General features: G+C 50.0%; 52 protein-coding genes (1 of these 52 running past the window's edge). 14 read left to right on the forward strand and 38 right to left on the reverse strand.

Annotation, left to right across the window (positions count from 1 at the left end; genetic code table 11):
* Positions 1–177 precede the first annotated feature (177 nt).
* Positions 178–879: a GTP cyclohydrolase I gene (gene folE, locus HCX92_RS10985; RefSeq protein ID WP_169295016.1), complete on the reverse strand. Its 702-nt coding sequence runs from the start codon at positions 877–879 to the stop codon at positions 178–180.
* Positions 880–1,018: 139 nt separating this feature from the next.
* Here folE and rng point away from each other — a divergent pair, with 139 nt between their 5' ends.
* Positions 1,019–2,482: a ribonuclease G gene (gene rng / locus HCX92_RS10990; RefSeq protein WP_169295017.1), complete on the forward strand. Its 1,464-nt coding sequence runs from the start codon at positions 1,019–1,021 to the stop codon at positions 2,480–2,482.
* 5 nt (positions 2,483–2,487) lie between these two features.
* Here the strand turns inward: rng and HCX92_RS10995 are convergent, their stop codons facing one another.
* Together HCX92_RS10995 and msbA are read right to left on the reverse strand one after the other, a co-directional pair.
* A complete protein-coding gene (locus HCX92_RS10995; RefSeq protein ID WP_169295018.1) occupies positions 2,488–2,850 on the reverse strand; it encodes a hypothetical protein in 363 nt (120 codons plus the stop codon).
* A 68-nt stretch (positions 2,851–2,918) separates the two neighbouring features.
* Positions 2,919–4,694: a lipid A export permease/ATP-binding protein MsbA gene (gene msbA / locus HCX92_RS11000; RefSeq protein ID WP_169295019.1), complete on the reverse strand. Its 1,776-nt coding sequence runs from the start codon at positions 4,692–4,694 to the stop codon at positions 2,919–2,921.
* A 103-nt stretch (positions 4,695–4,797) separates the two neighbouring features.
* Here msbA and HCX92_RS11005 point away from each other — a divergent pair, with 103 nt between their 5' ends.
* Together HCX92_RS11005 and HCX92_RS11010 are read left to right on the forward strand one after the other, a co-directional pair.
* Positions 4,798–5,760 (forward strand): glycosyltransferase family 9 protein, encoded by a 963-nt coding sequence (locus HCX92_RS11005; RefSeq protein ID WP_169295020.1) that lies wholly within the window; start codon positions 4,798–4,800, stop codon positions 5,758–5,760.
* Between the two features lie 7 nt (positions 5,761–5,767).
* Positions 5,768–6,529: a YdcF family protein gene (locus tag HCX92_RS11010; RefSeq protein ID WP_169295021.1), complete on the forward strand. Its 762-nt coding sequence runs from the start codon at positions 5,768–5,770 to the stop codon at positions 6,527–6,529.
* On the opposite strand, the gene HCX92_RS11015 is transcribed toward HCX92_RS11010, so the two are convergent.
* From HCX92_RS11015 to hrpA, 3 genes are read right to left on the reverse strand one after another with little or no spacing between them, the layout of a single operon-like run.
* Positions 6,505–7,662: a glycosyltransferase family 4 protein gene (locus HCX92_RS11015; RefSeq protein WP_169295022.1), complete on the reverse strand. Its 1,158-nt coding sequence runs from the start codon at positions 7,660–7,662 to the stop codon at positions 6,505–6,507. The genes HCX92_RS11010 and HCX92_RS11015 overlap by 25 nt on opposite strands.
* Positions 7,659–11,174 (reverse strand): DNA polymerase III subunit alpha, encoded by a 3,516-nt coding sequence (gene dnaE, locus HCX92_RS11020; protein WP_169295023.1) that lies wholly within the window; start codon positions 11,172–11,174, stop codon positions 7,659–7,661. The genes HCX92_RS11015 and dnaE overlap by 4 nt, the downstream gene beginning before the upstream one ends.
* 13 nt (positions 11,175–11,187) lie before the next feature.
* Entirely contained in the window at positions 11,188–14,985 is a 3,798-nt protein-coding gene (gene hrpA / locus HCX92_RS11025) for an ATP-dependent RNA helicase HrpA (RefSeq protein WP_169295024.1), read from the reverse strand.
* Positions 14,986–15,137: 152 nt separating this feature from the next.
* On the opposite strand from hrpA, the gene argA reads away from it, so the two are divergent.
* Both argA and HCX92_RS11035 read left to right on the forward strand, forming a co-directional pair.
* Positions 15,138–16,493 (forward strand): amino-acid N-acetyltransferase, encoded by a 1,356-nt coding sequence (gene argA, locus HCX92_RS11030; protein WP_169295025.1) that lies wholly within the window; start codon positions 15,138–15,140, stop codon positions 16,491–16,493.
* A gap of 12 nt (positions 16,494–16,505) precedes the next feature.
* Entirely contained in the window at positions 16,506–16,778 is a 273-nt protein-coding gene (locus HCX92_RS11035) for an oxidative damage protection protein (protein WP_169295026.1), read from the forward strand.
* 82 nt (positions 16,779–16,860) lie between these two features.
* Here the strand turns inward: HCX92_RS11035 and phoU are convergent, their stop codons facing one another.
* From phoU to alr, 14 genes are all read right to left on the reverse strand, one after another.
* Positions 16,861–17,634, reverse strand: coding sequence for a phosphate signaling complex protein PhoU (gene phoU, locus HCX92_RS11040; RefSeq protein WP_169295027.1), 774 nt, complete (start codon positions 17,632–17,634; stop codon positions 16,861–16,863).
* Between the two features lie 62 nt (positions 17,635–17,696).
* Positions 17,697–18,371: a ribose-5-phosphate isomerase RpiA gene (gene rpiA / locus HCX92_RS11045; protein WP_169295028.1), complete on the reverse strand. Its 675-nt coding sequence runs from the start codon at positions 18,369–18,371 to the stop codon at positions 17,697–17,699.
* 12 nt (positions 18,372–18,383) lie between these two features.
* A complete protein-coding gene (locus HCX92_RS11050) occupies positions 18,384–18,740 on the reverse strand; it encodes an arsenate reductase family protein (protein WP_169295029.1) in 357 nt (118 codons plus the stop codon).
* Complete coding sequence (locus HCX92_RS11055; RefSeq protein WP_169295030.1) at positions 18,712–19,539, reverse strand: ABC transporter permease subunit; 828 nt, start codon at positions 19,537–19,539, stop codon at positions 18,712–18,714. The genes HCX92_RS11050 and HCX92_RS11055 overlap by 29 nt, the downstream gene beginning before the upstream one ends.
* Positions 19,540–19,546: 7 nt before the next feature.
* Positions 19,547–20,452 (reverse strand): ABC transporter permease subunit, encoded by a 906-nt coding sequence (locus HCX92_RS11060; RefSeq protein WP_169295031.1) that lies wholly within the window; start codon positions 20,450–20,452, stop codon positions 19,547–19,549.
* Positions 20,449–21,573, reverse strand: a complete 1,125-nt coding sequence (locus HCX92_RS11065; RefSeq protein WP_169295032.1) for an ABC transporter ATP-binding protein — start codon at positions 21,571–21,573, stop codon at positions 20,449–20,451. The genes HCX92_RS11060 and HCX92_RS11065 overlap by 4 nt, the downstream gene beginning before the upstream one ends.
* Before the next feature lie 2 nt (positions 21,574–21,575).
* Positions 21,576–22,679 (reverse strand): polyamine ABC transporter substrate-binding protein, encoded by a 1,104-nt coding sequence (locus HCX92_RS11070; protein ID WP_169295033.1) that lies wholly within the window; start codon positions 22,677–22,679, stop codon positions 21,576–21,578.
* 71 nt (positions 22,680–22,750) lie between these two features.
* Positions 22,751–23,476 carry a 3-deoxy-D-manno-octulosonic acid kinase gene (locus HCX92_RS11075; RefSeq protein WP_169295034.1) on the reverse strand — a complete coding sequence of 242 codons (726 nt, stop codon included), beginning with the start codon at positions 23,474–23,476 and terminating at the stop codon, positions 22,751–22,753.
* Complete coding sequence (locus HCX92_RS11080) at positions 23,469–23,888, reverse strand: group II truncated hemoglobin (protein ID WP_169295035.1); 420 nt, start codon at positions 23,886–23,888, stop codon at positions 23,469–23,471. Before HCX92_RS11080 ends, HCX92_RS11075 begins: the two co-directional genes overlap by 8 nt.
* Entirely contained in the window at positions 23,889–26,387 is a 2,499-nt protein-coding gene (locus HCX92_RS11085) for an ABC transporter permease (protein WP_246587357.1), read from the reverse strand.
* Positions 26,388–26,406: 19 nt separating this feature from the next.
* Positions 26,407–27,180 (reverse strand): sulfite exporter TauE/SafE family protein, encoded by a 774-nt coding sequence (locus tag HCX92_RS11090; RefSeq protein WP_169295036.1) that lies wholly within the window; start codon positions 27,178–27,180, stop codon positions 26,407–26,409.
* A 21-nt stretch (positions 27,181–27,201) separates the two neighbouring features.
* Positions 27,202–28,563 (reverse strand): DNA repair protein RadA, encoded by a 1,362-nt coding sequence (radA, locus tag HCX92_RS11095; RefSeq protein ID WP_169295037.1) that lies wholly within the window; start codon positions 28,561–28,563, stop codon positions 27,202–27,204.
* An 80-nt stretch (positions 28,564–28,643) separates the two neighbouring features.
* Entirely contained in the window at positions 28,644–29,351 is a 708-nt protein-coding gene (locus tag HCX92_RS11100) for an SDR family oxidoreductase (protein WP_169295038.1), read from the reverse strand.
* Positions 29,352–29,404: 53 nt separating this feature from the next.
* Entirely contained in the window at positions 29,405–30,553 is a 1,149-nt protein-coding gene (gene alr, locus HCX92_RS11105; RefSeq protein WP_169295039.1) for an alanine racemase, read from the reverse strand.
* Between the two features lie 99 nt (positions 30,554–30,652).
* Between alr and hpnC the strand changes: the two genes are divergently transcribed.
* Genes hpnC through hpnE form a run of 3 tightly spaced genes read left to right on the forward strand, consistent with a single transcriptional unit; the run spans position 30,653 to position 33,702 of the window.
* Positions 30,653–31,486 (forward strand): squalene synthase HpnC, encoded by an 834-nt coding sequence (hpnC, locus tag HCX92_RS11110; protein ID WP_169295040.1) that lies wholly within the window; start codon positions 30,653–30,655, stop codon positions 31,484–31,486.
* Between the two features lie 4 nt (positions 31,487–31,490).
* Positions 31,491–32,363, forward strand: coding sequence for a presqualene diphosphate synthase HpnD (gene hpnD / locus HCX92_RS11115; RefSeq protein ID WP_169295041.1), 873 nt, complete (start codon positions 31,491–31,493; stop codon positions 32,361–32,363).
* Positions 32,350–33,702: a hydroxysqualene dehydroxylase HpnE gene (gene hpnE / locus HCX92_RS11120; protein WP_169295042.1), complete on the forward strand. Its 1,353-nt coding sequence runs from the start codon at positions 32,350–32,352 to the stop codon at positions 33,700–33,702. Before hpnD ends, hpnE begins: the two co-directional genes overlap by 14 nt.
* On the opposite strand, the gene HCX92_RS11125 is transcribed toward hpnE, so the two are convergent.
* The 6 genes from HCX92_RS11125 to alaC form a co-directional block, all read right to left on the reverse strand.
* Complete coding sequence (locus tag HCX92_RS11125; RefSeq protein WP_169295043.1) at positions 33,692–34,141, reverse strand: Rrf2 family transcriptional regulator; 450 nt, start codon at positions 34,139–34,141, stop codon at positions 33,692–33,694. The genes hpnE and HCX92_RS11125 overlap by 11 nt on opposite strands.
* Positions 34,138–35,382 carry an NnrS family protein gene (locus HCX92_RS11130; protein WP_169295044.1) on the reverse strand — a complete coding sequence of 415 codons (1,245 nt, stop codon included), beginning with the start codon at positions 35,380–35,382 and terminating at the stop codon, positions 34,138–34,140. The genes HCX92_RS11125 and HCX92_RS11130 overlap by 4 nt, the downstream gene beginning before the upstream one ends.
* Positions 35,383–35,483: 101 nt before the next feature.
* Positions 35,484–35,867: a fluoride efflux transporter CrcB gene (gene crcB / locus HCX92_RS11135; RefSeq protein WP_169295045.1), complete on the reverse strand. Its 384-nt coding sequence runs from the start codon at positions 35,865–35,867 to the stop codon at positions 35,484–35,486.
* Positions 35,868–35,978: 111 nt separating this feature from the next.
* Complete coding sequence (gene thrC, locus HCX92_RS11140) at positions 35,979–37,388, reverse strand: threonine synthase (RefSeq protein ID WP_169295046.1); 1,410 nt, start codon at positions 37,386–37,388, stop codon at positions 35,979–35,981.
* Positions 37,385–38,695, reverse strand: coding sequence for a homoserine dehydrogenase (locus HCX92_RS11145; protein WP_169295047.1), 1,311 nt, complete (start codon positions 38,693–38,695; stop codon positions 37,385–37,387). The genes thrC and HCX92_RS11145 overlap by 4 nt, the downstream gene beginning before the upstream one ends.
* A complete protein-coding gene (gene alaC / locus HCX92_RS11150; protein WP_169295048.1) occupies positions 38,692–39,879 on the reverse strand; it encodes an alanine transaminase in 1,188 nt (395 codons plus the stop codon). The genes HCX92_RS11145 and alaC overlap by 4 nt, the downstream gene beginning before the upstream one ends.
* 247 nt (positions 39,880–40,126) lie before the next feature.
* On the opposite strand from alaC, the gene HCX92_RS11155 reads away from it, so the two are divergent.
* The 3 genes from HCX92_RS11155 to HCX92_RS11165 are packed head-to-tail and all read left to right on the forward strand — an operon-like array spanning position 40,127 to position 42,837.
* A complete protein-coding gene (locus HCX92_RS11155; protein ID WP_169295049.1) occupies positions 40,127–40,579 on the forward strand; it encodes an Mth938-like domain-containing protein in 453 nt (150 codons plus the stop codon).
* Entirely contained in the window at positions 40,580–41,056 is a 477-nt protein-coding gene (locus HCX92_RS11160; protein WP_169295050.1) for a peroxiredoxin, read from the forward strand.
* Between the two features lie 59 nt (positions 41,057–41,115).
* A complete protein-coding gene (locus tag HCX92_RS11165; protein WP_169295051.1) occupies positions 41,116–42,837 on the forward strand; it encodes a PhoH family protein in 1,722 nt (573 codons plus the stop codon).
* 115 nt (positions 42,838–42,952) lie between these two features.
* Here HCX92_RS11165 and HCX92_RS11170 read toward each other — a convergent pair whose 3' ends face one another.
* The 9 genes from HCX92_RS11170 to HCX92_RS11210 form a co-directional block, all read right to left on the reverse strand.
* Complete coding sequence (locus tag HCX92_RS11170; protein ID WP_169295052.1) at positions 42,953–44,344, reverse strand: replicative DNA helicase; 1,392 nt, start codon at positions 44,342–44,344, stop codon at positions 42,953–42,955.
* A 183-nt stretch (positions 44,345–44,527) separates the two neighbouring features.
* On the reverse strand, positions 44,528–44,983 hold the full coding sequence (rplI, locus tag HCX92_RS11175) for a 50S ribosomal protein L9 (protein WP_169295053.1): 456 nt from the start codon (positions 44,981–44,983) through the stop codon (positions 44,528–44,530).
* Between the two features lie 16 nt (positions 44,984–44,999).
* Positions 45,000–45,275, reverse strand: a complete 276-nt coding sequence (rpsR, locus tag HCX92_RS11180) for a 30S ribosomal protein S18 (protein ID WP_169295054.1) — start codon at positions 45,273–45,275, stop codon at positions 45,000–45,002.
* 76 nt (positions 45,276–45,351) lie between these two features.
* Entirely contained in the window at positions 45,352–45,675 is a 324-nt protein-coding gene (priB, locus tag HCX92_RS11185) for a primosomal replication protein N (protein WP_169295055.1), read from the reverse strand.
* A gap of 17 nt (positions 45,676–45,692) precedes the next feature.
* Complete coding sequence (rpsF, locus tag HCX92_RS11190) at positions 45,693–46,073, reverse strand: 30S ribosomal protein S6 (RefSeq protein WP_169295056.1); 381 nt, start codon at positions 46,071–46,073, stop codon at positions 45,693–45,695.
* A 247-nt stretch (positions 46,074–46,320) separates the two neighbouring features.
* Positions 46,321–47,118 (reverse strand): GTP cyclohydrolase FolE2, encoded by a 798-nt coding sequence (folE2, locus tag HCX92_RS11195; protein WP_169295057.1) that lies wholly within the window; start codon positions 47,116–47,118, stop codon positions 46,321–46,323.
* Between the two features lie 11 nt (positions 47,119–47,129).
* Positions 47,130–48,998: a 1-deoxy-D-xylulose-5-phosphate synthase gene (gene dxs, locus HCX92_RS11200; RefSeq protein WP_169295058.1), complete on the reverse strand. Its 1,869-nt coding sequence runs from the start codon at positions 48,996–48,998 to the stop codon at positions 47,130–47,132.
* 14 nt (positions 48,999–49,012) lie between these two features.
* Positions 49,013–49,927, reverse strand: coding sequence for a polyprenyl synthetase family protein (locus tag HCX92_RS11205; RefSeq protein WP_169295059.1), 915 nt, complete (start codon positions 49,925–49,927; stop codon positions 49,013–49,015).
* 3 nt (positions 49,928–49,930) lie between these two features.
* Entirely contained in the window at positions 49,931–50,179 is a 249-nt protein-coding gene (locus HCX92_RS11210; RefSeq protein ID WP_169295060.1) for an exodeoxyribonuclease VII small subunit, read from the reverse strand.
* A 259-nt stretch (positions 50,180–50,438) separates the two neighbouring features.
* Here HCX92_RS11210 and HCX92_RS11215 point away from each other — a divergent pair, with 259 nt between their 5' ends.
* Positions 50,439–51,581 (forward strand): aromatic ring-hydroxylating dioxygenase subunit alpha, encoded by a 1,143-nt coding sequence (locus HCX92_RS11215; RefSeq protein WP_169295061.1) that lies wholly within the window; start codon positions 50,439–50,441, stop codon positions 51,579–51,581.
* A 113-nt stretch (positions 51,582–51,694) separates the two neighbouring features.
* Here the strand turns inward: HCX92_RS11215 and HCX92_RS11220 are convergent, their stop codons facing one another.
* Positions 51,695–52,540: a sulfurtransferase gene (locus HCX92_RS11220; protein ID WP_169295062.1), complete on the reverse strand. Its 846-nt coding sequence runs from the start codon at positions 52,538–52,540 to the stop codon at positions 51,695–51,697.
* Positions 52,541–52,575: 35 nt separating this feature from the next.
* Positions 52,576–53,457: a DMT family transporter gene (locus HCX92_RS11225; RefSeq protein ID WP_169295063.1), complete on the reverse strand. Its 882-nt coding sequence runs from the start codon at positions 53,455–53,457 to the stop codon at positions 52,576–52,578.
* A 195-nt stretch (positions 53,458–53,652) separates the two neighbouring features.
* Between HCX92_RS11225 and htpX the strand changes: the two genes are divergently transcribed.
* Complete coding sequence (gene htpX, locus HCX92_RS11230) at positions 53,653–54,534, forward strand: protease HtpX (protein WP_169295064.1); 882 nt, start codon at positions 53,653–53,655, stop codon at positions 54,532–54,534.
* A 156-nt stretch (positions 54,535–54,690) separates the two neighbouring features.
* On the opposite strand, the gene polA is transcribed toward htpX, so the two are convergent.
* Positions 54,691–57,411 carry a DNA polymerase I gene (polA, locus tag HCX92_RS11235; RefSeq protein ID WP_169295065.1) on the reverse strand — a complete coding sequence of 907 codons (2,721 nt, stop codon included), beginning with the start codon at positions 57,409–57,411 and terminating at the stop codon, positions 54,691–54,693.
* On the opposite strand from polA, the gene HCX92_RS11240 reads away from it, so the two are divergent.
* A protein-coding gene (locus tag HCX92_RS11240) for a TIGR00730 family Rossman fold protein (protein WP_169295066.1) crosses the window boundary here: on the forward strand, positions 57,410–57,671 show its start. The gene runs 407 nt beyond the window's last position; the window shows 262 of its 669 coding nt (coding positions 1–262); it begins with the start codon at positions 57,410–57,412; its stop codon lies beyond the right edge, outside the window. The two genes, polA and HCX92_RS11240, sit on opposite strands and share 2 nt — an antisense overlap.

The raw sequence follows: 57,671 nt of genomic DNA on the forward strand, positions 1-57,671 counted from the left end.
GTGCCAATTTACAACACAAACAAATAAACGAACACTCACACCGTCATCAACACACACGCTTGCCCTTCAATTCTTTGTAATAAAAAAAGGGCCAACGGTTAAAACAACAGTTGCCCTTTTCTTCATTTGCTTTTTCTTTGTGTGCTTGGTCAAGCTTATTAAGCACTGATGATGTCGTTAATTTCTACGGTTACCGTTCATCAATGATAAAAATTCCTTTCTCAGATCCGAGTCTTTTAAGAATGATCCCCGCATGACGCTGTTGACCATTTTTGATCCCATATCTTTTACGCCACGCCATTGCATGCAGAAATGATCCGCTTCCATAACAACGGCCAGCCCATCGGGATTCATTTTCTTGACCAGTAAATCGGCAATTTGTGTAATGGCTTCTTCCTGGATCTGTGGGCGCTCCATGACCCAGGAAATAAGGCGGGCATATTTGGACAAGCCGATTAAATTGGATTGCTCATTGGGCATGATACCCACCCACACTTTCCCCATAATGGGACACAAATGATGGGAACAGGCGCTACGTACCTGAATAGGCCCAACAATAATCAACTCACTTAATTTTTCCACATTGGGAAATTCGGTTGTCTCAGGCATAGCCTGATAGCGACCCGCAAACACTTCCTTGATAAACATTTTGGCAACACGCTTCGCCGTATCATTGGTGTTGTGGTCTCTTTCGGTATCAATCACCAGACTTTTAAGCACTTCTTTTAATTTTTCCTGGACTTCCTGCTGCAACAGATCGAGCTCACCGGGATTGATATAGGCCGAAATATTGTCATTGGCATGATAGCGGGCACCGGCCTGTTCGATACGTTTGCGAATATGATTGGAAATATAACTTGAATCTTGTGAGTCACTCACCGCAAAATCCTTTCTTTATGGGTTACACCGTATTCTGAATGTTAGTTTTTAACATACTTCAACTTGGGCATGTTCTCATGATAAGCTCATATAGAATATACGACCCCCAAATAATACGCCAGACCAAGAGAAAACAAACATGAGCGAACAAATATTAATCAACGTCACGCCTTTTGAAACACGCGTCGCATTAATCGAACTGGGAGCTGCCCAGGAAATACATATAGAACGCACCAGCCAAAGAGGTAAAGTTGGTAATATTTATTTAGGCAAAGTTGTACGCGTATTACCAGGAATGCAAAGTGCCTTTATTGATATCGGGCTGGATAAAGCCGCATTTATTCATATTGCCGACCTGCGCGAAAACCGCTCTTTACGAAATACAGGCATTGCCTACACGCAAATCGAAAAATTACTGTTTGAAGGTCAGTCTTTATTGGTGCAGGTTATTAAAGATCCTTTAGGCACCAAAGGCGCACGCCTGTCAAACCAGATCAGCATTGCCGGACGCATGCTGGTATACCTGCCCCATGAACAACACATTGGCATTTCACAAAAAATTGAATCAGAGGAAGAGCGAAACCGCCTGAAAGAGCGGGTCATCGCCCTGATGGACCCCAATGAAAAAGGCGGTTTTATTGTACGCACCCAGGCCGAAGGCGCCACCGATGAAGAAATAAAGAAAGACCAGGAATACCTGAACCTGCGTTGGTCCATGATTAAAGAGGCGGTGCAAAAGCAATCGGCCCCCGCCCTTCTTTATGAAGACTTGACGCTGGCCCAGCGGGTGCTGCGTGACATGGTGACGCCCGAAACCAGGTCCATTGAAATTGATTCACGCAGTACGACTCAGACTCTGCTTGAGTGGGCTTCCATTTATACACCGTCAATCATAGGAAAAATAAAACATTATGCCGGTGAGCGACCGTTATTTGAAACCGCGTATGTTGACGAGGAAATCAACAGCGCCCTTTCACGGCGCGTTAACCTGAAGTCTGGCGGCTACCTGATCATAGACCAGACTGAAGCCCTGACCAGCATTGATGTGAACACCGGTGGATTTATTGGTGGGCGAAACTTTAACGACACCATTTTCAAAACCAATCTTGAAGCAGCGGTAGCCATTGCCCGTCAATTGCGCCTGCGTAATCTGGGCGGCATCATTATTATTGACTTCATCGATATGGACAATAAAGAACACCAGGATGCCATTTTGGCAGAGCTGCAAAAAGCGTTGGATAAAGACCGCACCAAAACAACCCTTAACGGTTTTTCCCAACTGGGACTGGTTGAAATGACCCGAAAACGCACTCGTGACTCTTTGGCGCACCAGCTATGCGAACCCTGCCCAACCTGCCAGGCCAAGGGTTCGGTACAAACGCCAAGAACCGTTTGCTATAACATTTTGCGGGAGATCCTGCGAGAGGCCAAGCAATTCAACCCCAAAGAGTTTCGTTTAATTGCCTCGCAAAGCATTATTGACCTGTTTCTTGAAGAGGAAAGCCATTACCTGGCCACGCTGGGTGATTTTATTGGCAAGCCCATCACCCTTGAGGTTGACAACACCTATACGCAGGAAATGTATGACATTGTCCTGATGTGAACCCATTAACCGTGCCCGGGCCTGACCCGAGCTTGCATCTTGATGATTCTATCTTCAAGATGCGGAGAAGTTTGCAACGCAATCAAGGGGGTTTTTGAGTCTTCATTGGGTTCCAGACGCAAAATAATACTCTGACCGTCAAAAGTTTCAGGATCCGCCTCAATATCAATATATTTTTGCAAAAGTTCGTCTATGGATTTTTGCGCCTCTGCCAGATAATAGTCCAGCGTATCTTCTGTTGCATTCTTGAAAGCATTTTCAATGGTTTTGGACAAATCCCAGGTAAAAAACATTAAGGCGTTAGGGCCCTTTACCGAGGGGTGTTCATAACCCCATGAAGAAATTTCATGCTGTGCTTTTTCTGTCATTGATCTACCGTAAAAAAATATAAATGTATTGCGTGTAACGCCTAAGAGTATAAAACAATAATTTTCAATTAATCTTCACGAAACTGCATTTGATATAAGGTGGCGTACAAACCGCCTTTTTTCAAGAGTTCGTCATGTGTACCCGACTCGATAATCCGTCCATGATCAAGTACAACAATACAATTGGCATTTTGTACCGTTGATAAACGGTGGGCAATGACAAAAGTTGTGCGCCCCGCCATGAGCAGATCAAGTGAAGCCTGCACCTGACGCTCGGATTCGTTATCCAGGGCGGAGGTGGCTTCATCCAGAATAAGAATGGGCGCATTTTTGATTAAAGCCCTGGCAATCGCCAGGCGCTGACGCTGCCCACCGGAAAGCCATGCCCCATTTTCACCGACATGGGTTTGCAAACCATTGGGCAACGATTCTACAAATTCCAGCAGATTGGCTGCCTTGAGAGCCTCTGTAATTTGTGACTCGGTGGCATTGCGATAGGAACCGTAAGCCACGTTCTGTGCAATGGAGCCATCAAAAAGCACCACATTCTGACTGACCAGTGATAAATTGGCCCGCAGACTTTTCAGGGTCACATCATTAATATCGTGACCATTTATCGTGATACACCCCGAGTCAGGTTCGACAAAACGGGGAATCATGTTGGCCAGCGTGGTTTTCCCGCTGCCTGAGCGGCCTACAAAAGCAATCGTTTCTCCGGATTTAACCGTTAGTGAAATATTGGACAAGGTATTGCGCGGCGCATCCGGAAAACGAAAACATACATCCTTGAACTCAACCACTGCACCATTATTGATTTTCAGTTCATGCTTACCCAGATCTTTCTCCTGGACACCATCAATCAATGAAAAGACACTTTCCGCAGCAATAAGCATTTTTTGCGCTTTGGAGGCCACATTGGTCAATCGTTTGATGGGGTCAAGAATTTGTGCCAAGGCGGTCACAAACGCCACAAAAGCCCCCACCGTCAAGGTGCCCGCATTACCCTGATACAAAGCGGTTGCGATGACGGCGGCAACGGCAAACGAAATACATAGCTGCGTCAGGGGCGTCATGGCAGCATCCGCGGACGCTTTTCTCATGGCGAACTTCCTTAAACCCGCATTCACCACTGCAAAACGGGACTGCTCGTATTCATAGCCATCAAACAGCTTGACTACGCGCTGGCCTTCAATACCCTCTCTTACCACATGCGTCAGCTGGGCATTCATATTAATGGTTTGCCGATTAATACGACGCAAACGCTTGGTGAAATAGCGTGCCACCATAATGGACAAAGGCAGAATCAGAAAAATGATCAGACTGAGCTGCCAGGACAAGTACAGCAGCATCCCCAGCAGGGCAAGCACCACAAAAGTTTCCCGCACAATAATGGTGAAAACCTCTGTCGCATAATCAGTAACGTCACCGGCATCAATCGTAAAACGGTTCATCAATCGTCCGGTATCGCCCTTCTGGAATTCGGTATCAGGCAAAGTCAGCAGGCGTTCATACATATCAGATCGCATCCCAAGCAATACATTATTGGCAATCCATGCCAACAGGTAACTGCTGAGGAAGTTGCAAATTCCACGCGCCAGAAAAAGACTGACAATGGCAAGCGGCATCATCCATATAAAATACGATTTTGCCCCATTAAAACCCTCATCCAGCAAAGGCTTCATAATGTAGGCCATGGCTGGCTGTGTCGCAGCCCCCAAAGCCACGAACACCATGGCAACGGCGAGTGCTTTCCAGTACACGCCTACCCGCTTGTAGATTTTTCTCCATAGTTCCGGGTTGACCGCATGGGACCCTTCCCGGTGATTTTGTTCGAATAAACTCAAGGAATACTCTCTTGTTAACCTGTCAAGCTTGGGATTTTAACGGTTTCAACATAAACATGCAGAAAAGTTTATGTTTTATGACAATCAGGATAAAATCCGTCTAATGAAAAATATATCTAGAATTTATCTGCGACTGCCGAACTGGATCGGTGATGTCTGCATGAGCCTGCCCAGTCTGTATGCAACCCTGAACACAGGCTGTGAAGTGATTATCTGCGCAAAACCCTGGGCTGAAAGCCTGCTGAAGGGTATTGTAGGCACCCAATTCCTGAGTCTGAGTGGACAATGGAATAAAGATAGGGAAATTATCAAGGCACACAAAAAAAACAATCCGGCAAATGGCAAATCGGTAGGACTTCTATTACCCGACTCGCTCACCAGTGCCCTGACATTCAGACTGGCCGGACTGCCTTCGGCCGGTTACAAAGACGATGGCCGCTCGTTGCTATTGAAGTGGCCTTTTGACAAACCGTCCAAAAATCTGCATGCGGTTGAGTCATGGTACCACCTGACTCATTGCGCCTTGCAAAAATGGCATCTCAACTCTGCCCCCACGCCTGAAAAAACACTTATTTTGCCCCTGGACAGGAAAGATACGCAAAAAGCCGAGATCCTGCTAAAAGAACATCGCCTGAAGGCCAAGACATTCATTCTGATTGCCCCTACGGCAACAGGCAAACACAAAGGCAAAGACAAGGTTTGGCCACAGTTTGCGGAATATACCCGCCATATGCGGGAGCAAGGATATACGGTTGTCATGTGTCCGCCCCCCAATGAACGGGAAGCCGCTTTCAGGAATGCCCCTGATGCCCTGTGCCTGCCTGCCGTTGGCCTGGGGGTGTTTGTTGCCCTGATCGGCAAAGCCGCCCTGGTTGTCTGCAACGACTCGGGTGTTTCTCATCTTGCCTCATTAACCAGAACACCTCAAATCACCCTGATTGGCGTTACCGACCCGAAACGCACCGGACCCTGGTCTACAACCGCGCATATATGTGGCAGCATGGGTCACTGGCCTGGACTTGACGCTGTCATCAAGCTGAGCACGTCCATCCTTACCCCCTCCTGAACAAAGCATGAAAAGCTATCTCATTTCACTTATTATTCCGCTGAATTTATGCGTTTTCCTGGTTATTTCCGGTGCAGTGCTGATTTTACTGAAACGAAGGAAAACGGGTGTCTTCCTGTGCTTTGGCGGACTGTCATGGCTCTTGCTCTGGTCTTTGCCCATTACCTCACTGATTTTAGGGGGAATACTGGAAAACCGTTACCCGCATCGAAGTATTGACTCGATTCCCCCTGCGCAGGCAATTGTTGTCCTGGGTGGGAACACCGCCAATAACCGGGAAAACTGGTTCCAGGAACTGAGTGACAATCCGTCAACCCATTCCCGGATTGATACGGCCAGCGAGCTGTACCACGCCCAAAAAGCCCCCAAAATCATCGTCTCGGGCGGTGCGCTTGCCGGCGAGGTAAGTGAAGCCAAAGGCATGGCAGCAAAACTGGTAAGCAAAGGTGTGCCAAAATCAGCCATTTTGCTTGAAAACAATAGCAAAACAACTCATGAAAATGCCGAATTCACTGCCAATGAATTAATTCACAACGAAATAAAATCCATCATTTTAGTCACGTCCGCCCTTCATACCCCCAGATCCATGGCCGTCTTTGACAGATATAACCTGGAGGTAACCCCAGCCCCCAATCCCCCGCAAATTACTATTCCCGATGATCCCGGTTTCCTTCTTTTGCTTCCCAATGCCAGGGCACTCGAGAGTAGCCGCTCAATTATCAAGGAATATCTGGGATTAATTGTTTACTGGCTGCGTGGCTGGGTATAACTGCCTGCCTTGCCACTTCGTTCGGCCAACCAAATACGATAAGCGATTTCCGTATCAAGGGCCAGCTTTTCAGTAGAAAATCCACCTTCATCATAAAGCCATTGATGGGCAGCCATGCTCATTTTCTGCCTTAACGTCGGATCGGCAATCAGGCGCTCCAGGGCATTTTCCAGGGCCTTACGATCTTTGCCGGGAACCAGGATACCGGTTTCACCATCCCTGAACATTTCGGAAACCCCTCCCACATCGGTCCCGATAACCGGCAAGCCACTCATTTGTGCCTCAACATAAACCGTACCTGAGGCCTCTTGTTCAGTAGCCAGGGCAAAAATATCACTGCCGGCTAACAAGTTGGGCACATCTTTTCGATACCCCATCAAATGAACCCGGTTTTCAACTTTTTTTTCCTTGATAAAAGCCACGACCTGTTCATAGGTGGGCGATCCTGCCCCCACCAGCACCAGATGCAAGTCGGGATATTTTTCAAACAGGGGCAGCATAGTATTGATCAGAAAAATATGGCCTTTTTTCTGGCGCATGACGGCAACACAGATCACGACGATTGCACTATCAGACAAATGCAACTCCTGACGCAAGGTAGACTGCTCAACAGTCTCGGGCGTGGCAACAGGCGAATAAATGGTTCTTACCTTATACTCGGGCACCCCTTTTTCCAAAACCATCTGCCTGACATGATTACTGACGGTGGAAATACGGTGTGGCAACCAACTGTATGACAACAGCGAACCGATGGGAGCAGCCAGATGCCGGGTGCGTACAATCAGCGGTGTTCCAGCCAGCCTGGCACCCAAGGCCGCTATCAGGGTATCTTTCCGGCTATGGGTATTGAGCACATCAAACCTGCCCTGCTTCAGGATTTTTCTGAACTTAAGCACACCCCTGACAAAATTGCCCAGTCCCCCCATGGGTACGGTATGCACGGTAAATCCCAGGGCCCGCATACGCTCCACCAACTGAGCCTCGGGACGGCAGGCCAATTCAATATGGTGCCCCCGTTCGCGCATGGCCAGCATTTCCTTGAGAATGCGATGTTCCTGCCCACCAAAAGAGACCGCCGCCTCGGAGTGAAGAATTCTTAACGGTTGATCCGTCAGCGATTGTTGCTTGCTCATTCGTAAATAACCTCGTATTCAGCATACTGTTTGGTGGCTTCAATTTTTTCAAATAAGGCATCAGCCATGCGTACCCGCCACTCTTCACCCAGGACAAGCTCACAACGGAAGCCCTTGGGCGATTGCAAATTCAACTGGACCCGCACACCTGGCACACCATTTTCAGGCTCGGCCCGGTAAGGATTAAGCAAAGCTTTAAGTGACTTCACACTAACCTCTTTATTCAGGTTGATTTGCAGGCTCCTGGCCTTTTCTTCCCGCGCCAGCTGCAGGTCATAAAGAGACTCCACCGATATACGCAATACGCCAGTGAATTTATTGGTCTTGATCTTGACTTGTGCAATCAACAACTGATCCGTCTTGAGACGATGCCGGTGAATCTCATAAACAGAAGACGGACACAGCACTTCAACCTGGGCAGTACCATCATCGATCAGCAGGAAGTAAAGCCGGTTATCACCGGATTTGGTTTCTTGCTTGAGGGTAAAACTGCGGATACCAATCAGGACACCCGCTATCCATTGCGAATCACGTGCTTCCTGCAGTTTGGCCAAAGTACCAGGAATAAAGCGACGCACCTCATCACGCCAGACCTCAAACAGATGGTGACTAAAGAAAAAACCCAAGGCATTTTTCTCTTCAAGCAGGCGGGTATGCAAGGACCATGGTTTGACCTTGCCCATTTCAAGCTGGACAATCGAACTGGAATCATCCCCGAAAAGGGATACCTGGTTAGCGCTTTTTTCTGCCTGGTCTGCCGCATCAATCGCATGGGACAGGGCCGCCAGCAACGCCGAACGGTTCTCGTCAATCGCATCGAATGCACCGGCACGAATCAGGGCCTCCATCGTGCGCCGGTTGACGGTGTGCCGGTCTACCCGCTTGCAAAAATCATATAAATCCACAAAGGGACCGCCCTCATCACGGGCACGCAAGATTTCTTCAACTGCCCCCTGGCCCGTCCCTTTGACCGCACCCAGACCATAACGAATGGTTCTGGGAGGCTCTCCTCTTGCCACGTACTCATCAATAACCGGCTCAAAACGGAAAACAGACTGGTTGACATCGGGCGGCAAAACGGTCAGGCCGTTATCAACCGCATCACGCCAGAAAATCTGTACCTTATCGGTATCATCCATATCCGATGAAATCGTGGCCGAAATGAATTCGGCCGGATGATAAGCCTTCAGCCAGGCGGTCTGATAAGCAATCAGGGCATAGGCTGCCGAGTGACTTTTGTTGAATCCATAGCCGGCAAACTTTTCCATCAGGTCAAATAGCGTTACCGCCAGTTCACCGTCATAGCCCTTTTCAACGGCGCCTTTTTCAAACAGTTCCCGGTGCTTGGCCATTTCTTCGGGCTTTTTCTTGCCCATCGCCCGGCGCAGCAAGTCGGCACCGCCCAGACTGTAACCACCAATAATCTGGGAAATCAGCATGACCTGTTCCTGATACACGATCACGCCATAAGTGCTGCTTAAGGTGGACTCAAGGTCGGGATGAAAGTAATCCACTGTTGCCCGTCCATGTTTGCGATTGACAAAGTCATCCACCATGCCAGACTCAAGCGGCCCCGGACGATACAGGGCCAGCATCGCAATAATGTCTTCAAATGTGTTGGGCAGCAGTTTCTTCAGGAGCTCTTTCATGCCGCGGGATTCAAGCTGAAACACTGCCGTAGTGTTACCCTCGCAAAGAATCCGGTAAGCCTCGGGATCATCCAGCGGTAATGCCATCACGTCAAAATCACGCTTGCTTTCATTAAAACGGCGCACATAACGCACGGCCCAATCCAGGATAGTCAGGTTGCGAAGGCCCAAAAAGTCAAACTTGACCAGACCAACATCCTCAACATCACCCTTGTCATACTGTGAAACCACACTGGTATCATGACCAGGCTGGCAGTAAAGCGGACAAAAATCGGTTAATTTACCCGGAGCGATCAACACACCGCCCGCGTGCATGCCAATATTGCGTGTCAGACCCTCAAGGGGTTTGGCCAGATCAACCAGCGCCTTTACTTCCTCATCAGTTTCATACCGACGTTTGAACTCGGGCTCCTCAGCCAGGGTTTTTTCAAGGGACCAGGGGTTGGCCGGATTGAAGGGAATAAGTTTGGACAAGCCATCACACAGGGAATAGGGCAACTCAAGTACCCGCCCCACATCACGCACCACCGCCTTGGCACCCAGGGTACCAAAGGTGGCAATCTGGCTAACCGCATCGCGTCCGTATTTATCTTTTACGTATTCGATGACTTTTTCACGGTTATCCTGGCAAAAGTCAATATCAAAATCGGGCATGGAAACCCGTTCGGGGTTCAGGAACCGTTCGAACAGCAAGTCATAACGTATGGGATCAAGATCGGTAATGCCTAAGGAGTAGGCCACCAGAGAGCCGGCGCCCGAACCACGACCCGGCCCTACGGGAACGCCATTGTTTTTACCCCAATTGATAAAGTCCTGAACAATCAGGAAATAGCCCGGGAAACCCATCTGGATAATTGTTTTACATTCCCACTGAAGGCGTTCGAGATAAGTGGGGTACTGCTTTTCCCTTTCTGCCTCATCAGGATATAACACCGCCATCCGCTTGGCCAGGCCTTCTTCCGCCAACTGAACCAGATAATCATCCAGGGTAATACCATCAGGCGTGGGAAAAATGGGCAATTGCGGTTTACCCAGCACCAGAGTCAGGTTGCATCGCTTGGCAATCTCAACCGCGTTTTCAAGTGCCGTGGGAATATCCTGAAACTTGCGTGCCATCTCTTCGGAGCTGGGCATGTACTGCTCTTCGGTAAAACGCCGAACCCGCTTTGGATTTCCCAGCAACTCACCTTCTGCAATACAAACACGCGCCTCATGAACCCGATAGTCTTCTTTCTTCAGAAACTGAATGGGATGGGTGGCCACGACCGGCAAATGACATGCGGCAGCCAGCTTGACCGCCTCCTGTACATAAACCTCATCCGCGTCGAAGCCGGCCCGTTGCAACTCAATATAAAAAGCGTCAGGAAACAATTCAGACCATTGTTTGGCCAAAGCGATGGCCAGTTCCTGATTACCCACCTCAAGCGCCTGACCAATATCCCCCTGACGACCGCCGGAAAGCAGGATTAGGCCCTCTCCCATTTCACGAAGCCATTCTTTCCTGATTTCCGCCCTGCCCTTGTACTGGTTGCTGATCCAGGCCTTGGAAAGCAATTCGCACAAATTATTGTAGCCCTGATGGTTTTTAACCAGCAGCAGGCAGCGAAATGGTTTTTCACGATCCTGTTCATTGCTCAACCAGACATCACAGCCTGCAATCGGTTTGATACCCTTGCCACGAGCGCCTTTATAAAGTTTGACGAAACCGAAAATATTGCATAAATCGGTAACCGCCAGGGCTGGCTGACCGAATTTGACAGCCTGGCCAATCAGGTCATCAAGACGGGCAATGCCATCCACCACCGAAAACTCGGAGTGGGCACGCAAATGGACAAATAATGGAGGGGTGTTTTCTGAAGTCATGGGCAGAATTGTATCAACGAATAATGGTTTCCCACGCCTTTTGCAGGCGCTTGACCGATACGGGCATAGGGGTTCTGAGTTCCTGGGCAAAAAGGGCAACGCGCAACTCTTGCAGCAACCACTGAAAGTCATCAAGACGCTCATCAGGAGCGCCCTTGAGTGTACTTCGCATACGCTGGTAATTCACCAGCAATGGCGCCATCTCGGCCATTATCCGTGCATCCCGTGCAGGATCACTGCGCAACTTGTCTATTCGTGCCGAACAGGCCTTGAGATAGCGCGGATAATGCACCAATTGCGTATACGGATTCTTTTTCAGGAAGTCCTTGCTCATCAAAACACCCAGATTGGCAACAATATCTTCATAAGCCTGTTTGTGCGATTTGATGGACGGAAGTTTTTTCTGCACCCCGGCCCACTCACTCAGGATTGTGCCTGCCAGACGGGCAATTTCCTGGATCAACAGGCCCAGACGCCCTTTGGCATCCTGTTTCCTTTGTTCAAAAGCATTGGCATCCTCAGGCAAGGGACTGGCCAGACAGGCCTGGATCAGGGCACAATCAACAATCTGGTCACGCAACTCTTCCTGTGAGCCCAAGGGCATGTAAATCATACTCATGCGCGTCAAATCGGTAATGTTTTTGCTTAAGAATTTAAGCTGATCTTTCAGGGCAATCCGAAAAAGTCGCAGCAAACCGGCCCGATGCTTCTGACGCGCCGTTTCAGGATCATCAAACACATCCAAATCACAGGACTCACCATTATCCACCAATGCCGGATAACCGATGAATGACTGGTTTTTCTTTTTGATTTCCAACAGTTCAGGCAATTGCCCAAAATTCCATTCGGTAATGTGCTCACTGGCCAGCACCTGGGCAACATCACGATCTTTGCTGGCCAGGCGCTGGAAAGTTTCCTGCGCCTGCATGCCATGCTCGGCCTTGAGCTGGTTCAGATTGCGCCCGGCTGACAACATACGTCCGTGTTCATCGATGACTTTAAAGTTCATGAATAAATGCACCGGCAAGGATTCAAGCTTGAAGTCTTCCTCTTTGACCCGAACCTTACACTGGTCCCAAATATCTTGCGCAATAGCCGTTGTCAAAGGCATACTGGGGTTAGCCAGCCGCTCAAACCAGCGTTGATGGAAACCCGCCGCATAATCGGGCAGTGGTACGCAGTGACGACGCAGCTTTTGGGGCAGTGACTTCAGCAACAAAAGCACCTTTTCCTTGAGCATGCCTGGCACCAGCCACTGACAACGTGTACCGTCAATCTGGTTAAGGGCATAAACGGGAATCGTCATGGTCACCCCATCACGAGGTGAACCCGGTTCAAAATGATAATCAAGGGCCAGATCAATGCCATCCCATACCAGCTTTTTGGGAAACACCTCGGTGGTCACGCCTATGGCCTCATGGCGCATCAAGTCATCCCGGTTCAGGATCAGCTCTTGCTGGCTGGCTTCAGGCAAATCTTTATACCAGCTTTCAAGTGTGGCGGTCTGACAGATATGTTCGGGAATGAGTTTGTTGTAAAAAGCGAAAATCAGCTCATCATCCACCAGAATATCGGGCCTGCGCGACTTATGCTCCAGCTTTTCGATTTCACGTATCAAGCGGTTGTTGCGCACAATAAACGGTAATTTTGAGTCAATATCACCCGCCACAAGGGCATCCCGAATGAAAATTTCCCGTGACTCGACTGGCGCTATCCGGCCATAATTCACCTTGCGCCCATGATAAATTTGCAAACCGTACAAACTGGCCCTTTCATTGGCCTGCACTTGCCCCAACTTGGCATTCCAGACCGGGTCGGACCATTGTTTTTTCAGCAAATGGGCGCCAATAGACTCTATCCAGCGAGGATCAATATTGGCAATGCATCTCGCAAACAGCCGCGAAGTTTCAACCAGTTCTGCGGCCATAATCCACTTACCCGCTTTTTTAATCAGCGTCGAACCCGGGTGAATAAAAAAGCGGATTTCACGGGCTCCCTGATAATGCGGTGCCTCATCACCTTTAAAACCCAGATTGCCCAGCAAGCCGGTTAACAAGGCCTTGTGAATTTGTTCGTAAGTGGCATCGCTCTGGTTAAGCCGCCACCCCTGCTCCCGAACCAGGCTGTGCAACTGGGTATGCACATCATGCCATTCACGCAAACGCAAGGGCGACAGAAAAGAAGTCCTGAGCTTTTCCACCAGCTTTCTTTGGGAGGCCTTATTGGCCACTGCATCGTTATACCAGTTCCAGAGCTTCAGGTACGACATGAATTCGGATTTGTCATCCTTGAATTTGGCATGCGCCTGATCACTGGCCTCCTTCGCATTGAAAGGACGCTCCCGGGGATCCTGAATAGACAATGCTGACGCAATCACCAGCATTTCTGCCAGACACTGGTGTTCTTTGGCGGCCAGAATCATGCGGGCAAGGCGTGGATCCACTGGCAATTTGGCCAGACTACGACCAACCGGTGTCAGTTTATTGGCGTCATCAATCGCCCCCAGTTCCTGCAAAAGATGATAGCCATCGGCGATCGCTTTGCCCGTTGGTTTATCCACAAAGGGAAATTGCTCGATCCCGTCCAGTCGCAAGGCCTTCATGCGCAAAATAACCGAAGCCAGGGATGAACGCAGGATTTCAGGATCGGTAAAAGGTGCTCGCAGCTTGAAATCATCTTCATCGTAAAGCCGGATACAAACGCCTGGCCCGATACGGCCACAACGACCTGCCCGCTGGTTGGCCGATGCCTGGCTAACCGGTTCAATCTGCAACTGTTCAACCTTGTTGCGCCAGGAGTAACGCTTGACCCGGGCCAGACCACTGTCAATCACAAAACGGATACCCGGTACCGTTAAGGAGGTTTCAGCCACGTTGGTAGCCAGAATCACCCTGCGCTGATTGGTGCTTGGGTGAAAAATACGTTCCTGGTCGGCCTGAGACATGCGGGCAAACAAAGGCAACACCATGGTACCGGCTGGATGATGCTTGCGCAGGGACTCGGCCGCCTCGCGGATCTCCCTTTCTCCGGGCAGGAAAACCAATATATCACCCGGACCATGTTGCGCACATTCATCCACTGCATCCACAATGCCATCAATCAGGTCTTTTTCTTCATCCCGGTCCAGACGACTGGACTCAGACTGCGTTCCGGCGGATTCCTCGTCATCAAAAAAACGAATGGGACGGTAACGCACCTCAACCGGATACAAGCGCCCCGAGACTTCAATAACGGGCGCCTTCTGCCCGTTTTTGCCGGCAAAGTGCGTGGCAAATCGGTCTGCATCAATCGTGGCAGAGGTAATGATAAGCTTCAGGTCTTTGCGCCGGGGCAACAACTGCTTTAAAAACCCCAGTAAAAAATCAATATTCAGACTGCGCTCGTGCGCTTCATCGATAATAATCGTATCGTAGCGCCTGAGCAGGGGATCACGCTGTGACTCAGCCAGCAAAATACCATCAGTCATCAGCTTGATGGCGGCACCGGGACCTGTTTTATCGCTAAAGCGAATCTGGTACCCCACCCATTCACCCATAGGCGTATTCAATTCCTGGGCAATACGTTTGGCCACAGACGTGGCGGCCAGCCGGCGTGGCTGGGTATGGCCAATCATACCTTTAAGGCCCCGCCCCAGCTCAAGACAGATTTTTGGCAACTGGGTTGTTTTGCCCGAACCGGTTTCACCGCATACAATAATTACCTGATGGGCCTGAAGCGCCCTGGCGATTTCCGCCCTTTTCGCACTGACAGGCAAGTCTTCAGGGTAAGAGATGGAAGGAGGCAATCGCTCGGGCACGGCTTCATTTGACATTTGTTTTGTGCCACTGTGATTTGAAACAACATTTTTATGCATAAATAATCTATCTTTTAGTCTATCCGACATTATAATTTTGCCTTGACTTTTTAATCTCAAAGTCTGGCCATTTTTTCATTTTTAGCCATACAGGATTGTAACTGAACACCATGAGCACCCACGAACCCGAAACCTATTCCGCCCTAGATGCACCTGAATATGCCCCGGCACAGTTTGTCCGATGGTTTCGGGAGGTGGCTCCATACGTACATACCCTGCGCGGAAAAACATTTGTTGTGGGTTTTGGTGGCGATCTGGTACAGGCTGGTGCCCTGAATGCATTGATTCAGGATCTGTCCTTACTGACAGCCCTGGGCGTTCACCTGATATTAGTGCATGGATCACGTCCCCAGGTCAATGAACAATTGCGCCTTAAAGGTTTTAGCTATCAATTTGGACGGGGCATTGAACCGACCAGTCCGGAGGCCCTGGAGTGCGCCAAGGAAGCGGCCGGTGAAATCCGCCTGGATATTGAAGCCGCTTTCAGCCAGGGCTTGCCCAATACCCCCATGTCCAACGCACACATCCATATCATTTCAGGCAACTTTGTAACCGCCCAGCCGGTAGGTGTCATTGACGGGGTCGATTACAAGCATTCGGGCAAGGTTCGCAAGTTTGACCTTGATGCGATGAAAAAAATCATCTCTCATGGTGCTGTGCTGCTCATGTCCCCGATTGGATTTTCCCCAACCGGAGAGGCTTTCAACCTGGCCATGGAAGAGCTGGCCACCAGCACAGCCATTGCGCTGAGTGCAGACAAGCTGATTTTCATGACCAGGAACAGCATGCTCAAAGATCTGAATGATAATGTCATTACGGAAATTGCCCGGGAAGATGCCGATAATCTGATCCGGCAAGGCCACCTTGATGAAGACACCGCCACTTTCCTGCAACATGCCTCCAATGCCGTCAAGCGTGGTGTCAAACGGGCCCACCTGATTCCCTACGAACTGGATGGCAGCATCCTGCTTGAATACTTCACCCACGATGGTGTGGGCACCATGGTGGTGGAAGACACACTGGATGACCTGCGTCCAGCCACGATAGACGATATTGGCGCAATTGTCAGCCTGATTGAGCCCCTGGAAGCCGATGGCACGCTGGTTCCTCGAGGTCGTAACGTGATTGAGCGTGATGTGGAGAAATTCACGGTCCTGGAGCACGATGGCATCATTTATGGCTGTGTTTCGTTAATTCCTTATCCTGAATCAAAAATGGCTGAAATGGCCTGCCTGATTGTCAACCCTGACTGGCAAGGCAGCGGTGAGGGTGAAATACTGCTAAGACACGCGGAAAACAAGGCGCGTGCGCTCGGTGTCAAGCGTCTGTTCGTGCTCACCACCCGCACTTCACACTGGTTTGTCAAACGAGGCTTTGTTCAGGGAACCCTCAGTGATTTGCCCGCTGAAAAGCAAATGAATTACAATCGATCCAGGAACAGTCTAATTTTTATCAAGAAACTTTAATGAGGTAGCAATATGGCACGTCTTGTTCAATGTGTAAAACTTAAAAAAGAAGCTGAAGGCCTGGACTACCCTCCATACCCTGGCGATCTGGGCGTTAAAATCTGGCAATCCATTTCCAAGGAAGCCTGGATAGCCTGGACGGAAATCCAAACCCGTATCGTGAATGAGAACCGCCTTAACCTGGCGGATGCACGTGCCCGCAAATATCTGCAACAGCAAATGGAAAGCTATCTGTTTGAAGATGCCAATATCGAAGCCCAGGGTTACGTTCCTCCATCAAACTAACCCCACCGGCAATAAACCTTCAGCATAACCAAAAACAGCCTCGGATGAGGCTGTTTTTTTATTACGTACGGTAAGACAGGCTTTATTTTCCGCTGGTGTCAGGCGCTTCGGTTGTCTCTGCCAGTTTGGCTTCCTTGAGAGCCTCTACCGCTTCTTTACCACCACGTGCCTGTAATTCAACATTCTTGACACCAGTGTGGCGCACATCTTCGCCCTGAACCATATAAATCACCCGCTCCGCCATGTTTTTCGCATGATCGCCAATACGTTCAAGCGCACGGGCGATAAACAGCAGATCAATACTGCCTGAAATCGTACGTGGATCCTCAATCATGTAGCTGATCAATTCACGCAACACGCCCTTCCACTCTTTATCGACCAGCTTGTCACTGCGCACCACTTCAGCGGCCAGAATGGGATCTCTGCGGGCAAAGGCATCAAGCGAACGGTTTAACATGGAGATAACACTTGCCGCCATGTGGCGCAATTCAATCACAGGTTCATAGCGCGGATTGTTTTCGTGAAGACGTCGCGCCATTTTAGCCATTTTTTCAGCCTCATCACCGGAGCGCTCCATATCTGTCAGCATTTTTGAAACTGACATCAGCAAACGCAAGTCGACTGCGGTTGGCTGGTTCAGTGCCATCACCTGGGTAATGGAAGAGTCAATATCAACCTCAAGCTGGTTGACTTCCTTCTCACGCTCGAAAATGCGTTCCATAACGACAGTATTGCCGGTTGTCAAAACATCAATGCCATCGGCAATCATGGACTCTACCAATCCGCCCATTCGTAAAAAGCGTGAACGAATGTCTTCGAGGTCTGCCTCAAAACGTTTATTTGTATGTTCAACCATACCTGCACCTGTTTAAAAATAAATGAATCATTTTAAGAAAGTTTAATGACATGAATATGACATTAAACCTTCATTGTCCTGAGCCCCTGCTGGGTGGCAATCAAGGCAACGCTGGCAGGAGCAATGGCAAATAAGCCACATGTTACAACACCTGGAACGTTATTCATAATCGCCTCCATCTGAGCAGCATCATCAAGACTGAAACCGGCCACATCCAGAATCGGGTTGCCATTATCGGTAATAAAACCCTCACGCAAGACAGGATCACCACCTAATGTCCGCATTTTTCTGGCAACCGCATTCACCGCCATGGGAATAACTTCAAGAGGAATGGCAAATTTCCCAAGCCTTTCCACCACTTTAGACTCATCAGCAATACAAATAAAGCGCTCGGCCACTGAAGCCACAATTTTTTCCCGGGTCAGGGCGCCACCGCCCCCCTTGATCATTTGCAGACGCGCATTGATTTCATCGGCACCATCCACATAAACCGGCATGCCCTGCACCTCATTGAGATCCAGCACGGGAATACCCAAGCCAGCCAGGCGCTGTGCGCTTCGTTCGGAACTGGCTGCCGCTGCCATGAACTGATCCTTGAAGCCTGCCAGGTGATCAATAAACAAATCGGCGGTTGAACCGGTACCTACCCCAACAACGACGCCAGACCCCAGAAATGGCTGGATATACTCAACCGCTGCCTTGGCCACCTGCTGTTTCAACTCATTTTGACTTAACATATTCTTCACCCTTTACTTAAACTGCAGCGCATAATTTTTTTCAGAAAAACCCAGAAACACCTGGCCATCTTGCGTCACCGCTATCGGTCGCTTGATGACAGAAGGAAACCCGGCAGCGATGGCCAGCCATTGTTCATCCGATTCAGGCGTTTTTCTGTCGGCCGGCAAATTGCGCCAGGTCATGGAAGCACGATTGATGAGTTTTTCCCAGCCACCCACCAAGGGCGCCCATTGCCGCAACGTGTCGGCATCAATGGGATTGGCACGATAATCAATAAACTCAACCTCGTATTCATGGGCCTGCAGCCACTTAATGGCTTTCGTGCAGGTGCTACAGTTTTTAAGACCGTATATCGATATTGTTTTCATTTTTGTTGGTTCCTGCTTGAAGGCGGTTGGCAACAATAACAAACACGCCTACCAAAACAATAAATAAAGTGGCCAAGGCATTCACCTCTGGCTTGATACCCAGCCGGACACGAGAAAACACTTCGATGGGCAAAGTTGTAAAGCCAGGTCCATTCAGGAACGAGGCAATCACCACATCATCGAGTGACAGCGTAAACGCCAGCAGCCAGGCAGCCACCAGGGCCGGGGCAATCAGTGGCAGGGTAATGGAAAAAAACACCTTCAGAGGTGTAGCCCCCAAATCCAGCGCCGCCTCTTCAAGGGAACGGTCAAGTTCACGCACCCGGGAAGCAATAACCACCGACACATAGGCCACACACAGGGTAACATGTCCCAGCCAAATGGTAAAAATACCGTTACCGGCCGGAAACCCGGTGATATTCCTGACTTCAACAATCATGAGCAAAAGGGAAATACCCAAAATCACATCGGGAATGACCAAAGGTGCATTCAACATGCCGATATAAAGCCCTATGCCCTTGAAATGCCCCTTGCGTACCAGCACATACCCGGCCCAGGTACCAATGAATACAGCGGCCGTAGCCGTCAGGATGGCAATTTTAAGGGACAGCCAGGCAGCATTTAGCAAGGCCTGATCTTCGAACAGACTTTTATACCAGCGCAGGGAAAAGCCCGACCAGGACGAGGCCAACGCAGAGTCATTGAAAGAAAAAACAATCAGACTAAGAATCGGAATGTATAAAAACAGAAAACCGATCCCCAGAAAAAACCATTTGAAGAAAACACTTTGCTTTGTCATGACTTCCTCATTGGGACTCGGTTTGTTTGGACTGGTTGTACTGGAATATCGCCAGGGGCACCAGCAACAGCAAAATCATGGCAATGGCAACGGCTGCGGCAACCGGCCAGTTTGCATCGGTAAAATACTGATCCCACATGACACGTCCGATCATATAGGTATTGGTTCCTCCCAACAGTTCAGGAATCACGTACTCTCCTACCGAAGGAATGAACACCAGCATCGCACCGGCAATGACACCGGGCTTGGACAGGGGCAATGTGACTTTCAGAAAAGCCTGCCATGGCCTGGCACCCAAATCATAGGCCGCATCCAGCAAGCGCTGGTCGAGTTTGATCAGGTTGGTATACAAAGGCAGGATAAAAAATGGCAGATAAGAATAGACCAGACCAATATAAACGGCCATATCGGTTCGATAGATTTCCAGCGGGGTATCGATTACGCCCGTCCACAGCAGGAAATTGTTCAGCAACCCCTCATTGCGCAAAATACCGACCCAGGCATATACCCGCAGCAGCAATGATGTCCAGAATGGCAAAATCACCGCCAGCATCAGCAAATTGCGCACTTTAGGAGATGAACGTGCAATGTGATAGGCCATTGGATAACCAATCAAAATGCAACATATCGTGGTAACGGCAGCCATTTTCAGGGAGTTAAGATAAGCCCCCACAAAAATACTGTCGGTGAGCAGCAGAATATAACCTTCCAAATGGAAAGCCAGCCTGACCACCCCATCCTTGATGTCAATTAATGAAGAATACGGTGGAATGCCAAATGTGGACTCGGCAAAACTGATCTTCAGGACAATGAAAAAAGGCACCAACAGGCAGATCACCAGCCACAGATAAGGCGGCAAGATAGCCAGCACGTTTTGTGACGGCAGGAATCTTTTCAGTAATGCGATCTTCATGATGGCAATACCGTACCGCTGTCGGGTCCCCAGGTAATGTAGACCTCGTCATCTATCCCTGGCGCATCCTCCTGGGTAAGTTTGATACTGGGTACACTGGCTTCAATAATCTTTCCGGAATCCAGACGAATCTGATAAAGGGCATAACTGCCCATCCAGGCCAGGTGAGTAACCATGCCATGCCCCACATTGGTTTCATCCTCGGGCTGGTCACGCAACACCCGAATCTGCTCGGGTCGAATGGAAACAAAGATTTCCATACCCAAGGGTTCGCTAACACCGTGATTCACGTACATGGGTCGCATCAATTCATCGCTTTCAATGAGGACGTGATCGGGCTCATCCACCACGATCCGGCCTGTAAAGATATTGGTGGAACCAATAAAGCTGGCCACAAACTGCGAATTGGGGAAGGTATACACATCATGGGGGGTACCACACTGCACGATTTGCCCGTCGGTCATGACGGCCAGACGATTGGCCATCGTCATGGCTTCTTCCTGATCATGGGTCACCATAATGCAGGTTACGCCCACCTGATCAAGGATTTTCACCAATTCGATCTGGGTTTTCTGGCGGATTTGCTTGTCCAGTGCCGACATGGGTTCGTCGAGCAACAGCAATTTGGGCCGCTTGACCAGACTGCGCGCCAAAGCAACCCTTTGCTGCTGTCCACCGGAAAGCTGACCGGGCTTGCGTCTTGAATAAGCCGCCATTTGCACCAGATCAAGCGCGGCAAAAACCCGATCATGAATTTCATTGCGCGCAATACCTTCCTGCTTCAGGCCAAACGCCACATTATCTTCAACCGTCATATGGGGAAACAGCGCATACGACTGAAACATCATGTTGACGGGACGTTTATAGGGTGCGATACCGGCAATATCCACCCCATCGAGCAGGATTTGCCCAGAGGTGGGCTGTTCAAACCCGGCAAGCATCCTTAACAAGGTAGACTTGCCACAACCGGAACTGCCCAGCAGGGCAAATATTTCATTACGACGCACGGACAGGTTCACCGACTTCACGGCAACAGTATCACCAAAAATCTTGACAACATCAACCAGTTTGACGAACTCGTCGATGTTGTCTACCGGCGCAGGATGGCGCACTTCTGACATGATTATTTACCTGATTTAAGCTCAGCCCACAAGCGCGTTTGCAAACGGGCGATATTCATGGGTTGGGCCTTGATGACAAAAAGAGTTTTAGCCACTTCTTCCTCAGGATAAATCATGGGATTGGAAGCAATATCCGGATTCACGAAATTCCGGGCCTCTTTATTGGCATTGGGATAAAACATGACATTGGTAATGGCTGCATGCACCTCGGGCGTTTCAATGTAATTAATGAATTCCATGGCATTTTCAGGATGTGGTGCATCTTTGGGAATGGCCATGGTGTCAAACCATGCCGGTGCCCCGCCCTGTGGGATGAAATAATCAATATTGAATGATTTACCCGCCTCTTTGGCACGACTGGCCGCAATCATGACGTCACCTGAAAAACCATACACCATGCACAGATCACCGGAAGCCAGTTCATCGATAAACCCGGACGAGCTGAACTGACGGATATAAGGACGGATTTTTTTCAGGACCTCAAGCGCCTCACGGTAATCTTCGGGCTTGCTGCTGTTGGGGTCTTTACCCATGTAATGCAACACGGCAGGAAATACCTGGGCCGCTTCATCGAGCATGGAAATACCGCAAGACTGGAACTTTTGTGCAATCTCGGGCTTGAACAGGTTATCCCAATTGGCCAGATCGGCATCCTCACCCAGAATTTCCTTGGCCTTGGTCACGTTGTAACCCAGGCCATTGGTACCGTAACCCCAGGGCACCAGATATTCATTGCCCGGATCAACCTGGGCGACCAGATCCATAATGGCCGGATCAAGGTTTTTCAGATTGGGGATTTTGGACTTATCCAGTTTCTGGAACAGACCACCTTCAATTTGCCGTGCCGCATAGTGGGTTGAGGGCACGACCACGTCGTAGCCCGAATTGCCGGTTAACAGTTTTGCCTGCAAAATATCATTGGTATCATAAGTATCGTAACGTACCTTGATACCCGTTTGTTTTTCAAAACCCGGAATCGTGTCAGGAGCCGTGTACTCGGCCCAGTTGTAAACGTTCAGCACTTTTTCCTCTTCTGCCAGGGCAACACCTGAAACAGAAACAGTCAATGCAGCAACGGCCAATTTACGAACGAATTGCATTTTCATATCGTACTCGACTCCTAAACAGTGTAAAAAAAAAGAGAATCATAAATCATTTAAAAAGAAAATGATTTTTTTTATTGGTTTTTTATGTAAAACCGGCGCAAGTGTTCCCAAAATACCAAACCTGGCTGCCGCAACACTTTTTCAAGGGAACGTTTCAGACGATTCAGGTTATCGTCACATAATGAAGCGGTCATGACAAGCTGCCGTCCCTTGTCAAAATCAATTAACCATGCTTTGTTATTACCATCCACCAAAATATTGAACGCATTGAGATCGGCATGCCACACGTTGGCCTGATGCATAAGATAAATACTGTCCGCACAGGCTCTGGCCAGTTCACTAAAATCAGCACTTGCCGGCATATCTTTCAAGACACTGGCCAGGGGCCGGGTATCGGGCAACGTTTCAGTAATTAATGCAGCCTGGTAAAAACAACAAAAACGGGTATAGCCGGCAGCAACCACCCTGGGCACCGGCAAACCCCGGGCATGCATGAATTGCAAAAGCCTGAACTCGGCAAATGAACGGGTATTTTCCGCCCCGCTCCAGACATAATGCGACTTGTTCAGACGAGCCACCAGCCCACCGCGCCGATACTTGCGCAACACCCCGTTTCCCCAGCGGTCATGCACAAACCAGGCCGCATTGCGTCCCCCTGCACTGACCGGCCGGGCACGGTCCGCATAAAAACCGGGGTCAAACACACGCATGTCGGGTTCAATGGCAAATGCGGCATCATAAAGCATCCCGCTTTTGCCAACGTTAACCCGGACCGCTTGCCCTGACGTTTCAGTCATCCCGGTTTCTCATCCAGTCTGCCACACCATAAAAAGACTGCAACATGCGATCCATGATGGGTTCCGGAATGTTTTGGTCCATCATTGCCCTGCCCATACAAATCACCCACTGGTCACGTTCAACCGAACCGATGGAAAAAGGCATATGCCGGGCTTTAAGACGTGGATGCCCAAATTGTGAAATATAACGGTCGGGCCCGCCCAGATAACCGCTCAGGAACAAAAACAGCTTTTCCCGGGCATTATCCAGAGACTCACCATGCGTTTGCCGCAGTTCCTTGAAATCGGGTTCAAGGTCCATCAAGTCATAAAACCGCTCAACCAACTCTTTAAGACCTTGCTCACCGCCAATCTGATCATAAAAACTAACCGTACGATCCAGTGGCTCAACCATGGGTTGCACACGTATCATTTAATCCATACTCCGTAAAACCTGCAAAGGAGGCGTTGTTTTAACACCCTTCAAGGCCATTTTACCCCCTAATGATGAAGCAGCAACCCCAACCAGCACACCAACCAGCCATGGCCAGTAATTCAGACTGATGGTAAAGTCAAAAACGTAGTAGGCCAGCAGGCCGGCAATCAAAACAGCGGCCGTAGCTGCCAACAAGCCGGCAAACAAACCAATAATCAACAATTCGAGACGCTGTGCCTGATCCAGCTGTCCCGATGTCGCCCCCAGCGAACGCAATACCGCTGCTTCATAAATGCGCTCATCGTAAGTCGATAAAAAAGCGGCAATCAACACGACCACGCCTGCCAGAAAAGTGAAGATGAACAATAATTGTACGGCCAGGCTTACCTGTGAAAGCACCGATTCAAGTTGAGTCAATATACCGGAAACATCAAACACCGTAATGTTGGGAAACTGGCTCACCAGTTCCTGTGTAAACAGCGGCAAGTCTTCAGGCAAATAAAAGGAGGTAATCCAGGTGGCGGGCTTGCCCTCAAGCAATGAGGCGGACAGAATCGCAAAGAAATTAACCTGCATTGAATCCCATTTGACCGTTCTGAGGCTGGTGATTTTGGCTTCCACCAATTGCCCGGCCACATCAAAGGCCAGGCGGTCATTTAATTTAAGCCCCAGGGTGTCAGCCAGTTCCTGCTCAAACGATACTTCAGGCATTGCCTGATTCAGCCACTTTCCCTGGGTGATGGTATTGCTTTGTGGCAGCCCGTCAAGGTAAGACAGGTTGAATTCGCGCTGCACCAACCGACGGGCTCTTTCTTCGGTGTAATCAGCCGGTGAGATTTCCTGGCCGTTGATTTGCACCAGGCGTCCTCGTACCATGGGCTCCAGCGATGGCTTGGCCAACCCCCTGCTTTCAAAAAACGCCTGCACCGGCTGGCGCTGGTCTTCCTGAATGTTAATCAAAAAACGGTTGGGTGCGTTATCGGGCAAGGTGTTACGCCAGCCATCAAGCAAATCAGTCCGGATCAGGCCAAGCAAAAGAATAATCATCAGCCCCAGCGCCAGCGAACATATCTGCACAATCGTCATTTGTTTGCGGCTTACCATACCGGCCAGCGCAAAACGCAAGACCGGTTTGTGCATCAGGCGCTTGCGCAGCGCCCCCACCAGCAAAACCAGCCCCCAGGAAAACAGGCCAAAAGCCCCCAAAGCCAGCAAGAAACCGACCCCGACGATCAGAGCCAGCACAAAACTTTTGGCAAACCACCAAAGCAGGGCCAGAAACACCACACCGCCCAACAGGTAAGCACCTGTTTTACCCGCTGACAACAATTGCAAATCCTGACGAAGCACTTTAAGCGGAGGCACCCTGCTTAGCTGCAATAACGGTGGCACAGAAAAACCAATGAGCAGGGCAACCCCCACAATGGCCGCCTGGAAAGCCGGCAACAAAGTGGCTGCTGGCAACTCGGTTTGCAACAGAGGCATCAGAAAGTAAAGCAGGAAGTAATGAAACAAATACCCCAGAGCACTGCCTGCCAGGGCGGCAAACACGGCCACCAGCAAAAACTCCAGCAGCAGAATTTGCCTTACCTGGCGACCTGTGGCGCCAATGGTCCTCATGACAGCCACCCCATCCTGGTGTCGCCGGGTAAAGCGGCGCGACCCCAGGGCAATGGCCACGCAGGCAATCAAGACCGTTAACAGGGCCACCAGAGCAAAAAACTGCTGGGCCCTGTCCAGGGACTGTCGCACCTCGGGTCGTACGGATTCGGTACCTCGTATTTGCTGCCCCTTGGCAATCACCGTTTCCAGCCATTGACGATAATTGGCCACGACATTGCCATCACCCGCCACCAGCAATGCATATTTGATCCGGCTGCCCGGTGCAATCAGACCGGTTGCCGCCAGGTCGTCGGCATTCAACATAAGCCTTGGGGCAATGTTTACAAACTGCAAGCCCTTATCGGGCTCACTCTCGATGATTTTCTCAACCCTGAACGTTTTATTGCCCAGTTGCACCGTCTGTCCGGGCAATACGTCAAGCTGCAGCAATAATTGCGCATCAGCCCAAACGGTTCCGGGTTCAGGCGCCTGGCGCACGCTTTCAATGGACGATTCGTGTCCCACCTTCAGTTTCAGGGTTCCCCGCAAAGGATAGGCGTCGCTCACGGCCTTGACAGAAGCCAGCCGGGTTTGATCAGCAGCGCTCACCATAGAAGGAAATTGCCAGGTTTGTGCCACTGACAAGCCATCTTTCCGGGCGCGCTCAAGCAAGTCTTGCTGAACCGGCTCATCAGATTCCAGCAACAGGTCTGCGGCCAGCATTTGTCCTGTGTCCCGTTCCAGGGCCCGTGACACCCTGTCAGACAGGAAACCCACGCTACTGACGGCAACAATGGCAATAATCAGTGCAAGAAACAAAAGCTTGAGCTCGCCGGATTTCCAGTCACGCTTGAAGGACACCCAGGCAAGTCGCCCGTTTAACATTCTTTTCATTGCCAATTTTCCCAATCGTTTATTTTGTCATCAACAATGCCACGGTTAAAAAGAGTACCAGAGAGAAAATTCTTTTCAGGTGCACTTCAGGCAGGCGGTACGCCAGCTTTACCCCATATTTCACCACGAACATGCCACCGATCGCCATACTTGACCCTATGACCCAGTCGGTATTGCCCCCCCAGGCATAGGTGCCCAACGCCACACAACTGCCCGGCACAATCATGGCCAAGGCCATGCCCTGTGCCGCTGTTTGCCTGAAACCATAATACATGGTCATGACCGGTACGATAATCAAAGAACCCCCCACCCCAAAAATACCACCAATCAGGCCCGAACCCAGCCCCAGCCAGACAGAAGTGGAAAGCTTCAGTTTGGTGGCAGCCCCTGCCTGATGGGTTGAATGCTTTTTGCTTTTCCCCGGCAGAGTCTGCCACACGTACAGCAACGCAATCAGGGCAAGAAAAATGGCAAACAAACGACTCAACAGAACGGGATCAATATCCTGGGCCAGGATGGCCGCCAGATTGGTCGCGATCATATTCACCACCACGGCAATACTCACGCTTTTGAAATCGATTCTGTTGCTTTGATGATAACTTCTGATCGATAGCAGCACATTGCTGACAATCATGACCAGCGCTGTTCCCTGGGCCAGTTGCTGGGGCATATCAAACAGAAGCACCAGCATGGGAATGGCGATCAACCCTCCCCCGATGCCCACCATGGCCCCCACAAAACCAATGCTGGCCCCCAACAGCAAATACAAGGGAATACTCGCCAACCAATCCACCCGTGACTCCTTTTTCCGGTTTTATTTTATAAACTGCAACACTTCATCAAGACGGGAAACCGGCCAGATTTCCAGCCCCTCAATTGCCTGCCTGGGTGCATTATGTTTGGGTATTAGCGCAATACTGAAGCCCAGTTTGGCGGCTTCCCTGAGACGTTCCTGCCCACGGGTGGCGGGACGAATCTCACCAGCCAAGCCCACCTCACCAAAAACCAGCAAGCCTTGTGGCAAAGGCTTGTTTCTTAGTGAGGAAATAATCGCCAGCAACACGGCCAGATCAGAGGCCGTTTCGGTAATCCTTACCCCGCCCACCGCATTGACAAAAACGTCCTGGTCAAACGTGGCCACCTGGGCATGCCGGTTAAGCACCGCCAATAACATGGCCAGTCTGCCGCCATCAAGCCCCAGCGACAAACGACGTGGATTGGGTACATGGGCGGTATCCACCAGCGCCTGTATTTCCACCAGCAAGGGACGGCTTCCCTCTTGCGTGGCCATCACACACGTGCCAGGCACATTGGAAGCATGCTGGGAAAGGAACAGTGCCGAAGGATTATTGACACCTTTGAGCCCTTTATCGGTCATGGCGAATACGCCCAATTCATTGACGGCTCCAAACCGGTTCTTGAAAGCCCGAATCAGCCGATAGGAAGAATGGTGTTCACCCTCAAAATACAAAACCGTATCAACAATGTGTTCCAGTACCCGGGGGCCTGCCAGCGTACCATCCTTGGTGACGTGCCCGATCATGATAATGGACACGCCGGTTTGCTTGGCCAGACGGGTAAGCTGTGCGGCACATTCACGTACCTGCGATACTGAACCGGGCGCAGCACTCAAGGCCCCTGAAAACAGGGTTTGAATGGAGTCAATCACGGCCACCTGGGGCTTTTCTTCCTGCAGGGCCCGCTGAATGGTTTCCAGCTGGATTTCAGCCAGCAACTTGACATTGCTGGCATCAAGATCCAGCCGTTGCGCCCTTAACGCCACCTGTTCCGCGGACTCTTCACCGGTTACGTACAACACTGAAACAGCCCGGGACAGCATGGCCAGTGCCTGCAACAAGAGCGTGGATTTGCCGATTCCGGGATCTCCGCCAATCAGAACCACCGAGCCCGGCACCAGCCCGCCACCCAACACCCGGTCAAACTCTGCCAGCCCTGTGGGCTGCCGGGGTGTTTCCCGTACTTCGATGTCAGACAGCATCCGCACCGGCGCAGATGAAGCCAGATGGGAAAACCGGTTGGCGACCGCCGCAGATACAGGCTGCTCAATAGTTTCCTGCAAGGTATTCCAGGCACCACAGTGCGTACACTTGCCCTGCCATTTACTGCTGATGCCACCGCATTCCTGGCAGACATACACTGTTTTTGCTTTTGCCATGAATTTGGCCTTTTCCTTTTATGATTTACATTACCGCCTGTTTGAAACAGATAAGCCCTGGCAACGGCCAGGTTTTAACGTTACAGGCTTTTTCCCCCATCAATTTGCAATACCTGACCGGTAATAAAGGCGGCATCAGGAGACAACAGAAACTGCACCGCTGCGGCAATTTCCTCGGGGCGTGCCAAACGTTTAAGCGGAATTTCTGCCAGCAATTTTTTTTCTTTTTCACTACCTACCGGGTAACTTTCACGCAACAGCTGCGTTTCTACCGGACCAGGTGAAATGGCATTGACCGTAATGCCATAATCGGCCAATTCCAGGGCCCATGTTTTGGTACAGCCCACCAGGGCCGATTTGGCCGCGGAATAACTGGTTTTACCCGCAGAACCTTGACTGGCAATACTGGCAATATTGATAATCCGTCCTTCCTGACGTTGTTTCATGACATCAGAAAAAGCCTGCACCACCTGAACCGCCGAACGAACATTAAGATCATAAACCTGGTAAAACGAAGCCAATGAAATCTCTCCCATCGCTTCAGGCCGAACAACACCCACATTATTGACAATGGCATCAACAGGATATTTTTCACGGATCATGCGCAAGACGTCTTCGGTCTGGCCGGCATCACTCAAGTCACATTGATACAAAAAACCCGGAAAATCGATTTCATCCACATGGCGGGCCAGACCAATGACATGGGCTCCCGCATCACTCAGGCGTCTTGAAATTGCCCAGCCAATACCTTTGGTTGCCCCAGTTACCAGGACACATTTGTTCTTCATCCGGTTTTCCTTATATTCACATTCCGGTCTATTTTACTAGATTCGGACGCATTCTATTCTTCCAGTTCAACAGGCACTCGTTTTGCCAGCGCACACATGAGCTCATAGGAAATAGTGCCCGCATGACTGGCCACTTCATCAATGTGCGGGCCATCTTGCCCCCATAAATTGACCCAATCGCCTTCCCGTGCACCGGGAACAGGATCAAGGTCTACCGTCAGCATGTCCATGGAGACACGGCCGATAATTCTTGTACGCACCCCATTGACCATTACCGGTGTACCCGTTGGAGCATGCCGTGGATAGCCATCGGCATAGCCACAGGCTACCACACCCACACGGGTATTTTGGGTGGTTGTAAATGTGGCGCCATACCCGACTGACTCACCCTTTTCCAGGTGCTGCACTGAAAGCAGTTTTGCCTTTAAGGACATGGCCGGACGCAAGCCGAATGCCGTCGCGGTTTCTGTGGGCGTATCAAAAGGAGATGCGCCATAAAGGCAAATACCCGGCCTGACCCAGTTTTCCCTCTCATTGAGAGCAAGAGACGGATAGCGCAACGTAGCAGCAGAATTGCACATGCTAAGCGCCCCGGGCAAGCCATCAATGGCCTGCTTCATAAGTCGGGCAGGTTCATCGGTGGCTCCTGGCTGGCCATCGGCACTTGCAAAATGCGACATAAAACCAATCTTGCCGACCCTGCCCTGCTTTTGCAAAGCCAGTAAATCCTGAAAGCGGGCGGCACAATCAGCGGGACGGAATCCCAAACGGTTCATGCCCGTATTAAGTTTGAGGAAAACATCAATAGGCTTGCCTGCCGGCATTTTCTCCAGCATTTTAATTTGCGCAATATGATGAATACTGGTCGTGATATGGTTTTCCTGCAAATACGGCAAATCCGCCTGTTCAAAAAAACCTTCAAGCATTAATATTTTTTTGTACCAACCCTGTTCGCGGCAACGAACGGCATCATTCAAGTCAATCATCGCCAGGCCATCAGCCAGTCCGAACCCCTTAATGCCATTTTCAAGCCCGTGCCCATATGCATTTGCCTTGATAACCGCCCAAATGAAAGGTGGCCCGAACAACTTTCCGGTTGTTTCCTGACAGCCCTTGCGGGCCACCTGCAGATGATTGCGAACAACCTGCAAATTATGTGAAAGTGCCGGCAAAGATATGGTTGCACGGATGGGACGAGGCATTTGCATTACTCCAGTTTAAAAATACAGCACCCAGCCCCAAATTATAATCACTCCTGCCACTTATAATCACCCCGATGCAATTATTTTACGAGTCCCTGAATGTCTGTTGACCATTATGAAAACTTTCCGGTTGCCTCTGCCCTGATCCCGGCAGCATTAAGACCCGCCATCCATGCGGTTTACGCGTTTGCACGCAGTGCCGATGATATTGCCGATGAAGGTGATTTGAATCCGGCCGCTCGACTGGAAAAACTTCAAGCCTACAGGACTGCGTTACGAAAAATACAACAATCTGGCAACCCGGATGATTTTGGTTCAAGCGAATTAAATCAGGTGTTTATTCCCCTCGCGACCATTATCCGGCAATATCATTTGCCCATATCCGCCTTCCAGGATTTACTCACTGCCTTCGAATCGGATGTCCGTTTCATGCCATTTGCCAATCAGCAGGCGCTGCTTGAGTACTGCCGGTTTTCTGCCAATCCCGTAGGACTGTTAATGCTGCATATTTACCAGGCAGTCAGCGAAGAGAATATTGTCTTTTCCAATCAAATCTGCACGGCGCTGCAATTGGTTAATTTCTGGCAGGATATTGCCATTGACCTGAATAAAAACCGGGTTTATTTGCCCCAGGACAGCCTGCATCAACACAACATCACTGTACAAAACCAGGCATCTGAAAAGATAACCCCTGAGTGGATCGGATTAATGCGGGAACAAATCGCATTTACCCGTACAATGATGCTTGCCGGTGCGCCACTTGTCAAAAACCTGCGCGGACGCCTGGCCTGGGAAATGCGCATGATTATTCAGGGTGGATTGCGCATTCTGGAAAAAATCGAAAACGTCAACTATGATGTTTTCAACCAGCGACCCGTATTGAAAAAACCTGATTGGGCCATTATTTCATGGCGTGCTTTAACTCATTTTTAACATCATGACTCCAGACGAATACTGCCAGGATAAAACCAACAAAAGCGGATCCAGTTTTTATTACGCTTTCCTGTATCTGCAACCTGAACCCAGACGCGCCATAACCGCCATCTACGCCTTCTGTCGGGAAGTTGATGATATCGTTGATGAGTGTTCAGATCCCTCATTGGCCCGGGTCAAACTGGGCTGGTGGCGCAATGAGATTGCCAATCTTTATAAACAAAAACCCGAGCATCCCGTGACTAAAGCCCTGGCGCCTCATATCGAGCCTTTCAAGCTGCCACAGGAAAACTTTCTGGCCATTATTGATGGCATGGAAATGGACCTTGACCAAAGCCGCTATCTGGACTGGGCAGGCCTGAAAAAATATTGCTGGCACGCCGCCAGTGTCGTAGGACTGTTATCGGCCCGGGTTTTTGGTTTTCACAATCCCCAAACCCTGCAATATGCGGAAAAATTGGGCCTGGCCTTGCAAATGACCAATATTATCCGTGATATCGGCGATGATGCCCGTCGTGGACGTATTTATCTGCCCATTGAAGACTTGCAGGCTTTTAACGTCAAAGCCGCCGACATTCTTAACAGCAATTACAACGACAACTTCAAAAAACTGATGGCCTTTGAAGCCAATCGTGCCCGCCAGCTTTATAAAGAAGCCTTCAGCCTGTTACCGGAAGAAGACCGCCGCGCTCAACGTCCAGGTATTATGATGGCCGCCATTTACCATGCCTTGTTAAAAGAACTCGAGCATGAGCAATGGAACATTCTGGACCAGCGTATCAGCCTGACACCCATCCGGAAATTTTTCATTGCCTGGAAAATCTGGATCAATGGCGGCAAAATATTTACCCGTGACATGCGTAATGCCACCCCTTGATACCCCCAATCAAAAAAGTGTAGCCGTTATCGGTGCCGGTTGGGCGGGCCTGGCTGCCGCGCACACCCTGCAGCAACACAACATCAGGGTCCACGTCTTCGAACAATCGCACACCCTGGGTGGACGTGCCCGTAAAGTACACTCCCGTAAACTGGGCAGAACAATTGATAACGGGCAGCATCTGCTAATTGGGGCTTATTCAGAAACCCTGGCACTGATGCAGGCACTGGGCCTGGATGAAAAAGAACAGTTCCTGAGACTGCCCCTTGATATTTCAACTTTAAATCAGGATTTCAGACTTTGCCTCAAGTCAGCCTTACCCGCACCACTGGATTTTCTGCTGGCCCTGCTAGGAGCCAGAGGCCTGCCCTTTACGGATAAATGCAAGCTGATCCGTGCACTGATAAGTCTAAAAAGGCAAAAATGGCAGGTTCCCCAGGCACAAACCGTTGGCAACTGGCTAAGGCAGGAAAAACAAACGCCTTTTCTTTATCAGGCATTTTGGGAGCCGCTTTGCATTGCCACGCTGAACACGCATACTGACAAAGCCAGCATGCAACTGTTTGCCCGTGTCTTGCAGCACAGTACCGATGCCGGCAAACAGGCCTCCGACTTCCTGATACCAAGGGTGGATCTAAGTGCCTTATGGGCAGAAAAGCTCAGCGCTGAGATTACGATTGCTTACGGTAAAAGCATACAATCCATACAAATGACGTCTACCGGTTACCAAATAGATGGATGGGATGTCGAAGGGGTGATTCTGGCCACGCCTCCCACACAATGTGCCAAAATCATGGCTTCCCTGCCCGGCAGTGAAAACCAGCCCGCGCTCATGAAAGCACTGCAACAGTTCAGCTTCAATCCCATTCTGACCATTACCCTTGAGCTGGAAAAAAACTGGGACTTGCCCTTGCCACTTTATCTGCTTAAAACAGACAATCCGCAACAAGACCCGGGACAATGGCTATTCATGCGCTCACGCTTCATGAAAGATACAAGCAAAAGTGCACGACCCGAAATTACCATTGTTATCAGCCAGGCCAGTGAATGGCTGGACAAGGACAAAACGGAAATTATCCGACTGGCAATTGAACAGCTTGCCAGACAGGCCCCGGCAAACCTGCCCTTGCCTGGCGTTACTGCCTGGGACATCATTACCGAAAAAAGGGCCACCTTTAGCGCTGAGCCGGGCCTGCAGCGCCTGCCAAACCCCACTGCCTGGCCAGGTTTATATCTGGCTGGCGACTGGACCGACACCGGTTTTCCAGGGGTGCTTGAAGGTGCTGTCAAAAGCGGACAACTTGCAGCCCGACTTTTGGCACAACACCTTACTTCATGAAATTGACAATTTTCTCCAGGGGCTCGTCTACGGCTGACCCACTGGATTTGAGAATATCAGCCAGTGTGTATTTGGCAAAACAGGCAATAAATGCATCCAGCGCTTCTTGCATCACGTCCGTCAAACCGCAATAGGCCCCAATATTGCAAGTATTGTCACTGCCAAAACACTCCACCAAATAAAAATCCGGCTCAACCGTTTTAATCACTTCAGCCAAACAAATTTCTTCCGGCTGTTTGGCCAGCTTCATGCCTCCGCCTTTACCTCTTATGGTTTCAATCCATGCCAACTGACTAAGCTGGTGCGTGATTTTCATAAGGTGAGGTTCTGAAATATGATAGGCCTTGGCAATTTCCTTAATGGTACAAAGCCTGTCCGAATGCATGGCCAAATACAAAAGCATCCTGAAAGCATAGTCTGTTCTAACCGTCAGCCTCATTTTTTCTCCATGGGTTTAATCAGGCCGCCTTTATCAAAAGCCTGGTCTGCGCGGGGCCGCGTCAGAATGGGTACAAACTGCCAAAGATAGAAACCAAAAGCCAGTATCCAGGCAAGCCCTGCCACATGCAGCAAAGACTGGGTATAAGCCGACGGGTACAAGGCTGCCAAACGGCTGATAGTGGCCACGAGCACCAGCACGTAACTGCTGACCATTAAGCGGCTTGCCTTTAACGGGTGTCCGGTATGTCCCAGCGCAGTACGGGTTAGCATGCCAATAATCATGATAGAAAACCCGCCCATACCAATAACGTGAATATACGCGGCAGGACGGACCATGATGGAAGGACGGATACCGGCAAAATACAAGGCGCCCATTACCAGACCCAGACCCAGGAAGAAATAAGCCAGATACAACACCCAAAGCAGGGGTTCACCCAAGACTTTGGAAGGCTTCCATTGGATAACCTGGACAATCGCAATGATACCGGCAATGCCGATAAACAACGCCATTACTTTGGGCAAGGCAACAAGCCCACAGAAAATCGCAATCCCACAGGCAATTAACTGGTACAGCCCGGAACGGGTATGCATGGGAATCTGCAAGCCCTGAATTTTACGGGTGGCAAAAAATGGCACGACACGACGGGCAATTAACAGGGCAATCAGCACCATAAACAGAATGCCGACTTCAAAAAACGACATCAGCACATCCAACTTGCCCTGATAATAGGTAAGCAGAAACATCAGATCCATTATGCCAAGACCCAATACAGCCCATGGTAAGGCATAGTTGCGTTTGCTTTTGGCTTTCAGGATCACCCTGAACAGACAAATGGCCGATACCAGGTAAAAAGAAAACTCATATAGCATACCGGTGAAAAACATGCTATCGCCCGGAATCATAAAAGCAACACGGGCAATGAGCCAGGTAAGGGCAAGAATGGCCAGCGGCATGCCTTTTATCGGATTGGAGCCGGTCCAGGTTGCACTGGCAGTCAATAAAAAGGCAACCGCGATGGTACCCACAAAGGCCCACAGCATTTCATGGGCATGCCACCATATTCCATTTAAAGTGCCCAGCAAAAATTGCGGGGTATATATCCACAGCAAAATAGAAATCAGTGCCCAGGCTGCACCGGCAATATATAAGGGCCGAAACCCCAACGACAGGAACGCCGTCATCCGGGTTTCGGGCTTTTTGGTTTTGCCGGGTGGAGAGATGGAAATAAGTGTACTCATGTATTGACCCTGTTTAACGTCATCATCACTTTATAAGATACCTATTATATATACCTTATAAGAAAAAAGCTATTCTTGTGATAGAAGTACACAATAAACACTTATTTGAATAACTGAACCAGCCACATCCCCAGTGCCGTCAACAATAAAGTGCTGCCCAGGCTGATACCCATATAGGCACCCGCCCACAACAATTGTCCTTTAAGTAAAAACTGCAAGGTTTCTGCCGAGAAGGTGGAGAAAGTGGTTAATCCCCCCAGGAATCCGGTCACCAGAAACAGTCTTACCCATAATGGGGTCTGCTCGTTGAAAGAAAAAAAACCAATCAGCATACCAATGAACAAGCCACCCAGACAATTGGCCAACAAGGTTCCCCATGGCCAGGACTCCTGATTAAGGGCTATCCCCAGCAACCAGCGCAACACGGCACCAAGGGCGGCACCGGTGGCCACTGCAAAAAAATTACCGGCAGTAAACAGGATCATGACTTAATAGCGATAGGATGAATGAACGATATTAATGAGGGTACAGCTTGCTGATATGCAGAAATGAGAGCACAGATAAACAAGGGCACCGAAGTGCCCCTGAAATATAACTTACAACTGTACATGTTCCTGAATATATGAACGAACCAGTTCAACATTACAGTCCATGACAGTGACTTTCTGCGGCAAGTCAGCCAATCCTTTCAGGTGCTCGGGAACCGGTGCCGGCTGGCCAATCGCCTCCTGAATGGTCTCACTGAACTTGGCCGGCAGGGCTGTTTCAAGAACCAACATGGGAATACCTTCTTCCTGGTACTGACGGGCCACTTTTACGGCATCAGCCGTATGCGGATCGATCAGCACACCTTCCTGCTCGTAAACCGTTTTAATGGTTTGCAGACGATCTGCATGAGAACTTTGACCACCCACAAAGCCGAATTTTTCTTCAAACAGGGGTTTAAGATCGCTCAGGTCAAATGAACCGTTACGCTCGAGAGATTCCCACAAGCCCTTGACCTTGCTGGCATCCTGACCGACGAGATCATAAACAAAACGCTCGAAATTGGAGGCTTTGGAAATATCCATGGATGGGCTGGAAGTGGCAAAGGTTTGCTCGGCAGTACGGGGCTTGTACACTCCGGTTCGGAAAAATTCTTCGAGAACATTGTTTTCATTGGTGGCCAGCACCAGACGACGTACTGGCAAACCCATACTGCGGGCAATGTGCCCCGAAAGGATATTACCGAAATTACCGGAAGGCACCGCAAAGGAAACCTGTTGGTCATCCTGGCTGGTGGCACGCAGCCAGGCCCAGAAATAATAAACCACCTGTGCCGAAATACGGGCCCAGTTAATGGAGTTTACTGCACCAAGATGATACTTTTCCTTGAATTCAAGGTCTGAGGCCAACACTTTGACGATATCCTGGCAATCATCAAAAACACCACGCACGGACAGATTATGGATATTTTCGTCTTGCAGGGAATACATCTGCGCACGCTGAAAATCACTCATCCGCCCATAGGGGGACAACATGAAAACCGAGATCCCTTTTTTGCCGCGCAAAGCATATTCAGCCGCAGAGCCCGTATCACCAGAGGTGGCACCCAGAATATTGATGGTGGTGTTTTTACGCGCCAGCACATATTCAAACACCTGACCCAGAAACTGCATGGCCATATCCTTGAAAGCCAAAGTGGGGCCTTCAGAAAGACCGATCAATGTCATTCCATTGGCAAGTGGCTTGAGCGGGACAATAGCTTCACTGCTAAACACCTGGCTGTTATAGGCCGCGTGAGTCAGCCTGGACAGGTCCTCTTCAGGAATATCGGTGATAAACAGTTTCAGCACCTGGGTGGCCAGGTCTGCATAGGAAAGATGTCGCCAGGAAGCAAGCGTTTCACGGCTTACCTGAGGCAGACTTTCTGGCATGGCCAGACCACCGTCACGGGCCAGACCCTCTAGCAGGATTTCAGAAAAAGGAAGGGCTGCCATCCCACCACGGGTAGAAACATATCTCATGATAGATTTTCCAGTCGGATACGAGTTACAGAAGAATGGACAAAGCCAAGGTTTTCAATCATGCGAATGGCGTCAACCACATTGCCCTCGCGCGCTTCATGCGTAAGGATAATAATGGCCGCACTGCCCTCTCCTTTTTGCTCCTGCACCATGGAGTTGATGGAGATGGATTTATCTGCCAGGATACGAGTCAGATCAGCCAGCACGCCAGGACGGTCTTCAACGGTAAACCGCAAATAATAAGAAGTCCTGATTTCAGCAATGGGAAGAATATCAAAATCGGCCAATGCATTGGGCTGGAAAGCCAAATGCGGCACCCGGTTTTCAGGATCGGAGGTATGCATGCGGGTAACATCAACCAAATCCGCCACAACCGCAGATGCCGTTGGCTCGGCACCGGCACCGGCACCGTAATACAGGGTTTCGCCAATGGCATCACCCTTGACCAGCACCGCATTCATGGCGCCTTCCACATTGGCAATCAGTTTGGTAGCAGGCACCAGGGTTGGATGCACCCGCAGCTCGATGCCATTGGGACGACGCTTGGCAATGCCCAACAGCTTGATGCGATACCCCAGGCGCTCGGCATGGCTGATATCTTCCTGCTTCAGTGCGGTAATGCCTTCCACGTAGGCCTTGTCAAATTGAATGCGGATACCAAATGCCAAAGAGGCCAGCAAAGTCAATTTATGTGCGGCATCGATCCCTTCCACATCGAAGGTGGGATCGGCTTCGGCGTAACCCAGGCGTTGCGCCTCGGACAGGACGGTTTCAAAGGGCAAGCCACGCTGGCGCATTTCACTAAGAATGAAATTGGTGGTGCCATTGATAATACCGGCCACCCACTGGATACGGTTGGCGGTTAAGCCCTCACGAATCGCCTTGACGATGGGAACCCCACCGGCCACGGCCGCTTCAAAGGCAACCATGACACCCTTCTTGCTGGCTGCGGCAAAAATTTCATTGCCGTGCATGGCCAGCAATGCCTTGTTGGCTGTTACCACGTGCTTGCCATTGGCAATGGCCTGCATGACCAGCTCACGTGCCAGGGTTTCGCCACCAATCAGCTCAACCACAATATCAATCTCGGGATCGCTAACCAACCCCATCAGATCATCATCAACCGGCAAAGCTTCGCCAAAGACGGCTTTTGCCTTGGAGGGTGTGCGGGTAGCCACACGCACGACTTCAATATCGCGACCGGCACGACGGGCAATTTCTTCAGCATTACGGGTTAACACTGAATAGGTCCCACCGCCCACTACACCAAAGCCCAGCAGGCCTACCTTAATTGGCTTTAAATTCATTTGAGATACCCGTCCTTCCTGAACATGTCCTTGATACCGCGTATAGCCTGGCGAGTGCGTTGCTCATTTTCGATCAGGGCAAAACGGACGTAGTTGTCACCATACTCACCAAAACCGATACCGGGAGAAACCGCCACTTTGGCCTCGGCCAGCAATTTTTTGGAGAATTCCAGTGAACCCAAGTGCTTATAAGGCTCGGGGATCTCGGCCCATATATACATGGAGGCCTTGGGAACTTCAACCATCCAGCCAGCCTCATGCAAGCCCTTGCATAAAACATCACGACGCTTCTGATACTGGGCAACCACTTCCTTGACACAGTCCTGGGGACCTTCAAGCGCGGCAATGGCACCCACCTGGATGGGTGTGAAAGTACCATAATCATGGTAACTTTTCATACGTGCCAGGGCACTGACAATTTCCTCATTACCCACCATGAATCCAATACGCCAGCCGGCCATGTTATAGCTTTTACTCATGGTAAAGAACTCTACTGCCACGTCTTTGGCACCAGGCACCTGCATAATGGAGGGTGCCACATAGCCATCGAAAGTAATATCGGCATAAGCCAGGTCGTGCACAACAATAATGTCATGCTCCTTGGCCAGCTTTACCACGCGCTCAAAAAACGGCAAATCCACGCATTGTGCGGTTGGGTTGCTGGGAAAGCCCAGAATCATCATTTTGGGCTTGGGAATGGATTCACGCACCGCCTTTTCGATTTCCTCAAAGAAGTCGGTGCCGGGTGTCATGGGCACGGAGCGGATATTGGCACCCGCAATGACCGCACCATAAATATGAATGGGATAACTGGGGTTGGGCACAAGAACGGTATCGCCACGATCAAGAGTCGCCAGCATTAAATGTGCCAGACCCTCTTTGGAACCAATAGTGACAATCGCTTCCTTGTCGGGATCAAAAGAAATTTGATAGCGATGTAAATACCAGTCGGTGATGGCCTTGCGCAAACGCGGAATCCCCTTGGAAACCGAATAACCATGCGTATTGGGTCGTTCGGCCGCCTCTACCATTTTCTTGACAATGTGCTCGGGAGTGGGGCCGTCCGGGTTACCCATGGACATATCGATAATATCTTCGCCACGCCGGCGCGCCGCCATTTTAAGCTCTCCGGTGATATTGAAAACATACGGAGGAAGTCGCTCTATACGTGGAAAATGCCTCATGGCCAACACCTTTTTAAACAAAAATAAATAAAACGCAATAAAACCTATTAATCTAGCGCATATGAACTGCATGATCAAATAGTTTTGGGCGGTTAGGTAAAAATTTGTATAAAAACATCTTTTTTCCATTTTAATGCAGGAATAGATCGATAATCACATAACAGGCATTCAATTGCCATGATGTCCGTCCAGCCATCACAAACATGAAATATAGATAGAATATGATTAGTACGCATAAGGAGAAAAAGTGCAATTACAGAAAGTTGAACGCTCTGCTTTGAATACCGTTACGCGATATGGTGACAGTCATATTGATGTTAACGATATCCGCTATGAAAACGCCATCTGTTTCAAACCCGAGGGTCCAATAAACACCTGGCCGGTCACAAAAGTTTCGGACATCACGACCGAGTTGCTGGAACTGGCTGCCGGTGTGACTGCCAAACACGCCAGTGCCCTGGATTTTCTGGACGATAACGCCCCTGCCTCTTATGATAATGCCCCTGATATCCTGCTTGTTGGAACCGGTGCAAAACAGGTGTTTATTTCACCCCAAATACTGGCTCCCTTATTAAAAGCCGGAATTGGCATTGAATGCATGGATTCACAGGCTGCAGCACGCACCTATAATGTGTTAATGTCAGAAGGACGCAATGTTGCCGTCGCACTAATGTTGAACGAAGACAAAGGAAATAATTGAATGAGTGATTTACCCGTTGTGGGAGAAAAAGCACCGGCATTCAAGGCGGAAAGCCATCTGGGGCCCATTGACCTGAATGCACTCAAGGGCAAAAATGTCGTCCTGTATTTTTACCCGAAAGACAACACGCCCGGATGCACCGTTGAAGCCCAGGACTTTCGTGACCGATATGAGCAGTTCCAGGCGTTGAATACGGAAATTATTGGTGTTTCACGCGACTCCCTGAAAACACACACCAATTTCAGTAACAAACATGAATTGCCCTTCCCCCTGATTGCCGATCCTGAAGAGCAATTATGTACGCAATTTGGTGTCATGAAACTGAAGAACATGTATGGCAAACAGGTCAGGGGCATTGAACGCAGCACCTTCCTGATCAACAGCCAGGGAATTCTGGTGCAGGCGTGGCGCGGCCTGAAAGTACCCGGCCATGCCGACATGGTACTTGAAGCCGTCAAGGACATTGCCACCCACTAAGCCAACCCATTTACTGCATGCCTGTGCATGCAGGCAAACCCGGAACAAGAGTATAACGAATGCCACTACCCAAGTTGCCTACGAAACCTGCCGATACGATTGATATTAACACCATCGCCACACCCAAACCCAGGGCAACCGCCACGGCAGCCCGTGCACGCCCCAAAGCCAGTGCCACCAAGGCCACGGCTGCGGCAACCGAAGTCGTGGCTGATGTTGCCCAAGCAGCAAAAACCTCACGCCCGGCCACCACAACCGCCGCCGGTAAAACTGCAACCAAGAGCGTGAGCGAAAGCGTGGAAAGCAAACAAGCCGCGCCAGGCACCACCAAAACCACGGCAACAAAAAACCAGGCGACAAAAAAAACAACCCGCAAAACAACAAACACCGCCACTACGGAAACCAAAAAACTGTTTGTACTCGATACCAATGTATTGTTACACGACCCCTCTTCGCTGTTCCGTTTTCAGGAGCACGATATTTTCCTGCCCATGATGACCCTCGAAGAGCTGGATCATCATAAAAAAGGCATGACTGAAGTTGCCCGTAATGCCCGGCAGGTCAGCCGCTCCCTGGATGCCCTGGCGGCCGAAACCGACGATATCCTGCATGGCATGAGGCTGGATGTCTTGGGCAATAAGGATGCAACCGGCCTGCTGCTGTTCCAGACTTCAAACATGGAAAGCGATCTGGGCATCAGCCTGCCCACCGGCAAGGCTGACAATATGATCCTGAGTGTCGTGCAAACCCTGCAAAAGCAACACCCCAAACGACAGGTCATTCTGGTCTCCAAAGACATCAACATGCGTCTGAAGGCACGCGCCCTTGGCATGGAAGCCGAGGACTACCTGAACGACCACTCACTTGAAGACTCAGACCTGCTGTACGATGGCATTATGCAATTGCCGGCCAACTTCTGGTCTCGGCATGGTAAAGATGTGGAATCCTGGATGCAAGGAGGCACCACCTACTACAAGATCAAAGGGCCGCTGTGCCCCGAATTCATTATCAATGAATTTGTATATCTTGAAGGCGACACCCCTTTATATGCACAAGTCAAGGAAGTGAGCGGTAAAACCGCTGTGTTAGCCACTTTGCGCGACTACACGCATAAAAAGAATAATGTCTGGGGAGTCACGGCACGCAATCGTGAACAGAACTTTGCCCTCAATCTGCTCATGAATCCCGACTGTGATTTTGTTTCTCTTCTGGGCCAGGCAGGCACAGGAAAAACACTTCTTGCATTGGCATCAGGGCTTACACAGGTACTTGAAACAAAACGTTATAGCGAAATCATCATGACCAGGGTCACTGTTCCCGTGGGTGAAGACATTGGCTTTTTGCCCGGAACTGAAGAAGAAAAAATGCAACCCTGGATGGGCGCCCTTGAAGACAACCTGGAATTCCTGAATTCCGGCATTCACACAGAAGCCGGTGACTGGGATCGCAGCGCCAGCAAAGAATTCATCAAATCGCATATCAAGGTCAAATCGCTTAACTTCATGCGTGGACGCACTTTCCTGAATAAATTTCTCATTATTGATGAGGCCCAGAACCTGACACCCAAACAAATGAAAACCCTCATTACGCGGGCAGGTCCTGGCACCAAGATTGTGTGCCTGGGTAATATCGCCCAAATTGACACCCCTTATTTAACCGAAGGCAGTTCAGGACTGACCTATGTGGTGGACCGCTTTAAAGGATGGTCCCATTCAGGGCATGTCACCCTGCAAAAAGGTGAGCGCTCACGCCTGGCCGACTACGCCAGCGATGCACTATAGGAAATAATTGCACCCCTGAATTATTATTGTGGTATAAAAATAAAACCTGCGATCTTTCGTTCGCAGGTTTTATTATGGGTACCCAATTCTGCTGCCACCCATATTTCAGGCAGGCTTAATCCGCAATAAAGCTGTCACCGGAACCCATATAATTAAGAAACTTGGTGCTTTCACCGGCAAAGGTCATTTTCACGGTACCGATAGGTCCATTCCGCTGCTTGCCAATAATGATCTCGGCCGTCCCCTTATCCGGGGTTTCCGGGTGATAAACCTCATCACGATAGATAAACAGAATTAAATCGGCATCCTGCTCAATCGCTCCTGATTCACGCAGGTCACTCATGATGGGTCGTTTATTAGTTCGCTGTTCAAGACTGCGGTTAAGCTGGGACAACGCAATCACCGGACAGTTCAGCTCACGTGCCAGCCCCTTCAAAGAGCGACTGATTTCAGAAATTTCAGCTGTCCTGTTTTCGTTCTTGCCACCACTGCCGCTGCCTGACATCAACTGCAGGTAGTCGATAATAATTACGCCCAGTTGGCCGCATTTACGGGTAAGCCGTCGGGCACGGGCACGAAGATCAATGGGGTTCAAGCCTGGCGTTTCATCGATGAAAATCTGCGCATTTTGCATCAACTGCATGGCATGGGTGATTTTTGGCCAGTCATCGTCCAGCAGGCGCCCGGTACGCATACGTTGCTGATCAAGACGCCCCACCGAGCCCAGCATACGGGCCGCCAGCTGAACCGCGCCCATTTCCATGGAAAAAACCGCCACCGGCAAGCCCTGGTCAATAGCCACGTGCTCACCAATATTCATGGAAAACGAGGTTTTACCCATGGATGGACGGCCCGCAACAATAATGAGATCGCCGGGGTGCATGCCAGAGGTTTTCCGATCAAGATCCACAAATCCGGTCGGTACACCCGTCACATCCGAAACATTGTCTCGATGTGCCAGTTCATCGATCCGATCCACCACATCAATCAGCAACTTGCTCATTTCATGGAAATCATTCTCGCTGCGGGTACCCTCTTGAGCGATCTTGAAAATCCGGGCCTCTGCCTCATCCAGTAACTGACGCGCTTCCTTGCCTTTGGGGTTCAGGGCCTCGGAGGCAATTTCATCGGCAATACTAACCAGTTTTCGCAACATGGCCCGTTCGCGGACAATTTCCGCATAACGCCGAATATTGGCAGCCGAAGGCGTATTCTGGGCCAGGGCATTCAGATAAGCCAGACCACCTATTTCCTCTGCCTTGCCTTCGGTTTCCAGGGATTCGTAAATAGTGACGACGTCTGCCGGCCTGTCCAGGTTTATGATTTTACAGACATGACGCCAAATGACACGATGATCATGACGATAAAAATCATCTTCACTCAGAATATCCGAAATATACTCAAGTGCCGAGTTATCCAATAACAAACCACCCAGCACCGACTGCTCGGCCTCTATGGAATGAGGAGGCAGGCGAAGTGATTCAATTTGAGGGTCGACTACATTCATGCTGTTTACAATATGGGACGTGTTGAACGATGCGCGCAAAGCTTGCGCGTAAAGAAAGAAGATGCAAAATACAAGGATAATAAATACAAGGATAATATTATCCGATGCAACCTCCAAGTATATACGTAAAAAAGCCGGCTATTGCCGGCTTTTACAAGCTTGACAGTTTTAAAAAGCTGTCTGTTAAGCCATATCACCTTGAACTGCAACGGTGATTTCAGCATTAACGTCTGCATGCAGGTGAACCTGAACAGGATACTCTCCAACAGCTTTCAGGGCACCATCCAGCAAACGAACCTGTTGTTTCTCAACAGACTCAAAACCGGCAGCAACCAGGGCGGCAGCAATATCCATGTTGGTAACAGAACCGAACAGACGACCGTCCACACCGGCTTTCTGGTTGATGGTCAGGACAAAACCGTTCAGTTTTTCACAAACAGCTTGTGCAGCTGCCAGTTTTTCAGCCTGTGCTTTTTCCAGTTCTGCACGACGTGCCTCGAACTCTTTCAATGCGGCTTCTGTCGCGCGGCGGGCTTTTTTCTGAGGGATCAGGAAATTGCGTGCGTAACCGTCACGAACACGAACAACCTCACCCAGGTTACCCAAATTGCCGATTTTTTCTAGCAAAATAACTTGCATGATTAATAATCCTTAATTATTTGTGGTTGTCAGTGTATGGAAGCAAAGCCAGGAAACGGGCACGCTTGATAGCTGTATCAAGCTGGCGCTGGTAGTTTGCTTTTGTACCTGTTAAACGGGCAGGAATGATTTTGCCAGTTTCTGTAATGAAGTCGCGCAATGTATCGACATCTTTGTAATCGACTTCTTCAACACCTGCTGCTGTAAAGCGGCAGAATTTACGACGTTTGAACAATGGATTTTGCTGCGTGAATTTGCTGCGTTTGTCCTTGCCTTTTTTCATGAAAGCCATGATTTGTGCCTTTATTCGTGTGTGAGGCCTGGGCCTCGAATTCATAAAAGAGCTTTATGCCCTGAACTTAAGTATTTCAGACAGTAGGGTGAACCATTGCAACAGCATTTGATGGAAACTGGACGCTCTGGATATGCAGAATGACACGTCCGGAATTTTTACGCGCCTGAGCCAAAAAGCCCTTGACACGCACTTCACTTCCCAATGCAAGACCCGACATCACCATAGCGGTTTCTCCGAGCACTCTTGCATGAATGATCAACTCAATCATGCGTGGATGTGAAGCTTCAATGATTTCCGATTGATGCTGAAGCACAAGATCCAGTGCCGGCAAGCCCGCCGGTGTATGCCTTAACGGCTTGACCTCCAGTAGCCTGGCCTGCAATTGAACCTGGTTCACAAACAATAACCAGCTGATTACTCTTCGCTATCCTGCTCTGCAGATGACTCGGCAGTTGCTTTACGCGCTTCTTCACGCTCGACAGATTTCATCATGATAGATGCATCTGTGTGCGCTTTACTGGTTTTGATAACCAGGTTGCGTAAAACAGCATCGTTGTAGCGGAAAGAGTGTTCCAGCTCGTCAAGCGTTTCCTGGTTGCACTCGATGTTCATACACACGTAATGGGCTTTAACCAGTTTTTGAATTGGGTATGCCAACTGACGACGACCCCAGTCTTCAAGACGGTGGACAACACCATTGTTGCCTGTTACCAAAGCTTGATAACGTTCGATCATTGCAGGGACCTGTTCACTTTGGTCCGGGTGCACGATAAACACTACTTCGTAGTGACGCATAATAACTCCTTAAGGATATCTTGCCATTAACATAAATGGCAACTGACAGCCCGCCCATGCTTTTGCCACCCGATTCAATTCAAAAACACCAAATTAAACCCGCCACAAAGCATAAGTCGAGCAAGAAACCGTTAAATATAACATAATTCTTAAAAACAAACAAAAAATTATTCAGATTTCGTTCTGTTTTTAAATACCTGAAAAGGCCACCCACACTTTGTCGCAAACCCGCGACAAAGTGCGATCATCATCCTTCGATTACTGCGTAAGCCGAATGATTATGAATGGATTCAAAGTTTTCAGCTTCGATTTTATAGCGCCTGAGCTGGGGAATTTTCCGGATATTGGCTGCCACGTCACGAATCAGGTCTTCAACGAACTTGGGATTATCGTAAGAGTGTTCAGTGACATACTTTTCATCCGGGCGTTTCAACAAGCCCCACAATTCGCAGGAAGCCTGTTTTTCAACGGTTTTAATGACCGATTCCATCGTATACGCACTATCTGCAACCAGCTGAACGGTAATGTGTGAGCGCTGGTTGTGGGCACCATAAGCGGAAATGGCTTTAGAGCACGGACACAGACTCATGACCGGCACAACCACATTAAATTCGAACTCGACCTCATTGCCACGGGCAACCGCAAACCAGGTAACCTGGTAATCCATCAGGCTTTCAACGCCTGAAACCGGTGCACTCTTGTTAATAAAATACGGGAAAGAAACGGTCAGATCACCTTTTTCAGCATGCAACAAAGGCAGCATCTCGCGAGCCATGTCCTTGAAAAGCTCAATAGTCATGGCTTGTGAGCGATAGCGCTCAAGCAGCGCCACGAAGCGGGACATATGTGTCCCTTTTTCGTCTTCGGGTAAAAATACGGTAAGTGTCCATTCAGCAATGGTGGGCTGCACTGAACCATCAGCAGCCTGCACCAGCATGGGATGTTTTACACGTCTGATTCCTACGCGTTCAATTGGTATATGACGCAAGTCCTGGGAACTTTGCACGTCGGGCATCAACTCGTCCGAGCCAATCATGGAATTCATATATTAAAAACCTAAGTAATATTCAAAACGGATTTAAAACGTGCGTGGATTGATGCCTCGATTCCATCAGAATCAAGGCCCACACCCTTCAAAAGCGCAGCCTGATCACCGTGATCGATAAAACGATCAGGCAAGCCAAGCTGCAAAATGGGTTTACTGAGCCCAAACGCGCTCATAAGCTCAGCAACGGCGCTACCAGCACCCCCCATTACACTACCTTCTTCCAGTGTCACAAACACTTCATGTGACGCTGCCAACTGTTTGACCAGTTCTGCATCAATCGGTTTTACAAAACGCATATCAACCAGCGTTGCATTCAATTTCTCGGCAACCGGCAAGGCTGCATGCAGCAAAGGCCCAAAAGCCAGAATCGCCAGACGCGAACCCTCACGACGCACCACACCCTTGCCCAGTTCGACAGGATCAAGCGTGTCACTGACATTTGCTCCCGCACCTGCACCCCTGGGATAACGCACTGAGGCCGGCCCTTGATAGTGGTAACAGGTATTCAGCAACAACCGCGCCTCATTTTCATCAGAAGGAACGGCCACCACCATATTGGGAATGCAACGCAAAAAAGCAATATCATAGTTGCCGGCATGGGTGGCGCCATCGGCCCCCACCAGCCCCGCCCGGTCCAGGGCAAAAGTTACATCCAGATTTTGCAGGGCAACATCGTGAATCAGTTGATCATACCCCCTTTGCAGGAAGGTTGAATAAATAGCCAGGACAGGTTTAAGGCCTTCACAGGCGATACCGGCCGCAAAAGTGACCGAATGCTGTTCGGCAATGCCCACATCGAAATAACGGTTCGGAAAGCGTTTTTCAAACTCGACCATCCCGCTGCCTTCCCGCATGGCTGGCGTGATACCAACCAGCTTTTCGTCTTGCGAGGCCATATCGCACAACCAATGCCCAAAAACCTGGGTAAAGGTTTGTTTGCCCGGCTTGGCAGGTTTCTGGATACCTACTTCGGGGTCAAATTTGCCGGGTCCATGATACAGGATAGGGTCGGCCTCGGCCATTTTATAACCCTGCCCTTTTTTGGTAACCACATGCAGGAATTGCAAACCACCCATTTGGCGCAGATTTTGCAAGGTGGGCACCAGCGCATCCAGGTCATGGCCATCTATGGGACCCACATAATTAAAGCCGAACTCCTCAAACCAGGTAGCCGCCCCCAATATACCTTTGGCATGCCCTTTCATTTTACGGGCCATTTCCATGACCGGAGAAGGAAACTGCCCCAATACCGCCTTGCCTACACTGCGGGCTTCCTGATAAAGCGTCCCCGACAGCAACCTGGCCAGATACTTGTTAAGCGCCCCCACCGGAGGGGATATGGACATATCATTGTCGTTAAGAATAACCAGCAGATTAATGCCAGGGGTGACACCGGCATTATTCAACGCCTCGTAGGCCATGCCCGCCGTCATGGAACCATCGCCAATGACGGCAATGTGCTGACGCTCTATTTGCAGATTACGTGAAGCCACGGCCATTCCCAAGGCGGCCGAAATGGACGTGGAAGAATGGGCGGTACCAAAAGCATCGTATTCTGATTCGCTACGTTTGGGAAAGCCCGAAATACCACCTTCCTGGCGTAAATGTGCCATCCCCTCACGTCGCCCGGTAAGAATTTTATGCGGGTAGGACTGGTGCCCGACATCCCAGATGATCCGGTCATGCGGTGTATTAAACACATAGTGAAGCGCAAGCGTAAGCTCTACCGTTCCAAGATTGGACGACAGATGACCTCCCGTTCTGGATACCGAGTGAATAATAAAAGACCGAAGCTCGCTGGCCGCCTGCTCGAGCTCTGAACGGCTTAGTTTTCTGACATCATCGGGCGTGTTGAGCTTTTCTAGAAAATTTGACATTAATACGCTTCACATCAATAACTGCGGTGAATAATGAAATCGGCCAACTCTTTGAGTCGAACGGCAGAATCACCTAATGGTTTAATGGCTTCGATAGCCACTTCATACAATTTCCGGGCAAAATCCCGAGACTCTTCAAGACCCATAATCGAGACATAGGTGGGTTTGTTTTCTTCGGCATCCTTGCCAGCTGTTTTACCCAAGCCTTCTGTGTCAACCGTGACATCAAGAATATCATCGACAATCTGGAAGGCCAACCCAATGGCAGAGCCGTATGTTTCCAGCGCACGCCTGGTTTCAGAGGTGGCACCGGTAACAATAGCCCCCAGCAAAACACTGCCTTCGATAAGCGCCCCGGTTTTCAGGCGATGCATGAATTGCAGCTGATCAAGGGTCAGTGTCTGATTAACACTGGCCAAATCAATGGCCTGCCCCCCCACCATTCCCAGGCTGCCAGCTACCCGCCCAAGCACCTGCACAGCCTGTACCACCAGGGCAGGCGCTACCGGCATTTGCGCAAGCTCGGCAAAAGCCAGCGGTTGCAGGGCATCACCCGCCAACATCGCAGTAGCCTCACCAAACCGCACATGCACCGTAGGTTGCCCCCTGCGCAGGACATCATTATCCATGCAGGGTAAATCATCATGAACCAGGGAGTAAGCATGAATCAGTTCAACGGCCGCGGCAGCCTTGTCAAGCGCATGGCTATATGAATCTATCGCAACGCCCTGTTGCAAGGCAGCCCTTCCTGCCGCATAGACCAGCGTGGCACGAATTCTTTTGCCCCCCCCCAAGGTGGCATAGCGCATGGCTTCATGCAACTCGAGCGGTACCTCGTTAGCACCGGGAAGCGCCTTCTCGAGTGCCGTTTCCACATTGTTGACACAAGCAAGCAGCCAGTCCTGAAAACACATTGAACCTGTACTCATTGTCTATTCAACCTCGATTTGTGCCGGGCGCAACAAATTGTTCTGAAGCACCTGCACCTGTTGTTCCGCGGCATCCAGGCGCTCCTGACAAACCCGCGCCAGCGCCACCCCCCTTTCATAGGCTTTCAAAGAGGCTTCCAGGGAAAGCACATCGCTTTCCATTGACTGTACAATCTCTTCAAGCTCTTTCAGGGCAGACTCAAAATCCTTAGGCAAATCAATGACATCCAGTTTTTCGGTTGATTCTGACAAGGGGCACTCCAGAAAAATTCAAATAATCTGGTATTGTACGAAATCATGGCCTGCCAAGGGCCATATTTTAAGAGTTTTACGTATTTTTCAATCTGCGCCTTTTTTACGAGCCCAAAAAAATAATAACCTCCCTTACTTTTTTTATTATTAAGGCATTGAATTTTCTGTACAATTTAGCGCTACTTTCTATTTCAACAATTTGCCGGCTCATGACCCTTGGTGAGGCGGCTTTATTATATATAAGCGGGGGATCCACAAAATGTCAGTAATTGCATCCATGAAACATGTTGAACCGGCGCAAACCCAATTACCGGTACATGTTTATTTTGACGAAAACGTCTTTGCCAGGGAACAGGAACAAATTTTCAGACAGTCCGCCTGTTATGTGGGGAACGAGAAAATGGTACCCAACATCGGAGACTGGAGAACCCTGGTTCAGGAACAGGCCGGACGAATTCTGGTTCGCAACAAAAACGGCCCCGAATTGTTATCCAACGTTTGCCGCCACCGCCAGGCCATCATGCTGGGCGGGGAAGCCGGCAATGTAACCGGTGCCGTCAAGAATCATGGCAATCTGCAAGAAAATGGTGGCAATATTGTCTGCCCCCTGCACCGCTGGACTTATGACAACCAGGGAACCTTGCTGGGCGCTCCGCAATTTGGCGAAAAACCTTGCAAAAACCTGCAAAGATTCCCGCTGTCAAACTGTCATGGCCTGCTTTTTGAAGGCCCGCGCGACCCTGCGACGGATCTTGCCCGGCTTTTTTCCAAGCCCGAGTTCGATTTTTCCGATTACGTTCTGGATCATGTCGAAGTACATGAGTGCAACTATAACTGGAAAACCTTCATTGAAGTCTACCTCGAAGACTACCATGTTGCGCCCTTTCATCCTGGATTGGGCAAATTCGTCACCTGTGACGATCTTCAGTGGGAGTTCGCAGACTGGTTCAGTGCGCAACATGTAGGCACCCATCAGGCGCTGGCCAATCCCGGATCCGAGGTCTATAAAAAATGGCACAATGAGTTGCTTAAGTTCCGCCAGGGCGAGCAACCCGACTTTGGCGCCATCTGGGTCACTTACTATCCCACCCACATGATAGAGCTTTACCCCCATGTGCTGGTTTTATCCACGCTGTATCCTGTCAACCCACAAAAAACCGTCAACATCGTCGAGTTTTATTATCCCGAAGAAATCGTCATGTTTGAGCGCGATTTTATCGAAGCCCAGCGGGCCGCCTATATGGAAACCGCGATTGAAGATGATGAGATTGCCGAGCGCATGGATGCCGGTCGCCTGGCCCTGCTCAAACGCAACACCAGCGAAACAGGCCCATACCAGTCTCCACTGGAAGATGGCATGCAACATTTTCATGAGTGGTACAACCGCATCATGAATCATTAATTAGCCGGTCACAGAAAAAAAATCATTTTAAACTTAAAAAATACCCCCCCCTTGAAAGGAAACCGCTTTCAAGGGTTTTTTTATCGGTGCATGTAATTGCGCGTATTTAATGCCTAGCCAACCGCAACAGGCCTGGAACTGTCACTGCACCATTCGCTCCAGGACCCGGGGTAAAGCGCAGATCCCGTTAAACCCGCCACTTCCATGGCCAGCAGGTTATGGCAGGCACTGATTCCGGAACCACACTGGTGAACAATCTGCTCCGGCTTGTTGTTGCCAAGCAATTGTGCAAAACCGGACTTAAGCTCGTCAACGGGAAGAAAGAAACCATCACTATCCAGATTACGGGAAAATGGCCAATTTATCGCTCCGGGAATATGCCCGGCAACTGGATCAATGGTTTCATTTTCACCACGGAAACGGTTTTCAGCACGCGCATCGATAACCGTAAAAACAGGCTGATTGATATTGGCCAGTACCGCATTGGCATCCACCACCGGCATGCCAGTGGCCCCAGACTCCCACACAACAGGCGCACGCGGTGCCGGTTTTTCACGCTCAATATCACCGCTAATCTGGCCCCAGGCACTCCAGCCACCGTTAAGCACCCTGACCTTGGTGCAACCCGCCCAGCGCAACATCCACCATAAATGAGCGGCAAACATGCTGTCCCTGGCGTCATAGACCACAATATTGGCCTGAGGATCAATACCCAGGTTACCTAGTAACCGGATAAACTCCTCACGTTCAGGCAAGGGATGCCGCCCATTTTTTCCTGTTTTGAGCCCGCACAGGTCAATTTCATGATCAAGGAAAATGGCGCCCGGAATATGTCCCTCGAGATATTGCTCCCTGCCCAACTGATGGTTGGCCAGATCATGCCTGGCATCCAGGAGAATCAGGCTATCATCATCATTTAATAAATCTTGCAACTCGAGTGCTGAAATTAAGGGTTCCACTTTCTTGCTCCAGATAGTTCAAAAAATCATCAAATTCAGGTCTCAGCCATTTTTTTCCGGGATCGGGCTGCCTCTGCCAGTTGCATGGTTCTCCAGGCAGACAGCAGTCCGGCCAAAATAATCAGCCCCATGCCTATCCAGGCCAGCAAATCGGGGATATCTCCCCAGAAAACGATACCCAGTATAGCTGCAAATATAATGGTACTGTATTGCAAAGCCGCAGTCAGAATCGGAGAACCCTGACCAAAGGCACGGGTAAGTGCAAGCTGTCCGATCAGTCCGCTAACGCCCACCCCGAAAAGTGCCAGCCAGGTGGTGAGATTGGGTTCCCCATAACCATGCGCCTTCAAGCCAAGAAAACCGGTTAACACCACAATCAGTGAAAAGTAGAAAACGGTTCTCCAGATCGGCTCTCCAATTGCCCCCAACGCTTTGATCTGCAACATGGCTATACCCCCAAATGCCCCAGACATCAGGCCCAGTGAAGCAGCAAACCACTGGTCTTCAGTGATGCTGGGGCGCAACACCAGCAACACCCCCAGAAAACCCAAAATGACCGACAGCAGACGCAGCGAATCTTTCGGGCCCTTGTTGCTGAAAAACACATAACCGGCAATAAACAGCGGAGAGGTATAGTTAAGACTGGCACTGGTTGATAACGGCAGGACGGAATAACCATAAAACCCCATCCACAGGGACGTTACGCCAAACAGATTACGTAAAACATGCAATTTAACACTTTTCGGCTTCAGGGACTGGTGGCTTAACAGCGCCCACAACACAATCGCTACAATGGAAGGCAACCCGCGGGCTATCACAACAAGAGGCAGGCTTGAGCCCATCTCATAAGACAGCTTGATACAAGTACCCATAATGGCGAACATTAATGCCGCCAGCAGCATCCACAACGATTGCATAGCCTATCTGACCCTGAAAGGAACATTCTGAAATAAGAAAATCATCATTCTATACCCAAGGTCCCTTTAAATGACGGGAAATCACCTTATATAATTATTAAACAAATCAATATCGCTGTATTAATCATTTTATTTAAACTATATTATGATGCAGCTCATTTCCGAAAACAGTTAGATTAAAAGACTTAAACCCTTATGAAACGCATTTTTCTATTTCTTATGACCAACCTGGCCGTTATGGTTGTGCTGGGTGTCACGCTAAATATCCTGGGCATCAACCGCTTCATCACGGCTGAAGGCCTGGACATGACGCAATTGCTGGCCTTCTCTGCCGTTGTCGGCTTTACCGGCTCCATCATCTCCCTGCTAATTAGCAAACCCATGGCAAAATGGAGCACGGGTGCCCGCGTCATTAACCCTGCCGCTCCCGCCAACAGCACGGAAGCCTGGCTGGTTGATACCGTTCATCAACTGGCCGACCGTGCGGGCATTGGCCATCCTGAAGTGGCCATTTATGAAGGAGATCCGAATGCCTTTGCCACCGGTGCCTTCAAAAATGATGCGCTGGTAGCCGTTTCCACCGGCCTGCTCAACAGCATGACCGAGGAAGAGGTCGCCGCAGTTCTGGGCCACGAAGTCGCCCACGTGGCCAATGGTGACATGGTAACGCTTACGCTTATTCAGGGTGTCGTCAATACCTTTGTCGTTTTCCTGTCACGCATTGTGGGTTATGTCGTTGACCGGGTCATCCTGAAAAATGAACGTGATGTCGGAATTGGTTACTACATTTCCGTCATCGTCTGTGAGATTGTCTTTGGCATCCTGGCTTCCATCATTGTTGCCTGGTTCTCCCGTCAGCGTGAATACCGTGCCGATGCCGGCGCGGCCCAGCTCCTGGGCTCAGCCGACCCGATGATTCATGCCCTTGCCCGTCTGGGCGGCCTCACCCCCGGTGAACTGCCCCAGCAATTGAACGCTTCGGGCATTAGTGGCAAAGTCAATGTGGCTGCCCTGTTCTCCACCCACCCGCCTATCGAGCACCGCATCAATGCATTGCGTGCCCGGGTTGTCAAATAAATAATTACCCGCTCTATCACGCTTTGGGCGCAATCGTACCCAAAGCGTTGGCAACTCAACCAACGCAAAAAAACAGCGCTCCGGCTTATAAACCGGAGCGCTGTTTTATCATGGTACAGACAAAGCATATCGGCTTTGAGCCTGTCTACGGCCTATTTAATGGGCCTGCTCCCAATTGGGACCCATCCCCACTTCAGCCACCAACGGCACCTTCAGCTCCGCCACGCCACACATAAGTTCAGGCAACCTGGACTTGACCAAATCCACTTCATCTTGCGGCACTTCCAGCACCAATTCATCATGCACCTGCATGATGATCATGGTTTTCAGGTTTTCCTTTTCTATCCATTCCTGCACGGCCACCATGGCCATTTTAATCAGGTCAGCCGCCGTGCCCTGCATGGGCGCGTTAATGGCCGCCCTTTCTGCCGCTGCTTTACGTGGCCCTTTGGCCCCCTTGATTTCAGGCAACCACAGACGCCGCCCGAAAACGGTTTCCACATACCCCTGCTCATTGGCCTTGGCCCGGGTAAGGTCCATGTAAGTAGCCACACCGGGATAGCGTTCAAAATAACGGTCAATGTAAGATTGCGCCGCATCACGAGTAATACCCAGGTTGCTGGCCAATCCAAATGCCCCCATACCGTAAATCAGACCAAAGTTAATGGCCTTGGCAGCACGACGCTGCTCAGCGGTTACTTCGTCCAGTGGCGTACCAAACACTTCGGATGCAGTTGCCCGGTGAATATCCTTGCCTTGGGCGAACGCCAATTGCAGGTTGGCATCATCCGACACATGCGCCATCACTCGCAACTCAATTTGTGAGTAGTCAGCCGACATAATGACGCCCCCTTTTTCGGGCACAAAAGCGGTTCTGACCCGGCGCCCTTCCTCGGTACGCACCGGAATATTCTGCAAGTTGGGATCGGAAGAAGCCAGACGACCTGTAATGACCGCGGCCTGCGCATAATTGGTATGCACCCGGCCGGTTTTGGGGTTGATCATTTTGGGTAATTTGTCGGTATAGGTGGATTTAAGCTTGGCCAGCCCACGGTACTCCAGCAAAGTGGCCGGCAACGGGTAATCCTGGGCCAGCTTGGTTAACACTTCTTCGTCGGTTGAGGGTGCCCCCTTGGGCGTTTTGCGGATAACCGGCAATTGCATGCGTTCAAATAAAATTTCGGCCAGCTGCTTGGGCGAGTTCAGATTAAACGGCTGACCCGCCAATTCGTATGCTTTATTTTCCAACTCCAACAGCTTCAAACCAATTTCATGGCTTTGCTGCTGCAAGGCTTTTTCATCAATCTTGACACCATTACGCTCGATTTTGGCCAACACTTCAGAAACCCACATCTCAAGCCGGTAAATCCGGTCAAGTCCTTCTTCAGCCACCACCAAAGGACGCATCAGACCAGCCAACTGCAAGGTGAAATCGGTATCTTCGCAGGCGTAAAAAGAGGCTTTTTCAATTTCAACCTCATCAAAACCGATCTGACGGGCACCCTTGCCACATAAATCCGTGTAATCCACCCCTTTGCGCCCCAGATAACGCTGCGCCAGGTCTTGCATGCCAACACTGCGATGGGATTCGAGCACATATGCCATCAACATGGTGTCGTCCTGTATCCCTTTTAACGCAATACCTTCATTGGCAAATACATGCGTGTCATATTTGGCGTTTTGCAGCACCTTGGCCGCATTGTCCTCTTCCAGCCATGGCCGCAGTTTTTCAAGCACCATGGCTTTATCCAGTTGCTGGGCCAACATATTCCCTTTATGGGCCAGCGGAATATACCACCCCTGCCCTGGATGAATGGACATGGAAGTCCCCACCAGCGATGCCACCATCGGGTCCAGCGAAGTGGTTTCGGTATCCAGTGCCACCAACGAAGCGGCCTGGATCTGTGCCAGACAATCTTCCAGCAATTCGGGCGTATCCACCGTCACGTAATCGACGGTTTCCGGTGCCTCGGGAATATCATGGGCAACCCTGGCATCCTGTTGCGGCACGGCCTGGTCATCACCGGTCAACTCACGTAACCAGGTACGGAATCCAAAATGATCGTAAATTTCCCTGAGTGTTTCCGAATCCTGTGGCTTGCGCGCCAAATCAGACATATCGGTAAAAAAATCATCAATTTCACAATCACGCTTGATGGTGATCAGCCGACGGGTAAGTGCAAAATTGGGAATGGCTTCACGCAGGTTATTGCCAACAACCCCTTTTATCTTATCGGCATTTTCAACCAGCTTATCAAGAGAGCCGTATTCACTGAGCCACTTGACCGCCGTTTTCGGTCCCACTTTTGGCACCCCGGGTACATTATCCACCGAATCGCCAATCAGCATCAAATAATCGATAATTTGCTCGGGTAACACGCCAAATTTGCTTTTCACCCCTTCCACATCCAGCGTTTCATTGGTCATTGTATTAACAATACTGACATGCCCATTAACCAGCTGGGCGATATCCTTATCCCCTGTTGAAATAATGGTCTTGACATCATTTTGTGTCGCAATTTCTGCTAAAGTGGCAATAATGTCATCCGCCTCGACCCCGGGCTTTGCAATGACAGGCCACCCCATGGCGCTGATGGCCTTGTGAATGGGCGCTATTTGCAAAGCAAGGTCATCAGGCATGGGAGGACGATGCCCTTTGTACTCAGGATACAAATCATCACGAAATGTTTTGCCTTTTGCATCAAAAATGCAGGCAACATAATCAGCCTGGTAATCCTGGTTGATTTTGCGCATCATATTGATGACACCATAAATGGCACCGGTTGGCTCACCCAATGCATTTCTTAAATCAGGCATTGCATGGAAAGCCCGGTACAAATAGCTAGATCCATCAACAAGTAATAAGGTTTTTTTCATGTCAGTAACAAAAGCAGCGACCATCCAGGGACAAATCAGGGAAATTTCCGCTGAATTGCAAGATGCCGCCGATCATTTAAAAGATATTTCAGCAGCTGTAAGTATATTCGGAAGTGCCCGCACAAAAACAGATTCTCCTTACTATCGTAAAACGATTGAGATCAGCCAAAAACTGGCACAGACCGGATTCCATATTATTTCAGGCGGAGGTCCCGGCATTATGGAGGCCGCCAACAAGGGCTGTTTTGAAGCGGGTGGCA

Source organism: Advenella sp. EE-W14 (genome assembly GCF_012923605.1).
In the GTDB taxonomy this organism is placed as follows: Bacteria; Pseudomonadota; Gammaproteobacteria; order Burkholderiales; family Burkholderiaceae_B; genus Advenella; species Advenella alkanexedens.

Coding starts and splice junctions, on each gene's coding strand:
- rng (WP_169295017.1), top strand. CDS start 1,019: ATGAGCGAACAAATATTAATCAACGTCACGCCTTTTGAAACACGCGTC.
- HCX92_RS10995 (WP_169295018.1), bottom strand. CDS start 2,850: ATGACAGAAAAAGCACAGCATGAAATTTCTTCATGGGGTTATGAACAC.
- HCX92_RS11005 (WP_169295020.1), top strand. CDS start 4,798: ATGAAAAATATATCTAGAATTTATCTGCGACTGCCGAACTGGATCGGT.
- HCX92_RS11010 (WP_169295021.1), top strand. CDS start 5,768: ATGAAAAGCTATCTCATTTCACTTATTATTCCGCTGAATTTATGCGTT.
- HCX92_RS11015 (WP_169295022.1), bottom strand. CDS start 7,662: ATGAGCAAGCAACAATCGCTGACGGATCAACCGTTAAGAATTCTTCAC.
- dnaE (WP_169295023.1), bottom strand. CDS start 11,174: ATGACTTCAGAAAACACCCCTCCATTATTTGTCCATTTGCGTGCCCAC.
- hrpA (WP_169295024.1), bottom strand. CDS start 14,985: ATGTCAAATGAAGCCGTGCCCGAGCGATTGCCTCCTTCCATCTCTTAC.
- argA (WP_169295025.1), top strand. CDS start 15,138: ATGAGCACCCACGAACCCGAAACCTATTCCGCCCTAGATGCACCTGAA.
- HCX92_RS11035 (WP_169295026.1), top strand. CDS start 16,506: ATGGCACGTCTTGTTCAATGTGTAAAACTTAAAAAAGAAGCTGAAGGC.
- phoU (WP_169295027.1), bottom strand. CDS start 17,634: ATGGTTGAACATACAAATAAACGTTTTGAGGCAGACCTCGAAGACATT.
- rpiA (WP_169295028.1), bottom strand. CDS start 18,371: ATGTTAAGTCAAAATGAGTTGAAACAGCAGGTGGCCAAGGCAGCGGTT.
- HCX92_RS11050 (WP_169295029.1), bottom strand. CDS start 18,740: ATGAAAACAATATCGATATACGGTCTTAAAAACTGTAGCACCTGCACG.
- HCX92_RS11055 (WP_169295030.1), bottom strand. CDS start 19,539: ATGACAAAGCAAAGTGTTTTCTTCAAATGGTTTTTTCTGGGGATCGGT.
- HCX92_RS11060 (WP_169295031.1), bottom strand. CDS start 20,452: ATGAAGATCGCATTACTGAAAAGATTCCTGCCGTCACAAAACGTGCTG.
- HCX92_RS11065 (WP_169295032.1), bottom strand. CDS start 21,573: ATGTCAGAAGTGCGCCATCCTGCGCCGGTAGACAACATCGACGAGTTC.
- HCX92_RS11070 (WP_169295033.1), bottom strand. CDS start 22,679: ATGAAAATGCAATTCGTTCGTAAATTGGCCGTTGCTGCATTGACTGTT.
- HCX92_RS11075 (WP_169295034.1), bottom strand. CDS start 23,476: ATGACTGAAACGTCAGGGCAAGCGGTCCGGGTTAACGTTGGCAAAAGC.
- HCX92_RS11080 (WP_169295035.1), bottom strand. CDS start 23,888: ATGATACGTGTGCAACCCATGGTTGAGCCACTGGATCGTACGGTTAGT.
- HCX92_RS11085 (WP_246587357.1), bottom strand. CDS start 26,387: ATGAAAAGAATGTTAAACGGGCGACTTGCCTGGGTGTCCTTCAAGCGT.
- radA (WP_169295037.1), bottom strand. CDS start 28,563: ATGGCAAAAGCAAAAACAGTGTATGTCTGCCAGGAATGCGGTGGCATC.
- HCX92_RS11100 (WP_169295038.1), bottom strand. CDS start 29,351: ATGAAGAACAAATGTGTCCTGGTAACTGGGGCAACCAAAGGTATTGGC.
- alr (WP_169295039.1), bottom strand. CDS start 30,553: ATGCCTCGTCCCATCCGTGCAACCATATCTTTGCCGGCACTTTCACAT.
- hpnC (WP_169295040.1), top strand. CDS start 30,653: ATGTCTGTTGACCATTATGAAAACTTTCCGGTTGCCTCTGCCCTGATC.
- hpnD (WP_169295041.1), top strand. CDS start 31,491: ATGACTCCAGACGAATACTGCCAGGATAAAACCAACAAAAGCGGATCC.
- hpnE (WP_169295042.1), top strand. CDS start 32,350: ATGCCACCCCTTGATACCCCCAATCAAAAAAGTGTAGCCGTTATCGGT.
- HCX92_RS11125 (WP_169295043.1), bottom strand. CDS start 34,141: ATGAGGCTGACGGTTAGAACAGACTATGCTTTCAGGATGCTTTTGTAT.
- HCX92_RS11130 (WP_169295044.1), bottom strand. CDS start 35,382: ATGAGTACACTTATTTCCATCTCTCCACCCGGCAAAACCAAAAAGCCC.
- crcB (WP_169295045.1), bottom strand. CDS start 35,867: ATGATCCTGTTTACTGCCGGTAATTTTTTTGCAGTGGCCACCGGTGCC.
- thrC (WP_169295046.1), bottom strand. CDS start 37,388: ATGAGATATGTTTCTACCCGTGGTGGGATGGCAGCCCTTCCTTTTTCT.
- HCX92_RS11145 (WP_169295047.1), bottom strand. CDS start 38,695: ATGAATTTAAAGCCAATTAAGGTAGGCCTGCTGGGCTTTGGTGTAGTG.
- alaC (WP_169295048.1), bottom strand. CDS start 39,879: ATGAGGCATTTTCCACGTATAGAGCGACTTCCTCCGTATGTTTTCAAT.
- HCX92_RS11160 (WP_169295050.1), top strand. CDS start 40,580: ATGAGTGATTTACCCGTTGTGGGAGAAAAAGCACCGGCATTCAAGGCG.
- HCX92_RS11165 (WP_169295051.1), top strand. CDS start 41,116: ATGCCACTACCCAAGTTGCCTACGAAACCTGCCGATACGATTGATATT.
- HCX92_RS11170 (WP_169295052.1), bottom strand. CDS start 44,344: ATGAATGTAGTCGACCCTCAAATTGAATCACTTCGCCTGCCTCCTCAT.
- rplI (WP_169295053.1), bottom strand. CDS start 44,983: ATGCAAGTTATTTTGCTAGAAAAAATCGGCAATTTGGGTAACCTGGGT.
- rpsR (WP_169295054.1), bottom strand. CDS start 45,275: ATGGCTTTCATGAAAAAAGGCAAGGACAAACGCAGCAAATTCACGCAG.
- rpsF (WP_169295056.1), bottom strand. CDS start 46,073: ATGCGTCACTACGAAGTAGTGTTTATCGTGCACCCGGACCAAAGTGAA.
- folE2 (WP_169295057.1), bottom strand. CDS start 47,118: ATGAATTCCATGATTGGCTCGGACGAGTTGATGCCCGACGTGCAAAGT.
- dxs (WP_169295058.1), bottom strand. CDS start 48,998: ATGTCAAATTTTCTAGAAAAGCTCAACACGCCCGATGATGTCAGAAAA.
- HCX92_RS11205 (WP_169295059.1), bottom strand. CDS start 49,927: ATGAGTACAGGTTCAATGTGTTTTCAGGACTGGCTGCTTGCTTGTGTC.
- HCX92_RS11215 (WP_169295061.1), top strand. CDS start 50,439: ATGTCAGTAATTGCATCCATGAAACATGTTGAACCGGCGCAAACCCAA.
- HCX92_RS11225 (WP_169295063.1), bottom strand. CDS start 53,457: ATGCAATCGTTGTGGATGCTGCTGGCGGCATTAATGTTCGCCATTATG.
- htpX (WP_169295064.1), top strand. CDS start 53,653: ATGAAACGCATTTTTCTATTTCTTATGACCAACCTGGCCGTTATGGTT.
- polA (WP_169295065.1), bottom strand. CDS start 57,411: ATGAAAAAAACCTTATTACTTGTTGATGGATCTAGCTATTTGTACCGG.